This is a genomic window from Salinispora sp. H7-4, from assembly GCF_013416675.1.
GTDB lineage: Bacteria > Actinomycetota > Actinomycetes > Mycobacteriales > Micromonosporaceae > Micromonospora > Micromonospora vitiensis.
The window spans coordinates 14,103-70,803 of record NZ_JABZED010000002.1 but is presented as its reverse complement, the minus strand read 5'-3'; the positions used below and the strand labels follow the sequence as shown (position 1 = coordinate 70,803).

Annotated in this window: 56 protein-coding genes (1 of these 56 running past the window's edge); 31 read left to right on the top strand and 25 right to left on the bottom strand. The window is 70.4% G+C overall.

The genetic code is table 11. The features are described 5' to 3' along the window. The 8 genes from H0524_RS00355 to H0524_RS00320 all read left to right on the top strand — a co-directional run. Positions 1–661: the 3' portion of a hypothetical protein gene (locus tag H0524_RS00355; protein ID WP_180196869.1), read on the top strand. Its footprint begins 338 nt before the window's first position; the window shows 661 of its 999 coding nt (coding positions 339–999); its start codon lies beyond the left edge, outside the window; the stop codon is at positions 659–661. Then, positions 658–1,491 carry a hypothetical protein gene (locus H0524_RS00350; RefSeq protein WP_180196868.1) on the top strand — a complete coding sequence of 278 codons (834 nt, stop codon included), beginning with the start codon at positions 658–660 and terminating at the stop codon, positions 1,489–1,491. The genes H0524_RS00355 and H0524_RS00350 overlap by 4 nt, the downstream gene beginning before the upstream one ends. Further along, positions 1,488–2,498 (top strand): thymidylate synthase, encoded by a 1,011-nt coding sequence (locus H0524_RS00345; protein ID WP_180196867.1) that lies wholly within the window; start codon positions 1,488–1,490, stop codon positions 2,496–2,498. The genes H0524_RS00350 and H0524_RS00345 overlap by 4 nt, the downstream gene beginning before the upstream one ends. Next, the gene (locus tag H0524_RS00340; protein ID WP_218941191.1) at positions 2,491–2,964 is read left to right on the top strand and encodes a nucleoside 2-deoxyribosyltransferase; all 474 of its coding nucleotides are present in this window, start codon (positions 2,491–2,493) and stop codon (positions 2,962–2,964) included. The genes H0524_RS00345 and H0524_RS00340 overlap by 8 nt, the downstream gene beginning before the upstream one ends. Position 2,965: 1 nt before the next feature. Further along, a complete protein-coding gene (locus H0524_RS00335) occupies positions 2,966–3,754 on the top strand; it encodes a bifunctional hydroxymethylpyrimidine kinase/phosphomethylpyrimidine kinase (protein ID WP_180196865.1) in 789 nt (262 codons plus the stop codon). Between the two features lie 94 nt (positions 3,755–3,848). Next, a complete protein-coding gene (locus tag H0524_RS00330; RefSeq protein ID WP_180196864.1) occupies positions 3,849–5,048 on the top strand; it encodes an FAD-binding oxidoreductase in 1,200 nt (399 codons plus the stop codon). 47 nt (positions 5,049–5,095) lie between these two features. Then, positions 5,096–5,794, top strand: coding sequence for a TenA family protein (locus H0524_RS00325; RefSeq protein WP_180196863.1), 699 nt, complete (start codon positions 5,096–5,098; stop codon positions 5,792–5,794). Then, positions 5,782–7,065 (top strand): cytosine deaminase, encoded by a 1,284-nt coding sequence (locus tag H0524_RS00320; RefSeq protein ID WP_180196862.1) that lies wholly within the window; start codon positions 5,782–5,784, stop codon positions 7,063–7,065. Before H0524_RS00325 ends, H0524_RS00320 begins: the two co-directional genes overlap by 13 nt. Here H0524_RS00320 and H0524_RS00315 read toward each other — a convergent pair. Together H0524_RS00315 and H0524_RS00310 are read right to left on the bottom strand one after the other, a co-directional pair. Beyond that, entirely contained in the window at positions 7,062–7,688 is a 627-nt protein-coding gene (locus H0524_RS00315) for a histidine phosphatase family protein (protein WP_180196861.1), read from the bottom strand. The two genes, H0524_RS00320 and H0524_RS00315, sit on opposite strands and share 4 nt — an antisense overlap. Before the next feature lie 213 nt (positions 7,689–7,901). After that, the gene (locus tag H0524_RS00310) at positions 7,902–8,255 is read right to left on the bottom strand and encodes a DoxX family protein (protein WP_180196860.1); all 354 of its coding nucleotides are present in this window, start codon (positions 8,253–8,255) and stop codon (positions 7,902–7,904) included. Between the two features lie 167 nt (positions 8,256–8,422). On the opposite strand from H0524_RS00310, the gene H0524_RS00305 reads away from it, so the two are divergent. Further along, entirely contained in the window at positions 8,423–9,193 is a 771-nt protein-coding gene (locus tag H0524_RS00305) for an aminoglycoside phosphotransferase family protein (RefSeq protein WP_180196859.1), read from the top strand. Positions 9,194–9,275: 82 nt separating this feature from the next. On the opposite strand, the gene H0524_RS00300 is transcribed toward H0524_RS00305, so the two are convergent. Continuing rightward, positions 9,276–10,184 carry an alpha/beta fold hydrolase gene (locus H0524_RS00300; RefSeq protein WP_180196858.1) on the bottom strand — a complete coding sequence of 303 codons (909 nt, stop codon included), beginning with the start codon at positions 10,182–10,184 and terminating at the stop codon, positions 9,276–9,278. Between the two features lie 143 nt (positions 10,185–10,327). Further along, positions 10,328–10,921: a TetR/AcrR family transcriptional regulator gene (locus tag H0524_RS00295; RefSeq protein ID WP_180196857.1), complete on the bottom strand. Its 594-nt coding sequence runs from the start codon at positions 10,919–10,921 to the stop codon at positions 10,328–10,330. Between the two features lie 124 nt (positions 10,922–11,045). Between H0524_RS00295 and H0524_RS00290 the strand changes: the two genes are divergently transcribed. Continuing rightward, the gene (locus H0524_RS00290) at positions 11,046–11,906 is read left to right on the top strand and encodes an SDR family NAD(P)-dependent oxidoreductase (protein ID WP_180196856.1); all 861 of its coding nucleotides are present in this window, start codon (positions 11,046–11,048) and stop codon (positions 11,904–11,906) included. 27 nt (positions 11,907–11,933) lie between these two features. On the opposite strand, the gene H0524_RS00285 is transcribed toward H0524_RS00290, so the two are convergent. From H0524_RS00285 to H0524_RS00275, 3 genes are all read right to left on the bottom strand, one after another. Continuing rightward, positions 11,934–12,653, bottom strand: coding sequence for a protein phosphatase 2C domain-containing protein (locus H0524_RS00285; RefSeq protein WP_180196855.1), 720 nt, complete (start codon positions 12,651–12,653; stop codon positions 11,934–11,936). Then, positions 12,650–13,222: a UTRA domain-containing protein gene (locus H0524_RS00280; protein ID WP_180197101.1), complete on the bottom strand. Its 573-nt coding sequence runs from the start codon at positions 13,220–13,222 to the stop codon at positions 12,650–12,652. The genes H0524_RS00285 and H0524_RS00280 overlap by 4 nt, the downstream gene beginning before the upstream one ends. Positions 13,223–13,351: 129 nt before the next feature. Further along, the gene (locus tag H0524_RS00275) at positions 13,352–14,512 is read right to left on the bottom strand and encodes a pyridoxal phosphate-dependent aminotransferase (protein WP_180196854.1); all 1,161 of its coding nucleotides are present in this window, start codon (positions 14,510–14,512) and stop codon (positions 13,352–13,354) included. A gap of 66 nt (positions 14,513–14,578) precedes the next feature. On the opposite strand from H0524_RS00275, the gene H0524_RS00270 reads away from it, so the two are divergent. Both H0524_RS00270 and H0524_RS00265 read left to right on the top strand, forming a co-directional pair. Next, entirely contained in the window at positions 14,579–15,124 is a 546-nt protein-coding gene (locus H0524_RS00270) for an XRE family transcriptional regulator (protein WP_180196853.1), read from the top strand. Positions 15,125–15,268: 144 nt separating this feature from the next. Then, positions 15,269–15,907, top strand: a complete 639-nt coding sequence (locus tag H0524_RS00265) for an MIP/aquaporin family protein (RefSeq protein WP_180196852.1) — start codon at positions 15,269–15,271, stop codon at positions 15,905–15,907. A gap of 45 nt (positions 15,908–15,952) precedes the next feature. Here the strand turns inward: H0524_RS00265 and H0524_RS00260 are convergent, their stop codons facing one another. The 3 genes from H0524_RS00260 to H0524_RS00250 all read right to left on the bottom strand — a co-directional run bounded on the left by H0524_RS00260 (position 15,953) and on the right by H0524_RS00250 (position 20,611). Next, a complete protein-coding gene (locus H0524_RS00260) occupies positions 15,953–16,945 on the bottom strand; it encodes a tyrosine-type recombinase/integrase (RefSeq protein WP_180196851.1) in 993 nt (330 codons plus the stop codon). Between the two features lie 467 nt (positions 16,946–17,412). Next, complete coding sequence (locus tag H0524_RS00255) at positions 17,413–19,806, bottom strand: excinuclease ABC subunit UvrA (protein WP_180196850.1); 2,394 nt, start codon at positions 19,804–19,806, stop codon at positions 17,413–17,415. Between the two features lie 76 nt (positions 19,807–19,882). Then, positions 19,883–20,611, bottom strand: a complete 729-nt coding sequence (locus tag H0524_RS00250; protein WP_180196849.1) for an SDR family oxidoreductase — start codon at positions 20,609–20,611, stop codon at positions 19,883–19,885. Positions 20,612–20,744: 133 nt separating this feature from the next. Here H0524_RS00250 and H0524_RS00245 point away from each other — a divergent pair, with 133 nt between their 5' ends. Continuing rightward, complete coding sequence (locus tag H0524_RS00245) at positions 20,745–21,443, top strand: hypothetical protein (protein ID WP_180196848.1); 699 nt, start codon at positions 20,745–20,747, stop codon at positions 21,441–21,443. A 67-nt stretch (positions 21,444–21,510) separates the two neighbouring features. Here the strand turns inward: H0524_RS00245 and cydB are convergent, their stop codons facing one another. Beyond that, entirely contained in the window at positions 21,511–22,509 is a 999-nt protein-coding gene (gene cydB / locus H0524_RS00240; protein ID WP_180196847.1) for a cytochrome d ubiquinol oxidase subunit II, read from the bottom strand. Positions 22,510–22,524: 15 nt separating this feature from the next. Next, positions 22,525–23,937, bottom strand: coding sequence for a cytochrome ubiquinol oxidase subunit I (locus H0524_RS00235; RefSeq protein ID WP_180196846.1), 1,413 nt, complete (start codon positions 23,935–23,937; stop codon positions 22,525–22,527). Between the two features lie 164 nt (positions 23,938–24,101). On the opposite strand from H0524_RS00235, the gene H0524_RS00230 reads away from it, so the two are divergent. From H0524_RS00230 to H0524_RS00215, 4 genes are all read left to right on the top strand, one after another. Continuing rightward, positions 24,102–24,869 carry a 1-acyl-sn-glycerol-3-phosphate acyltransferase gene (locus tag H0524_RS00230; RefSeq protein WP_180196845.1) on the top strand — a complete coding sequence of 256 codons (768 nt, stop codon included), beginning with the start codon at positions 24,102–24,104 and terminating at the stop codon, positions 24,867–24,869. Positions 24,870–24,933: 64 nt separating this feature from the next. Beyond that, positions 24,934–25,704, top strand: a complete 771-nt coding sequence (locus tag H0524_RS00225; RefSeq protein WP_180196844.1) for a glycerophosphodiester phosphodiesterase — start codon at positions 24,934–24,936, stop codon at positions 25,702–25,704. A 19-nt stretch (positions 25,705–25,723) separates the two neighbouring features. After that, positions 25,724–27,118 carry an MFS transporter gene (locus tag H0524_RS00220; RefSeq protein ID WP_018724924.1) on the top strand — a complete coding sequence of 465 codons (1,395 nt, stop codon included), beginning with the start codon at positions 25,724–25,726 and terminating at the stop codon, positions 27,116–27,118. Between the two features lie 55 nt (positions 27,119–27,173). Next, positions 27,174–27,872 (top strand): thymidine kinase, encoded by a 699-nt coding sequence (locus tag H0524_RS00215; RefSeq protein WP_375371981.1) that lies wholly within the window; start codon positions 27,174–27,176, stop codon positions 27,870–27,872. Positions 27,873–27,916: 44 nt separating this feature from the next. Here H0524_RS00215 and H0524_RS00210 read toward each other — a convergent pair whose 3' ends face one another. After that, the gene (locus tag H0524_RS00210; protein WP_180196843.1) at positions 27,917–28,375 is read right to left on the bottom strand and encodes a hypothetical protein; all 459 of its coding nucleotides are present in this window, start codon (positions 28,373–28,375) and stop codon (positions 27,917–27,919) included. Between the two features lie 82 nt (positions 28,376–28,457). On the opposite strand from H0524_RS00210, the gene H0524_RS00205 reads away from it, so the two are divergent. The 4 genes from H0524_RS00205 to H0524_RS00190 all read left to right on the top strand — a co-directional run bounded on the left by H0524_RS00205 (position 28,458) and on the right by H0524_RS00190 (position 32,569). Beyond that, a complete protein-coding gene (locus H0524_RS00205) occupies positions 28,458–29,462 on the top strand; it encodes a Gfo/Idh/MocA family oxidoreductase (protein WP_180196842.1) in 1,005 nt (334 codons plus the stop codon). 87 nt (positions 29,463–29,549) lie between these two features. Continuing rightward, positions 29,550–30,713, top strand: coding sequence for a 3-dehydroquinate synthase (locus H0524_RS00200; protein WP_180196841.1), 1,164 nt, complete (start codon positions 29,550–29,552; stop codon positions 30,711–30,713). After that, the gene (locus H0524_RS00195) at positions 30,713–31,624 is read left to right on the top strand and encodes a sugar phosphate isomerase/epimerase (protein WP_180196840.1); all 912 of its coding nucleotides are present in this window, start codon (positions 30,713–30,715) and stop codon (positions 31,622–31,624) included. The genes H0524_RS00200 and H0524_RS00195 overlap by 1 nt, the downstream gene beginning before the upstream one ends. A gap of 12 nt (positions 31,625–31,636) precedes the next feature. Beyond that, positions 31,637–32,569 carry an LLM class F420-dependent oxidoreductase gene (locus H0524_RS00190; RefSeq protein ID WP_180196839.1) on the top strand — a complete coding sequence of 311 codons (933 nt, stop codon included), beginning with the start codon at positions 31,637–31,639 and terminating at the stop codon, positions 32,567–32,569. A gap of 20 nt (positions 32,570–32,589) precedes the next feature. Here the strand turns inward: H0524_RS00190 and H0524_RS00185 are convergent, their stop codons facing one another. The 4 genes from H0524_RS00185 to H0524_RS00170 all read right to left on the bottom strand — a co-directional run bounded on the left by H0524_RS00185 (position 32,590) and on the right by H0524_RS00170 (position 36,545). Continuing rightward, entirely contained in the window at positions 32,590–33,588 is a 999-nt protein-coding gene (locus H0524_RS00185; protein WP_180196838.1) for a tyrosine-type recombinase/integrase, read from the bottom strand. Between the two features lie 13 nt (positions 33,589–33,601). Continuing rightward, the gene (locus tag H0524_RS00180; RefSeq protein WP_180196837.1) at positions 33,602–34,573 is read right to left on the bottom strand and encodes a hypothetical protein; all 972 of its coding nucleotides are present in this window, start codon (positions 34,571–34,573) and stop codon (positions 33,602–33,604) included. 148 nt (positions 34,574–34,721) lie between these two features. Beyond that, positions 34,722–35,981, bottom strand: coding sequence for an MFS transporter (locus tag H0524_RS00175; RefSeq protein WP_375371980.1), 1,260 nt, complete (start codon positions 35,979–35,981; stop codon positions 34,722–34,724). 75 nt (positions 35,982–36,056) lie between these two features. Beyond that, positions 36,057–36,545 (bottom strand): MarR family winged helix-turn-helix transcriptional regulator, encoded by a 489-nt coding sequence (locus tag H0524_RS00170; RefSeq protein WP_180196836.1) that lies wholly within the window; start codon positions 36,543–36,545, stop codon positions 36,057–36,059. 64 nt (positions 36,546–36,609) lie between these two features. Between H0524_RS00170 and H0524_RS00165 the strand changes: the two genes are divergently transcribed. Beyond that, on the top strand, positions 36,610–37,662 hold the full coding sequence (locus tag H0524_RS00165) for a bifunctional NAD(P)H-dependent oxidoreductase/GNAT family N-acetyltransferase (RefSeq protein WP_180197099.1): 1,053 nt from the start codon (positions 36,610–36,612) through the stop codon (positions 37,660–37,662). Between the two features lie 88 nt (positions 37,663–37,750). Here the strand turns inward: H0524_RS00165 and H0524_RS00160 are convergent, their stop codons facing one another. After that, positions 37,751–38,074, bottom strand: a complete 324-nt coding sequence (locus tag H0524_RS00160; RefSeq protein WP_018724912.1) for a GYD domain-containing protein — start codon at positions 38,072–38,074, stop codon at positions 37,751–37,753. A gap of 170 nt (positions 38,075–38,244) precedes the next feature. Between H0524_RS00160 and H0524_RS00155 the strand changes: the two genes are divergently transcribed. Continuing rightward, positions 38,245–38,856, top strand: a complete 612-nt coding sequence (locus H0524_RS00155) for a TetR/AcrR family transcriptional regulator (RefSeq protein ID WP_180196835.1) — start codon at positions 38,245–38,247, stop codon at positions 38,854–38,856. Here H0524_RS00155 and H0524_RS00150 read toward each other — a convergent pair. Genes H0524_RS00150 through H0524_RS00135 form a run of 4 tightly spaced genes read right to left on the bottom strand, consistent with a single transcriptional unit; the run spans position 38,808 to position 42,530 of the window. Beyond that, the gene (locus tag H0524_RS00150) at positions 38,808–40,106 is read right to left on the bottom strand and encodes a glycosyltransferase 87 family protein (protein WP_180196834.1); all 1,299 of its coding nucleotides are present in this window, start codon (positions 40,104–40,106) and stop codon (positions 38,808–38,810) included. The two genes, H0524_RS00155 and H0524_RS00150, sit on opposite strands and share 49 nt — an antisense overlap. After that, on the bottom strand, positions 40,103–40,801 hold the full coding sequence (locus H0524_RS00145) for a bifunctional 2-polyprenyl-6-hydroxyphenol methylase/3-demethylubiquinol 3-O-methyltransferase UbiG (protein WP_180196833.1): 699 nt from the start codon (positions 40,799–40,801) through the stop codon (positions 40,103–40,105). The genes H0524_RS00150 and H0524_RS00145 overlap by 4 nt, the downstream gene beginning before the upstream one ends. Further along, positions 40,801–41,520, bottom strand: coding sequence for a polysaccharide deacetylase family protein (locus H0524_RS00140; RefSeq protein ID WP_180196832.1), 720 nt, complete (start codon positions 41,518–41,520; stop codon positions 40,801–40,803). Before H0524_RS00140 ends, H0524_RS00145 begins: the two co-directional genes overlap by 1 nt. Next, positions 41,517–42,530 carry a glycosyltransferase gene (locus tag H0524_RS00135; protein ID WP_180196831.1) on the bottom strand — a complete coding sequence of 338 codons (1,014 nt, stop codon included), beginning with the start codon at positions 42,528–42,530 and terminating at the stop codon, positions 41,517–41,519. Before H0524_RS00135 ends, H0524_RS00140 begins: the two co-directional genes overlap by 4 nt. A 343-nt stretch (positions 42,531–42,873) precedes the next feature. On the opposite strand from H0524_RS00135, the gene H0524_RS00130 reads away from it, so the two are divergent. Genes H0524_RS00130 through H0524_RS00100 form a run of 7 tightly spaced genes read left to right on the top strand, consistent with a single transcriptional unit; the run spans position 42,874 to position 51,667 of the window. Continuing rightward, positions 42,874–44,190, top strand: a complete 1,317-nt coding sequence (locus H0524_RS00130) for an aspartate aminotransferase family protein (RefSeq protein WP_180197098.1) — start codon at positions 42,874–42,876, stop codon at positions 44,188–44,190. Then, a complete protein-coding gene (locus tag H0524_RS00125; protein ID WP_180196830.1) occupies positions 44,184–45,227 on the top strand; it encodes an NAD-dependent epimerase/dehydratase family protein in 1,044 nt (347 codons plus the stop codon). The genes H0524_RS00130 and H0524_RS00125 overlap by 7 nt, the downstream gene beginning before the upstream one ends. 15 nt (positions 45,228–45,242) lie before the next feature. Further along, entirely contained in the window at positions 45,243–46,241 is a 999-nt protein-coding gene (locus H0524_RS00120) for a UbiA prenyltransferase family protein (protein WP_180196829.1), read from the top strand. A gap of 14 nt (positions 46,242–46,255) precedes the next feature. Next, positions 46,256–47,266 carry a glycosyltransferase family 2 protein gene (locus tag H0524_RS00115; RefSeq protein WP_180196828.1) on the top strand — a complete coding sequence of 337 codons (1,011 nt, stop codon included), beginning with the start codon at positions 46,256–46,258 and terminating at the stop codon, positions 47,264–47,266. Further along, complete coding sequence (locus H0524_RS00110; protein ID WP_180196827.1) at positions 47,263–48,285, top strand: glycosyltransferase family A protein; 1,023 nt, start codon at positions 47,263–47,265, stop codon at positions 48,283–48,285. Before H0524_RS00115 ends, H0524_RS00110 begins: the two co-directional genes overlap by 4 nt. Then, positions 48,282–49,505, top strand: coding sequence for an endonuclease/exonuclease/phosphatase family protein (locus tag H0524_RS00105; protein WP_180196826.1), 1,224 nt, complete (start codon positions 48,282–48,284; stop codon positions 49,503–49,505). Before H0524_RS00110 ends, H0524_RS00105 begins: the two co-directional genes overlap by 4 nt. Positions 49,506–49,522: 17 nt before the next feature. Further along, on the top strand, positions 49,523–51,667 hold the full coding sequence (locus H0524_RS00100; protein ID WP_180196825.1) for a glycosyltransferase: 2,145 nt from the start codon (positions 49,523–49,525) through the stop codon (positions 51,665–51,667). A 57-nt stretch (positions 51,668–51,724) separates the two neighbouring features. Here the strand turns inward: H0524_RS00100 and H0524_RS00095 are convergent, their stop codons facing one another. Next, a complete protein-coding gene (locus H0524_RS00095; protein ID WP_180196824.1) occupies positions 51,725–53,611 on the bottom strand; it encodes an AfsR/SARP family transcriptional regulator in 1,887 nt (628 codons plus the stop codon). Positions 53,612–54,472: 861 nt separating this feature from the next. Here H0524_RS00095 and H0524_RS00090 point away from each other — a divergent pair. Then, on the top strand, positions 54,473–55,039 hold the full coding sequence (locus tag H0524_RS00090) for a hypothetical protein (RefSeq protein WP_180196823.1): 567 nt from the start codon (positions 54,473–54,475) through the stop codon (positions 55,037–55,039). A gap of 26 nt (positions 55,040–55,065) precedes the next feature. Here H0524_RS00090 and H0524_RS00085 read toward each other — a convergent pair whose 3' ends face one another. Together H0524_RS00085 and H0524_RS00080 are read right to left on the bottom strand one after the other, a co-directional pair. Next, on the bottom strand, positions 55,066–55,845 hold the full coding sequence (locus tag H0524_RS00085; protein ID WP_180196822.1) for an endonuclease/exonuclease/phosphatase family protein: 780 nt from the start codon (positions 55,843–55,845) through the stop codon (positions 55,066–55,068). Positions 55,846–56,009: 164 nt separating this feature from the next. Next, the gene (locus tag H0524_RS00080; protein ID WP_018724895.1) at positions 56,010–56,513 is read right to left on the bottom strand and encodes a peptide deformylase; all 504 of its coding nucleotides are present in this window, start codon (positions 56,511–56,513) and stop codon (positions 56,010–56,012) included. Between the last annotated feature and the right edge of the window lie 188 nt (positions 56,514–56,701).

The window sequence follows — 56,701 nt, the reverse complement described above, 5'->3', positions numbered from 1 at the left end:
CCTGCCCGTGCACGGCGCCGCGGTGGGGGCCCGCGGCCGCGGTCTGGTCCTGGTCGGCAACAAGCGGGCCGGCAAGACCACCGCGGCGCTCAGCCTTGTCCGCAGCTTCGGCGGTGTCTTCGTCTCCAACGACGACGTGTTGCTCTGGCATCGCGACCGGCGTTGGACGGCGACGGGCGGGCCACGTTCGATCGGTATCCGACTGAGTTCGCTGCCCGACCACGTCCCGCCCCTGACCGCCGCCACGCTGGCCGAAGCCGCCCGCGCGCATCCCGGCTCGGCTTCGACGCCGGACAAGAGGTTCCTGCTCCCGAACGAGGCCGTAGATTTGGGCTGCGAGGTGCGCGCCAATCTGACCGTGGACGCGGTCGTGGAACTGCGGTGCGATCCGGCGGTCGTACCGAACCTACGGCGGCTCACCGGCGTCGATGCGGTCGCGCTGCTAGATCGCTACCGTGAGCCCGCTGCGGATCGGCGGCGTCCCGAGCTGCTCGCCGCGCTCGGCGACCCCCCGGTCACCGAGGCCGTCGCTGCGCTGGCGGGCGATGTCGCGTGCTACCAATTCGTCCACCCGCCACACGGGTGGGTTTCCCGCTTCACGGCAGAGATCAGTGCGCTGGCCCTTCCGCCGGCGCCCGGACCGAACGAGGTGAACAGGTGAAGTTGGGTGTGGTACTCCGCGCTGACCGAATCATCCGCGAGGAGAAGTTCCAGCAAAGGCGGGTGATCACCGACTACGGTCCGGTCGACCGTCTCTTCAGTGGTCGGCTACACGGGGTGGACACCCACTTCCTGTACGGCCGCTTTCCCGGGCGCCGTACGCCGAGTTGGGAAATCCCGTACCAGGCCAACCAGGCGGCATTCGACTCCCTGGGCGTTGACCACGTGATCGGCACGTACGTGGTCGGCGGCATCGACAAGACGGTCCGCGGCGGCGACCTGGTGATTCCGCACGACCTCGTGACGTTCAGCGGGCCGCAGCTGTCGCTGCCCCCGGCCGGCAGTAGGTTCTCCAACGCCCACGTCATCCCCTCCATTTGCCCACGCTTGCGGAACCTGCTGATCTGTGGCGCCCGCCGGGCGGGCATCCGGGTGCACGAGGACGGGGTCTACTTCGGCTTCTACGGCTTCGCCCGCATCGAGACCCTCGCCGAGCTGGAGCTGATGGACCGGCTCGGTGCCCGGATCGTCGGCCAGACGATGGATCCGGAGTTCACCTTGGCCCGGCTGCGGCGGCGGCACTACGCCGCCGTCACGGTGGCCATCGACTCGTATCACGACATGCGCGAGGAGTCCGAGCAGGACCCCGAGGAGTTCCGTGCTCGGTCTCGGAACGCCATCGGGCGCGGGCGCGAGCAGTTCGAGGAGATCCTGCGTGCCGGGCTCGCGGACCGCGACGAACGCGGCGACGAGCTCGACTGCCCCTGTGCCGGTGGGCCGACCGGATCCCACCGCGACATGTTCGCCTCCTACCCCGAGGACCTGCTGTGAACACGCCGCTGCACCGATACGCTGGCTTCGAGGAGGCATACCGCGACCACCTCGCCGCGCTTCTCCATGAGCCGGCATACCGCAATGCCCCCCGGGGCTTCGGCAGTCGTGAGCGCGTTGGTGTCTCGTTCACCGTCGCGGACCCGCGCCGCCGTCTGGTGCACCATCCCGTACGTCGCAGCAACCTCGTCTTCAACCTCGCCGAGGTGCTGTGGTACCTGAGCGGCCGGGACGACCTGTCCTACCTGGCCTACTACGCGCCCCGGGTCGCGCGCTACTCCGCCGACGGAGTCCGGCTGACCGGAACCGCGTACGGGCCGCGGATCCGCCGGTTCGGCATCGATCGGATCGATCAGTGGGACTCGGTCGCCTCGGTGCTCGCCGAGGATCCCGACTCCAAGCGGGCCGTGGTGCAGATCTACCAGCCCGAGGAACTCCTGCTCCCCGGCAACCTCGATGTGGCGTGCACCCTGGCGCTGCAGTTCCTACTGCGCGACGGGCGGCTGCACGCCGTGGGCTACATGCGGGCCAACGACGCGTTCCGAGGCATGGTCAGCGACGTCTTCTCGTTCACCGTCCTCCAGGAGGCCATGGCCTGCCGGCTTGGCGTCGACGTCGGCGAGTACACGCACATGGTTGGCTCCCTGCACCTGTACGACCCGGACGAGCCTGCGGCGCGCCGGCTGTTGGCCGCCGACCCGCAGCCGCCCGGCCCCGCCATGCCGCCGCTGCCGGTGGGGGACTGCCGGCCCGCGGTGGCGAAGGTGATGGCCTGGGAGGAGCGCCTACGGCACAACAGCGTACGGCTGACCGACGTCAACCTCGACGGGCTCGGCCTCGACCCGTACTGGCAGCACGTGCTCACCGTGTTCGAGCTGTACCGCCGGGTGCGCCACGGCGAACCGACCGATCCCGGCCTGCTCGGCCGGCTCCCCACCGGATACCGAGCGCTGCTCGCGCACCGCTTCCCGCAGCTTCTTGACTCCCCGGAGAACAGTCGTGTCTGAGATTCCCACCGTCTTCATCGGCGGCCCGTTCAAGGGACTGGTGCAGGCCACGACCGGCCTCGTCGACCCCGCTCACCAGCGCCGCTACGAGCGGCTGATCGAGCACTTCACACAGCGCGGGTGGCGCACTCTCAGCGCCCACCGGCAGGAGGGATGGGGCGGGGCCATGGTCGCCGCCGACGTCTGCACGGCCCGCGACTTCGCCTGGATGCAGGAGTGCGACCTGTTCGTCGCCTTCCCCGGCCATCCGGTGTCGCCCGGCACACACGTCGAGATTGGTTGGGCCTCGGCGCTCGGCCGGCCCACCGTGCTGCTACGCGAGCCGGGCGTCGAACCGGCGGCTCTGATCGCCGGGCTCTCCGCGGTCGCCCCCGTGACCTACCTCGACTACGAGGACGGACTGGCGTTCCCGACGGCCCTCGACGCCGCCGTCCGGCAGCTCACCGACCGAGTCGGGGTCGGGTGAGATGAGCGCACGACCGCGCTGCCTGTCGATCGGCTCGTCGGACTCCGGAGGCGGCGCCGGCATCCAGGGCGACCTGAAGGCGTTCACGGCGCTCGGCGCGTACGGTTCGACCGTCCTCGTCGGCGTCACTGCGCAGAACACCGAGGGGATCCGCATGCGGCACACTGTGCCGCTCGACGTCGTGGCCGCCCAGCTCAACGCGGTTCTCGACGACATCGGTACGGACGCGGTTAAGGTCGGCGCCACCTGGAGCGCGGCGTTGATGCGTTTGCTCGGCGAGCGCCTGTCCGGGCTCGGTACGCCGATCGTGGTCGATCCCGTGCTGGTCGCCGCCTCGGGATCGCCGCTCGACGCGGGTGCTGAGGGACTCGCTGCTGTCCGCGCCCACCTGTTTCCGGTCGCTACGGTCATCACCCCGAACCTTGCGGAGGCACGCCTGCTGGCCGGTGCGGGATCCGAGTGGTCACCGGCACGACTGACCGAGGAACTGCACCGGGCCGGTGCGAGCGCCGTACTCGTCACCGACTCCCTGACCGGCGGTGGAGACTGGCTGTTCGACGGCCGCGACCACCACCCGATCCCCGGCGGCCGGCACGGGACCGGGTGCGAACACGGCGCCGGGTGCGCACACTCCTCCCTGCTGACCGTGCTGATGGCCCGCGGGATGCCCCTGCGGGACGCTGCCGTCGAGGCCCACCACCTGGCTGAGGCTGCCGTCCGTCTGGGCCACACGGACGTCGGCCGGGGCATGCATCCCGTCAACGTTACCGCCGCGGTGGCCGTTCGGTGAGGGCATCGGGCCTTGACGGCCGTTCTCCGAAACCGTGTCTCACGTCAGTCCTCAGGAGACAAGCGCGGAAAGCGTTCCCGGAAGGTGGCCTCTGATGAAGGAAAGCTATGCCATCAGCGCGGACGTCGCCGTCGTGGGCGGCGGCGTAGTCGGCCTCTGCGTCTCCCACGACCTCGCCGCCGCCGGCGCCGCCACCACCCTGTGGGAAGCAGGCCATCCCGGCGGAGGTGCCTCCGCCGAGGCCCACGGACAACTCGTCCCACCCGCCGGTCCGCTACGGCCGCTCTTCGACGACAGCGTGGCCCGGTATGAGCAACTCGCCGCCGAGGATGCGGGCGAGGTGATGGACCGCGATCCCTGCGGTGCCTTGGTGCTCGACACCGCGTCGGCGCAGGCGGTCCGCGACGACGGGGAGCCGCTGAGCGCCGCGGAGGCCCGGGCGTGCGAACCCGCGCTCGGGCCCGCGGTGAGGGGCGCGGTCTGGCTCCCGCAAGCCCGCCGCATCGACCCGCGCCGCCTCATCGCGTTGCTCGCCGAGGCGGCGCGGGCCCAGGGCGTTGCCGTGCGCGGCGGATCACCCGTCGTGGAACTGATCCGGGTGGCCAGAGGATGGCAACTCCGCACCGTCCAGGGCGACCGTGTGACCTACCGGACCGTGATTCTCGCCGCAGGCCGGCACAGCGTCCGTCTCCGTCCCGACCTGCCGATCATGGGTGTCCGCGGCCGCGTGCTGCGGACCACGCCCCACCCACCCCTATTGCGCCACATCGTCGGTGAACCGGTACGTGCACGGCTCACCGTCCCCACGCTCGCACAGGTGGCGGCGCAGGACCCGGCGGAGGCCCACGTCGGCCTGCTGCTGCACCAACGGCCCGACGGGGTGCTCCTCATCGGCGCGTCGTGGCAGCACGCGTGGCAACCGGATCCGCCTGGTCTGGACGGCGTCGTCGCCCGCCGGGCGATCCAGCTCGTGCCTGCCCTCGCGGAGGCCCGGATCGGCGGCGCCTGGAGTGGGGTTCGGCCCGAGACACCGGATGGAATGCCGATCGTGGATCAAATCGATGAGAATCTGTTCGTCTGTGCTGGCCACGGTGGCAGCGGCTTTATAGCCGGGCCCGGCAGCGCTCGCCTGGTCGCGGAACTCGTCCTCGGCCGGCCACCCTTCACCGACCCCCGCCCGTTCCGCCATCACCGCCTGGGTTCCGCCACAAGTAGGAGCCTGCCTTCGCACGTGTGTTCCGGCGAAGACCTTCGATGGGTCGGTGGCGCATCAGCCACTCCCCACCGTCCCTGACGTCCGGGGCAGCAACCCCAGATGATGAACAACCTTTTGGAGCCCGGATGACCTTTCTCGAGGAATGCCGGCGTGACGCCGCCGAGGTGTGGCAGGCGTACGCGCATCATCCATGGATCGAGGCCATGGCCGCCGGCACGCTCACGACCAAGCAGTTCGTGTTCTTCCAGCTTGACGACGGCGCGCACGTCGCCGAGTTCAACCGTGCGCTCGCCCTCGGTGTGGCGAAGGCGCCCACCGGTCACGCCTGGGCCCGGGCGGCCGCCCACGTCCTCGACGACATGTCCACTACCGCCGAACTGGCCGAGAAGCAGTCGTTGCTGGACGAGCTCGGTGCCGGGCAACCGATGCGCCACGACCGCTGGAGTTGTTCGCCCGAGCGGGAGGGGTATGTCAACCACCTCGTCCGGGTCGCCTACGAGGGTACCTTCGCGCACATCGCCGCCAGCCTGTATCCGTGTTCGCTGTTCACCACCGTGGTCGGGGAGCGGTTCCGGGGCGTCACCATCACCGGGCCGCCCGCCTTCCGGCGCTGGGCGGACATGTACACCCGCCGCACCCGCAACGAGATGTGCGCACGCCACGCCGAGGTCATCGAACAAGCGGCCGAGACCGGCGGCGACGCGGAGCGGTGTACGCTCCGTCGGCTGTACCGGCGCAGCCTGGAGCACCAGGTCCGGGTGTTCGACGCCGCCTGGCGGGGCGAGCGCGGCTGGCCCGGAAGCACGGCACCGTGCTGGACCTGATCGTCCGTAACGCCCGGCGCTACCCCGAGGGCGACCTAGCCGACCTGGCCGTACACGATGGCGTTTTCGCCCGGATCGCGCCCCGCCTGACGACGACCGCTCGCCGGGAGCTGGACGCAGCGGGCCGCCTGGTCACTCCGCCCTTCGTCGACGCACACATGCACCTGGACACCGCGCTGACGGTCGGGCGTCCCCGCCACAACGGCAGCGGAACGCTTCACGAGGGAATCGCGATCTGGGATGAGCTGCGTCCCACCCTCGGCGAGGCGGAGATCCGGGCCAACGCTCTGGAGACCATACGGTGGCAGGTCGCGCACGGTGTGCTGTTCCAGCGCTGCCACGTCGATGTCAGCGATCCGGACCTGGTGGCGCTCCAAGCACTGCTGGCCGTCCGCGACGAGGTCCGCGACCTGTGCGAGATCCAGCTGGTGGCGTTCCCCCAGGACGGCGTGCACACCTCGGCGGAACGCCCGGCACTGCTGCGCCGGGCGTTGATGGCCGGCTGTGACGTGGTCGGCGGGGCACCGCACCTGGAGTGGAGCCGCGACCTCGGCGTACGTTCCCTGGACACCGTCTTCGACCTGGCCCGCGAGTTCGATCTGCCGGTCGACTGCCACTGCGACGAGACCGACGATCCACAGTCACGTTTCGTGGAGGTGATGGCCGCCAAGGCGCGGCAGCAGGGCTGGCAGGGACGGGTGGTGGGCAGTCACTGCACCGCCATGGCGGCATACCCGCCGGCATACCTGGCGCGGCTGCTGCCGATGCTGGCGGAAGCCGGTGTGTCGGTGACGGTGAGCCCGATGGTGAACGCACTGCTCCAGGGCCGCCACGATGGCCATGCCCGCCACCGGGGGATTGCCCCGATCAAGGAGCTGACCGCAGCGGGTGTGACGGTCGCGGCCGGGCAGGACTCCGTCCTGGACAGCTGGCTACCGTTGGGCACCGGGGACCTGCTCGCGGTGACTCAGCTCGCCGTGTACCTTGGTCAGCTCAGCGGCCACGACGAGTTGGCGCGAGCCCTGGACCTGGTGACCGTGAACGCGGCTCGGATGCTCGGCATCGAGGATCGGTACGGCCTGGCCGAAGGACACCCGGCGAGCTTCGTCATCCTCGATGCCCTGAGGGCCACGGACGCGCTCCGCCTGCTCGCGCCGAAGCTGCATGTCTTCCGGGCAGGCGTCGAGGTCGCACAAACCCGGGCCGCACGTATCACGGTCCGGACCACGGGGGGAGCCCTCACCGACGTGACGTTCATGCCGACCGGTTAGGGAGCCAGATGCTGCGGGAGGACGTCGTCGAAGTGCCATAGGTCGTTGACCGCCACGATCCGGGCGACGCCGTCACGGTCCGTCCGCAGCACGCTCAGGGAGGCGATGGCTGGCTTGAACGGTGCACAGCCGGACACGCCGGCCGCGAGGCAGAGCAGCTCATTGATCACATTGCCGTGGGTGACCAGCAGGTGCACGCCCGGATGGTCGTGCAGGCCGGCCAGCACCCGCCGCAGCCGCTCCCGGAAGTCGGTGCGCCGCTCCCCGCCCGGCCACCCTTCCCATGTTCCTCCCCGCCATGCGGCGCGAACGTCCGGGTCGTCCTCGGGGACACCTTCCAGCTGCCCGCGGTGACATTCCACGAGATCCGGATCGACGGTGCACGCGGGTCCCCGCGACCGGTGCGCCTCGATGAGCTCGGCCGTCTCGACCGTGCGGCGCAACGGCGAGACCCGCACCGACGTGAATTCCGCCTCCGCCAGGCGCTGCCCGACGGCGTCGGCCTGTGCCCGCCCATCCTCGGACAGCGCCGGATTGAAGCGGCCGCCCGCCATCGCATCTTCCCGGACCGATCCGTGCCGGACCAGTACGAGAGCTGTCCACTGTGAACCAGTATCAATCATCGAAAGGTTCTATCAGATTAGTGGTCCGAGCGGGAGTCAGCGGGCTCGTGCCGGGGCGGAGCGGAAGCCGAGGTCCGCGATGACCACCGCGGCGCTCAGCCTGGATGTCCCGGTGGCTATCCCCTGAGCGGGGTGAGGTGCCCCGCCAGTACCGTCCTGGTAGGGGCTGGGTGAGCTGTTCGGACCCGGGCGGCACCGGCGGCGTTTTGGAGATCAGGCGTTCAACACGTGCAGGACGGCCAGCGCGGCGGCGGCGAGCGCGAACACCACGGGGACCAGGACGGCCGGGACCGGGTCCTTCGCGCGGGCGTGGTAGCCCGCTGCCCCGATTAGCAGCAGGGTCACACCGACCGCGGCAGCGACGGCGATCGGCCACCAGAGCAGGCCCAGCAACAGGCCGGCCACCGCGAGGAGCTCGAGGCCGCCGATCATCCGGGTGCGGGCGGGGGAGACCCCCAGGTGGGCCATCCGCTCCCGCATCTGGGCCTGGCCGGCGACCTTCGGGACGGCCGCGGCCAGGATCACCGCGGCGAGAAGCAGGGTTAGAACGACGACGGGGATACCCACAACCTGTCCTTCGGGTAGTGGCGGACGATTTGCCGACCGTAACAGGGCAGGCAGAGGGGGTTGGCATGCCGCCGAGGGGTGCGACGACAGGCATCCACATCGGCATCGCCCGCATCGTGGTATAACCGGTCAGAACCCGGCCTGATCCCGCGGATTGCGAGCAGCGCATGAGTATTCGACAGGACTTCCGGGGCGGAGTGAACGTGGTACGCCGCCGTGGTGATGTCGTCCACCGGCCGGCGTCACCGGCCGCGCCGGCCATCCATCGGCTCCTGCGGCATCTGCGCGACCACGGCTTCCACGGCGCGCCGGAACCACGTGGCTTCGACAGCGACAACAACGAGGTACTCACCTTCATCGACGGCGAGGTTCCCGAGACACTTCCGCCGCACCTGCGTACGCGGACGCTCCTCAGCACCGCCGCCGAACTGCTCCGGGGCCTGCACGATGCGAGCGCCTCGTTCCGGCCGCGCCCCGACGACCCCTGGCTGCTCCCAGCCCGGCAGCCGGCCGAGGTCATGTGCCACGGCGACGCCGCCCCGTACAACTGCGTGGTCCGGGACGGCGCTGCCGTGGGCTTCATTGACTTCGACGCGGCTCACCCCGGACCCCGGATCTGGGACATCGCCTACGCCGCCTACCGGTTCGCGCCGCTACAGGCACCGAGCAACCCGGAGAGCTTTGGCAACCCGACGGAACAGGGGCGTCGAATCGCCGCCTTCTGCCGCGCGTACGGGCCGCAGGTCGGCGCCGAGATCATCGACGTCGTTCCGGACCGGCTGCAGGCACTCATCGACGTCATGCGCGAGCAGGCCAGCCGGGGCCACGAGGCGTTCCAGCAGCACATCGCGGACGGGCACACCGACCTCTACGCGGCGGACATCAGCTACGTACGCGCCCACCGCGACACCCTGCGGGCCGCGTTCGACGTGGACTGAAGCTGCCTACAGGATGGTCTGCCGGCACTCATTGGCGGTGTCGAGTGCCGGCGGCGGCCCACAGCGCGAGTTCGGCGTGGCGTCAGCTCGTGTGACGGATGACCAGGTCCGCGATGCGCTCGGTGAGTCCTGGTGCGAAGAACGGGTGGTGGCCCATCCCCGGCACGATCTCCAGCTGCGCCCCCGGAATCTGCGCCGCGAGGGCCACCCCGTGGGCCTGGGGGAACAGCGGATCATCGCTGCCGTGCAGGACCAGAGTCGCCGCGGTGATGCGGGACAGCGCGGCCCGCCGGTCATCGGCCCAGCGCTGTCCGGCGAGATCGTGGTTCGAGGCGGCAGCGACGTTGGTGGAACGGGCATAGCACTCTTCGACGAACCGCCGCGCGGCCAGCTCATCGAAGGGCAGGACACCGCCGTTGAGCACCCGCCACATGTGGAGGTCCGCCTCCATGCGCTGCTGGGCAGTGCCACGAGGAGCCTTCGCCGCTACCGTCAGGTGGCTGAGGAACGCTGCCGTCGGGGGCGGGAGCTCGTCCGCCGCTGCCGGCTGACCGGCCAGTGCCCGCGCCCACGCCGGGCCGGGATTGTTCCCCATGGGTGAGGCGGCCATCGCCGTCAACGTACGGACCCGGGCTGGCTGATGTACGGCGAGCCACTGCCCGATCGCCGCGCCCAGCGACGTTCCGACGACATGCGCGGCCGCGACGCCGTGGCCGTCCAGAACGGCCACCGTGTCGCCGGCCAGGTCGGCCAACGCGTACGGATGCCGGGTGAAAACGACGCAGTCGGAACGACCGGTGTCACGGTGATCAAACCGGATCACCTGTCGGCCGCTGTGCACGAGGGCTTCCACGAATTCGGCGGGCCAGCCGATGGCTGGGGTGGCGGTACCCATGACCAGCAGAACAGTGGGGTCAGCAGGGTGGCCGAACCGCTCGGTCCACAGCCGGACCTGCCCGGAATGAACGAACTTCTCCTCAGCAGTAAGCATGCCGGGCACCGTAGCGGTTACCAGGACAGCCAAAAACCCGCTACCCATTGTAGTTGAAATTGATGTCCATGAGATAATGGACTGGTGGCAGCGCCAGACTGCCCAACCGCCGGCTGTCCGCCCAATCCGGCCAATCCGGTCGTTCAAGAGCGGGGATGAAGGCCGTTGAGGGCGGTGGTGACGACACTGTCGGCGTACTCGATGGTGAGGGGGCCACTCCGTTGTAGCCAGCGGTTGAGTACCGGCCCCCAGATGATGTCCACCGCCACGTCGAGATCGAGGTCCGCGGCGAGTTGGCCGGCCTGCTGGGCGCTGCGCAGCCGAGTTCGTTTGGCGTGCCGCATCGGCTTGTCCAGGCGTTCGGCGTAGGCGGCGGCCAGTTCGGGATCGTGCGTGATCTCGGTGGCCAGCGCGCGCAGTGGCTGGTCGTAGCGCGGGTCGTTGAGCTCCGTGACAGTGGCGCGCAGGACCGCGGTCAGGTCTGCGTGCAGGTCGCCGGTGTCAGGAAGGAGTACCGGCTCACCCGCACTGCCCTCATTGTGCATAAGGAATGCGTCGAAGATGACGACGCCCTTGGAGGGCCACCAGCGATAGATGGTTTGCTTTCCTACTCCGGCGCGTACGGCGATGCCCTCGATGGTGAGTTTGGCGTAACCGACCTCCTGCAGCAGGTCGAACGCGGCCGTGAGAATGGCCCGCCGGGAGCTCTCCCGCCGACGGCTGGGGTTGGGTGCCATCCCATCATGATAGCTAACGATACGAATCGTATCGTCTTGTGGAAGGGGGTCACCGCGCGTAAGCTCGCAAGCCGAGACGTTACGTCTCGTCTTGCGCGTTACTCGTTGGAGGCAGGAGAAGCCCATGCACGACCCATCCGACACCGCTGCCCGCACCTGGTTCATCACCGGCGCCAGTCGCGGCCTCGGCCACGCCTTCACCACGGCCGCGCTCGAACGAGGGGACCGGGTCGCCGCCGCCGCCCGGACCATCGCCGCCGAAGACTTCGATGAGCGGCACCGTGAACGGCTACTTACGCTGCCGCTTGACCTGACCGACCGTACGGCGGTCTTCGCCGCCGTAGCCACCGCGGTCGAACACTTCGGGCGCCTCGACATCGTCGTCAACAACGCCGGCACCCTGTCCCTGGGCATGATCGAGGAATTCACCGAGGAACAGGCCCGGGCCCAGTTCGACGTGAACCTCTTCGGCGCGCTCTGGGTCTCCCAGGCCGTCCTGCCGCAGCTACGCACCCAACGGGCCGGCCACATCGTGCAGATCTCCAGCATCGCCGCCCTCGGCGGCTTCCCCAGCACCGGTCTGTACAGCGCGAGCAAATTCGCGCTCGAAGGCATGAGCGAAGCCCTTGCGCTGGAGGCCGCAGCCTTCAACATCAAGGTCAGCATCGTGCAGCCCGGTGGCTACTGGACCAACCTCTACCAGGACATGACCACCACCACGTCGGTGGACGCCTACGATCCGCTCCGGGCCCAGGTGCAGGCGCAGTGGGCGCACGGGTCGGTCGACAGCGAGCCCCGCCTCGCCGCCGAAGCCCTGCTCACCCTCGTCGACAGCGACGAACCACCGCTGCGGCTGCTGCTCGGCGGCACGGTCTACGATCTGGCCTTCGACCTCTCCCACCGCCGGATGGACACCTGGTCCAGTTGGGAACAGATCAGCCGGGCCGCCGAGCACCCCGTCCCCGCACCCGAAAGCGTTCGATAGCGACCTCCCACACCTGCCCCGGCGAGCCTAGCTGTCGTCCCGGACGTGCAGGACGATCGCCGACACGTCGGGGCCACCGTGCGTGAGCGCGGAAGCAGTCAACCGCTGCACCGCCTGCTGCGGAGTTGCTGCGGCCGCAAGGGTCGTGTGCAGGTGCTCAGGCGACACATAGGAGCTGAGACCGTCCGAACAGAGCAGGATCCGATCCCCGGAGGCCAGCGCCAACGCGGTGATGTCGGGTGAGCGGCCATCAGGGTGCCCATCCAGGAAACGCGTCAGCTTGTCGGAGAGATGAGGCACCTCGGCGGCGCCGGCGACCAGGTTCCGGTACAGGTGATCCTCGGTGACCTGGACGGTGCGATCCCGCTGCGGGCCCGTCGCCGCCAGGAGATAGGCCCGAGAGTCACCGACATTGGCCAGGGCGGCCGCCGAACCGGCACTGAGCAGGGCGACCAGGGTGGTCCCCAGGCCCGCAAGGCTCGGTGCGGCGGCAACCCGGTGCCGCACCGCACTGTTCGCCGCGTGCACCGCCTCTCCCAGCACCACCGGCAGCGCCACCGGGTCCACGTCCCGGTCGTAGCGCCGCACTGCCTCGATCACGGTGGCGCTGGCGACATCGCCGGCACCATGGTTGCCGAGACCATCGGCGACCGCGAACAGACACCGCCCCACGTGAATCGCGTCCTCGTTGCGTCGTCGGCCGAGCCCCACGTGACAGCTCCCCGCAACGTCGATGCGCAGACTCACCGTTGCGGGTCACCCTCCGGGCGCGCGTTGATCAACTCAGGCCACGGCTCCCGCGCCGACCCACCACGGTGCAGGAGATGGATGGTCTCCACCCGGTCACCGGCGACCACGCACTCGGTCACCTCGACCGGCTCACCGTCGCCGCCGGAAACACCCACCCGAATGATCTCCAGCACCGGAAGGCTCACCACGATCTCCAACAGGGCAGCCTCCCGCGTACTGGGCATCCGCGCGCGGTGGATCTCCATCCAGGTGATCGGCCAGTGACCTCCGGCCTCCAGCCGGTGCTGCCAACCGTCCGGCCCGGCGGCAGGGGAGTCCCACCCAGGCCCGCTCGTGGCCCGCGGATGGATCCAGGAGGCACTGATCTGGAAGGGCGGCTCCGCCTCGGGGCCGGTGACCCCGAACCGGCGCATCACCCGGGTACCGGGCTCAACCCTGAGCAGCTCGGCGATGCGCCGATCGTTGAGGGGCTCCACCGCCGCCACCGGCGCGATGTGCTCCCGCCACACCTCCGGACGGGTAGCCGGCGGGAAGCAGTAGCCGGTGCCAGCGACGTTCCGCTGCACCAGATCCCCCCGGGGCCGGCGTGGGCGGGCCGTTCCGTACCGCACGATGACCCCCGCTCCGGGACCCCAGACCTGGCCGTCCCCTACCTCTTCTACACCGGGCAGCCGGCCGAGGTGACCGAACGCGGACTATCCGATGGCCTGACGGAACCGGTCAGCCAGGCCGGAAAGCCGGTCGACCGGTTCGTTGGCGAACACGATCCGCAGATAGTGCGCCCCGCTGGGGCCCCAGCCATCCATCGCCGCGGCCGCCACCTTCGCCCGGTCGAACAAAAGCCCCGCCAGTGCGGCAGGTGTCAGCCCCAGGGGCCGGGTATCCACGAGCAACGACCAGCCCCCATGTGGCCGAACGACCGGATAGTCCGAAAGCTGCTGCAGGACCATCTCGCAGCGTCGCTGCCACCGTTGGGTGGCGGCGACGACATCAGCCTCGGCGTCGGGTGCGTCGAGCGCGGCCGCCACCGCCCCCTGCGCCAGCCCCACCTGGCAGACCACATTGGCCATGCCAACGAGCTTGATGTCGGCGAGAATCGCGGCCGGGGCCACGACCCACCCGACCCGCCAGCCGATCAGCCGCAGCTCCTTCGATGCCGAACCGACGGTGATGGTGCGCCGGGCGAGGCCGTCATGAGCGGCTGGATGGCTGGGGCGAAGGCCGTCAAAGCGGATCCGCTCCATCGCCGCGTCGTAGATCAGCCAGGCATCGTGTCGCCCACAGGCAGCAGACAACGCGGCCCAGTGCTCCGCGTCCAGGACCAACCCGGAGGGCATGGCCGGGCCCATCATCAGCACGGCGGCGGTGTTGGCTCCTACCGCGCCGGCGAGGCGCTCCGGATCCACCACCCAGCCGGTCGTCGTGGGCTTGGCGGGCACGAAGCGCGGCACCCCACCGGCAAGCCGGACCCGATTGACCAGGCCGGCGTAGATGGGGTCAACCAGCACCACCTCCTGACCTGGCTCCACGGTCGCCAGCAGCGTGTTCAGGATGCCGTTCAGTCCACCAGCGACGCTGACGCACTCGGTGTCAGGGTCGTATCGCCGGCCAGCGATGCGCGACACGTGGGCTGCGGCGGCTGCGCGAAGGGAACGCTGCCCCTGGAAGGGGAGGTAGCTATTGGCCGCGTCGTCCTCGATCGCAGCCCGGGTCGCGGTGACCGCCACTGCCGGTGGTCTCAGGTCGGTGTCCAGATTCTCCAGGCGAAGGAAGTCCGGGTCGGCTACCGCGTCCGCAGCGTCGCCGACCAGATCAACGCCGATGCCCGGAATGTCGCGTAGGCGGCTGACGGTCATGTGACCCTCCTCAACGTCCCGCTCTGTTCGCTTCCCTGGAACGAACGTAACACTAAACTGGTACGTATGGATGTGGCGCGTACGGTCGGCTCGAATGTGCACCGACTGCGAAACACTGCAGGCATGTCCCTGGCCGACCTGGCCGCGGCCGGCGACCTCAGCAAGACCACCCTGCACGGCATCGAGCAGGGGCACGGCAACCCAACCCTCAGCACCCTGTGGGCCCTGTCCGCGGCGCTGAGGGTGTCGCTCGGCGAACTACTGGAGACACCCACCCCCAACACCGACGTCGTACGCGCCGACGACCCACAACCACGCGTCAGCGGGGACGCGGTCAGCGCCCGCCTACTCCACCGCATCCCACTGCGCGGCACCGTGGAGGTCTACGACATCGACGTGACCCAGACAGTCCAGCACTCGCCCGCCCACCTGCCCGGCGTGCAGGAGTGCCTCATCCTCACCCACGGAAGCATCACCACCGGCCCGGCCGACGCCCCCGCCACCCTGGCCGAACACGACTCCATCCGGTTCGACGCCAACCGCCCGCACCAGTACCAGGGCCACGAACGGCACAACCGGGCGGTCCTGCTCATGTTGCACCCCGAAACCTGAACCCGCCGGTCGCGCGACCGTCCGCCAGCGCTCCGACCACGACACCAACACCCAGCGATATCTCTCCACCATGTCACTACTTCGTAAGATTTGCATTAATCAATACGAGTAGTGTCGGCGAGGGGATCGACAAGGGAGGCGACAATGCGTCGGTACGCGACCGAACTCATCGGAACATACTTCCTGCTCCTGACGATCGGCCTGGCAGTCACCACGATGAACGCCCTGGCGCCAGTGGCAATAGGCGGAATCCTCATGGTCATGATCTACGCCGGAGGGCACATATCCGGGGCCCACTTCAACCCCGCCGTAACACTGGCCGTTCTCATCCGCGGCCGCATCAAGGGAGCCGACGCCGGAGGATACATCCTGGCCCAACTCCTCGGCGGCCTGGCCGGGGCGGTGACCAGCCAACTCATCCTCGACAACGCCAAGCCGACAGCACTGTCACCGGCCGGGCGCGAGATCTGGATGGCACTGGCGGTAGAAGCCCTCTTCACCTTCGCCCTCGCCTACGTGGTGCTCAACGTCGCCACCAGCCGCAGTCACCCGGACAACTCCTTCTACGGCCTGGCAATCGGGGGCACCGTCCTGGTCGGAGTGATCACCGTCGGTGGAATCTCCGGCGCGGCCTTCAACCCGGCAGTCGCCTTCGGCGGCGCCGCCATCGGCCTCTTCGCCTGGTCAGCAATCTGGATCCACCTACTCGCCCAAGCGATCGGAGCGACGCTCGCGGCGATGGCCTTCCTCGCCCTCAGCGAGCAGGACCGCGAACCCGCCTGACCCTGACGGCGGCTGGCCCAGGCAGCGCCCGGGCCAGCCGCTGCCTCACGTCGACAACAACTCCGCCAGCACCCGATGGGTGCGGTTCGAGCGCACCGCGGCCCGCTGTTGACCCGCCGTCACCTCGATGTACGCCTGCGATGACGCCAGCGACACATGCCCCAGTAGCCGCATGATCTCCGCCGCGCTCGCACCATCCTCCGCCAGCCGCGTCGCGAACGTGTGCCGCAACGCGTGCAGCCGCGCCCCCGGCGGCACCCGGTCACCAACCCCGGCCCGCCGAAAGCAGGAGTCCACCAGATACTGCAGCCCACCCCGGCGCAGCGGCCCACCCCGGCGATCCATCAACAACGGCGAGTCGGGACGCACACCACGGGCACCAAATCGCTGGCGACAACTGTCCAGGTACTCCGCCAACACCTGGTCCAACTCCGGCTCCACCGGCACCACCCGCGGCCGCCCACCCTTACCGGCCACATCAAGCCGCCGCTCGCCGACCCGCCCGGCCAGGGACGCCACCCGAAGCGCCAGCATCTCGGCCAGCCGCAACCCGCCGCACAATGCCAGCGCCAACACCGCCAGATCCCGCTGCGGCCAGGGGTCTCGCTGGCGGCCGTCAACCCGGGCCACGGCGGTCAACAACTGCTCCGGGGTGTCCACTCCGCGTAGTGGCTTGGGCCGGGGTAGGGGCGCCTTCGGACGCCCGACCGCTGGCATCGGGTTGCCGGCCACGATCCCGTCCGCCACCAGGAACACGAAGAAGCTGTTCCAGGTGGACCAGGCGCGGTGCACCGACGCGGCGGAGCGGGCAGCGGCAAAGTGGGCGAACGCCGACCGCAGCGTGCGGGAGTGGAGCGCCGCCAACGGCAGGTCAACCAGGGGGAGGGGAGGGGCGAGCGCGTCGGCGGCGATGCTCGCCACGGTGCGCAGGTCCCGCCGGTACGCCGCCACGGTGTGCGGAGAGGGTTTGCGGGTGGCGCGATCGGTCAGGAACTCCTCGATCAGCCGCACTACCGCTTCACCCGACTTATCCTGCATAAGGAACATTATGCATGAAACTCACGTTCTGGACAGAGAGGCTGTTGAGTTCCCTGACGGAAGGGGGTGGGAGCGCGGGTGATGCCCACCGCCACCAGACTCACGGTGAGCGACAGGAGAATCGCCGCCACCGGCGGGCGCCCGATCGGTGTGCGGCGGCCACGACCGTGGCCGCCAGACCGTTCAGACGGGCGAGCCGAAGCCGCGACGGTGACCGCGCCGGCAACAAGCACGAGAAGCAAGAGCACACGAATCCGGCACTCCACCAATCGCGCTACGGGCCTAACTGGACCCCGCGAGGGCTCCGGCCGTCGGAGGGGAGCCGCCACGCCCGGGCCATACTTTACATAATGTGCATTATCGAATGTTGACCCGACCGCCGCTGCGGAGGTCGGCGACGCCGACCTCCGCACGTCAGCAGCGGCGCACCTGACGAAACGACTCCCGAACGCCGACGGGTGCCGTGTTCAGGGGCTGACGTAGGCGGCGAGATGCTCACCAGTACGGGTACTCCGACTGGCGACCAGGTCGGCCGGCGTACCGTTGAAGACGATCTGGCCGCCGTCGTGGCCGGCGCCGGGTCCGAGATCGATGATCCAGTCGGCGTGAGCCATCACCGCCTGGTGATGCTCGATGACGATGACCGACCGGCCGGCGTCCACCAGCCGGTCGAGTAGGCCGAGGAGTTGTTCGACGTCGGCGAGGTGCAGGCCGGAGGTCGGCTCGTCCAGGATGTAGATCTCCCCCTTCTCGCCCATCTGGGTGGCGAGTTTCAGCCGCTGTCGTTCGCCACCGGAGAGGGTGGTGAGAGGTTGGCCGAGGCTGAGATAGCCGAGCCCGACATCGGCGAGTCGATCAAGTATCCGGTGGGCGGCCGGGGTGCGCGCCTCGCCCGCGCCGAAGAACTCTCGGGCCTCGGCGACCGGCATCGCGAGCACTTCGGCGATGTTCCGGCCGCCGAGTGAGTACGCCAGTACGGAGGTCTGGAAGCGTTTGCCCTGGCACTCCTCGCAGGTGGACTCGACGGAGGCCATGACGCCCAGTTCGGTGTAGATGCTGCCGGCACCGTTGCAGCTGGGGCAGGCGCCCTCGGAGTTGGCGCTGAACAGGGCCGGTTTGACGCCGTTGGCCTTGGCGAACGCCTTCCGGATCGGGTCGAGTAGGCCGGTGTAGGTGGCTGGGTTGCTGCGTCGGGAGCCGCGGATGGCGCTCTGGTCGATCATGATGACGCCGTCGCGGCCGGCGACGGATCCGTGGATCAGGGAGCTCTTGCCGGAGCCGGCGACTCCGGTGAGGACGCAGAGCACGCCGAGTGGGAGGTCAACGTCGACGTTGCGGAGGTTGTGCGTGGTCGCGCCCCGGATTGGCAGGGTGCCGGTGGGTGTGCGTACCGATGGTTTGAGGGCGGCACGGTCGTCCAGGTGCCGGCCGGTGATGGTGGCGCTGTGGCGTAGGCCGTCCAGGGTGCCTTCGAAGCAGACGGTGCCGCCGGTGGCGCCGGCACCGGGGCCGAGGTCGACGATGTGGTCGGCGATGGCGATGGTTTCTGGTTTGTGTTCGACGACGAGGACGGTGTTGCCCTTGTCTCGTAGGCGCAGTAGCAGGTCGTTCATGCGGCGGATGTCGTGCGGGTGCAGGCCGATGGTGGGCTCGTCGAAGACGTAGGTGACGTCGGTGAGTGCGGAGCCGAGGTGGCGGATCATCTTGGTGCGTTGGGCCTCTCCCCCGGACAGGGTTCCGGTGGGCCGGTCGAGGGAGAGGTAGCCGAGGCCGATCTCGGTGAAGGATTCGAGGAGGTGGCGTACTCCGGTCAGGAGTGGGGCCACGGTCGGTTCGTCGAGCTCTCGCAGCCAGCTGGCCAGGTCGCTGATCTGCATGCGGCACAGGTCGGCGATGCTCCTGCCGTTAATCTTGGAGGAGCGGGCTTCGATGCCCAGTCGGGTGCCGTCGCACTCGGGGCAGGTGGTGAAGGTGACGGCGCGTTGCACGAAGGCGCGCAGGTGCGGTTGGAGCGAGTCGACGTCCTTGGCGAGCATGGATTTCTGGATGCTCGGGATCAGGCCGGTGTAGGTCAGGTTGATGCCGTCGATCTTGACTTTGGTGGGTTCCCGGTGGAGGAGGTCGTGTAGCTCCTGCTGGGTGTACTTGCCGATGGGCTTGTCGGGGTCGAAGAAGCCGCAGCCGCGCAGGATGCGGCCGTACCAGCCCTCCATGCTGTAGCCGGGGATGGTCAGCGCGTCTTCGTTGAGGGTGCGGGTGTCGTCGTAGAGGGCGGCCAGGTTGAAGTCGGTGACCGCGCCCATGCCCTCGCAGCGGGGGCACATGCCGCCGACGCGGGTGAAGCTGACCTTTTCGGTTTTCGTGCGGGCCGCGCCGCGTTCGAGGGTGACCGCGCCGCTGGCGGTCACCGAGGGCACGTTGAAGGAGTACGCGTTGGGTGAGCCGAGGTGTGGTTGGCCGAGCCGGCTGAACAGGATGCGGAGCATGGCGTTGGCGTCGGTGGCGGTGCCGACGGTGGAGCGTGGGTTGGCGCCCATTCGTTCTTGGTCGACGATGATGGCGGTGGTCAGGCCTTCGAGGAGATCGACCTCGGGTCGGGACAGCGATGGCATGAACCCCTGCACGAACGCGCTGTAGGTTTCGTTGATCATCCGCTGGGACTCGGCGGCGATGGTGGCGAAGACCAGGGAGCTTTTGCCGGAGCCGGAGACGCCGGTGAAGACCGTGAGCCGGCGTTTGGGTATGTCGACGCTGATGTCTTTGAGGTTGTTCTCGCGGGCGCCGTGTACGCGGATCAGGTCGTGGCTGTCGGCGACGTGTGGCCCGGGTGGCTGGTGCGCCGGGCTGGTGGCCGTGCTCATCGGGTCTCCTGGGTCGAGTTGGCGGGCTGGGTCTGGGTGTAACTCCGGTTGCTGGCGGTCGGGGTTGGTGGCGGGGTCAGAGGCCGCCGGCGACGCGGAGGATGGTGCCGGTGGTGTAGCTGGCGTCGGGTCCGAGGAGCCAGGCGATGGCGGCGGCGACCTCGTCAGGTTCGCCGGCACGTCCGAGTGGGATGCGGGCGGCGGCCTGGTCGGCTCGGTCGGGCTGGCCGGAGAGGGTGTGGATGTCGGTGCGGATGATGCCGGGGGCGACGGCGTTGACACGGATGCCGCGGGGGGCGAGTTCTTTGGCCAGGCCGAGGGTGAGGGCGTCGGTGCCGGCCTTGACGGCGGCGTAGTGAACGTATTCGCCGGGTGAGCCGAGGGTGGCGGCGGCGGAGGAGAGGTTGACGATGGCGCCGCCGGCGGGCATCCGGCGGGCGGCCTGTTGGGCGGCGAGGATGTAGCCGACGAGGTTGACGTCGACGACGTGGCGCAGATCGGTGGGGTCGAGGTCGACGAAGGGGCCGATGGGGCTGGTGACGCCGGCGTTGTTGACCAGGCCGGTGAGCTCGCCGAGGTCGGCGGCGGCGGCGAACAGGGTGGCGAGTTGGTCGGGGTCGCGGGTGTCGGCGGGGATGGCGATGGCGGTGGTTCCGGTGGCGCGTAGCTCGGCGAGGACGGTGTTGGCGGCGGTGTGGTCGCGTTGGTAGGAGAAGGCGATGTGGTGGCCGGCGCGGGCGAGGCGGCGGGCGATGGCGGCGCCGATTCCGCGGCTACCACCGGTGATGACGGTGACGGGGTTCAACGGGGCCTCTCCTGGTCTGGCGGGGGTGGTGTGGCGAGGCTACCTCGGGGGTGTGATGGGGCGGCGCACCTTGGTGGGGCGGCAGCTGGTATCAAGTACTGCTGTCGGACAGGTGTACGGAAGAGGGGGTGTGATGTCGGGGCAGGGTTTGTCCACCGAGGAGGTGGCGGGCATCCGGGAGGCGGTTGCCGCGGGCCGGAAGCCGAAGGTGGTGTTTACCGCGTCGGCGGGGCAGATTGCGGGGCAGGTCGGTCAGGTCGTGGCGTTGACCGACCCGGCGGTTTCCGACGAGTTCGTGGTGGTGCGGTTCGGGCGGGACGAGTTGCCCTTCTCCCCCGTTGATGTGGCGGTGGCGCCGCGGGGGGCGGGGCGGAAGGTGCCGTCGGCGGAGCGGCCGGCTGGGGAGCCGGTGGCGGCGGAGCCGGTCGTGGCGCCGGAGCCGGAGTTCGTGTTGGATACGCCGCCGCCGGCGGCGCGGGCGGCCGGGGAGGGTTCCTCGGCCCGTCCGGCGGAGTCGACGAAGCCGGCGCGGCGGGGGGCGAAGCCGGTGAAGGCGAAGGGGCCGGCGGGGCTGACGGTGACGTTGGCGTACGGCGAGGGTGAGTGGACGGTGGCGGCGCAGCAGGGGGCGAAGGTGCTCGCCAAGCCGTATGTGGTGAAGCCGGCGGAGGCGCTGCGGATGGTCGGGCTGGTAGATGTGTCGGGGGTGCAGGAGGCGGTGGAGCAGATTCTCGCCGCGGAGCGGGCCGAGGCGGAGCAGCAGGCGGAGAAGCTGCGTTCGGAGTTGGCGGAGGTGGAGGCGCGGCTGGCGGAGTTGCGGGAGGCGGGCTGAGCCCACCACGACGATGGTCGCCCGCCTCCCGAATCCCGGGAGGCGGGCGACCGTCTTTGTGGTGGGCTCAGTGTTGTGGGATGTGGGCCACGCCGATGCGCTTGCGGAAGACCCAGTAGGTCCAGCCCTGGTAGGCCAGCACGATCGGGGTGAAGATCACCGCCACCCAGGTCATGATTTTCAGGGTGTAGGGGGTGGAGGCGGCGTTGGTGGCGGTGAGGGTGCCGGCGGCATCCAGGGTGGATGGCAGCACGTTCGGGAACAGGGCGGTGAACAGGGTTGCCACGGCCAGGCCGATCGCGGCGGCGGTGCCGATGAAGGCCCAGCCTTCCCGGCGGGCGTAGGCGGCGGCGAGGCCGCCGAGCAGGGCCACGGCGGCGGCGACGGCGAGGGCGATGGCGGCCGTGTTGGCGCGGATGGTCAGGCTCCAGGTGAGGAACGCGACGGCGAGTACGGCGGTGGCGATGCCGACGCGGACGGCGAGGGCGGCGGCCCGGTGCCGGATGTCGCCGACGGTTTTGAGGGCGATGAACACGGCGCCGTGGGTGAGGAACAGGGCGCCGGTGGTGGCGCCGCCGAGGAGTGCGTAGGGGTTGAGGAGGTTGAAGAACCCGCCGGCGTATTCGTGGTCGGCGGTGAGGGGTACGCCGCGCAGGATGTTGGCGAATGCGACTCCCCAGAGGATGGCGGGGAGGAGGGATCCGAAGAAGATGGCGTGGTCCCAGCGGCGTTTCCAGGATGCTTCGGGGCGCTTGTGGCGGTATTCGAAGGCGACGCCGCGGGCGATCAGGGCGAGCAGGATGAGCAGTAGCGGGAGGTAGAAGCCGGAGAAGAGGGTGGCGTACCACTCGGGGAAGGCGGCGAACATGGCGCCGCCGGCGGTGATTAGCCAGACTTCGTTGCCGTCCCAGACCGGGCCGATGGTGTTGATCAGGACGCGGCGTTCGCGGTCGTCGCGGCCGAGGACCGGTAGGAGCATGCCGACGCCGAAGTCGAAGCCCTCGAGGATGAAGTAGCCGGTGAACAGCACGGCGACGAGGAGAAACCAGATGGTGGTGAGTTCCATGTGGGGCTCCGCAGATCAGTAGGCGAAGGCGAGCGGGCGCTCGGCGTCGTCGGTGTCGTCGGGGTCGGGGTCGGGGGTCAGGTCGGGTACGCCGGCCTTGGCGTAGCGGATGAGGAGTTTGCCTTCGATGACGGCGAGGGCGGCGTAGATGAGGGTGAAGGCGGTGAATGAGGTGAGGACTTCGGCCAGTGACACGCTGCGGGAGACGCCGTCGCGGGTGAGCATTTCGCCGAAGACGATCCAGGGCTGGCGGCCCATCTCGGTGAAGATCCAGCCGAAGGAGTTCGCGGCGAGGGGTAGGAGGGGCATGATCAGGCCGGCGCGGAGTAGCCAGCGGCTGGTGGGGGTGCGGCCCTTGCGTTGGCTCCAGAGCACCAGGAGGGCGATCGCGGCGGCGGCCAGCCCGAAGCCGATCATGAGGCGGAAGCTCCAGTAGGTGATCGGGATGATCGGGGTGTAGCTGCCGGCGCCGTACTGGGCGGTGTATTGGGCTTGGAGGTCGTTGATGCCGCTCACGGTGCCGTTGGGGTCACCGGTGCTGAGGTAGGACAGCAGGTAGGGGATCTTCAGGGCGAAGAGTTCGCGGCTGCCGTCGAGGCTGCCGACGGTGAGTACGGAGAAGGAGGCGGGGCTCTCGGTGTCGTAGAGGCCTTCGGCGGCGGCCATCTTCATGGGCTGCACCTGGGTCATGATCTTGCCTTGGATGTCGCCGGTGATCATGACGGCGGTGGCGGAGATCAGGGTGACCCAGGATCCGAACTTGGCGGCGAACCGGTAGGCCGGGGTGTCCGGGGAGTCCGGCCGGCGGATCAGGTGCCACAGGGCGACGGCGACGAGCAGGGAGCCGGCGACGAGGAAGGCGCCGGCGATGGTGTGCGGGAAGGTGATCAGGGCGACCTTGTTGGTCAGGACGGCGACGAAGTCGGTCAGTTCGGCGCGGCCGGTGTCGGGGTTGATCTGGTAGCCGACGGGGTTTTGCATGAACGAGTTCGCGGCGAGGATGAAGTAGGCCGACAGGTTGGTGCCGATGGCGGCGGCCCAGATGGTGGCCAGGTGTAGGCGTTTGGGTAGCCGGTCCCAGCCGAAGATCCACAGGCCGATGAAGGTGGATTCGAGGAAGAAGGCGACCAGGGCTTCGATGGCCAGGGGGGCGCCGAAGATGTCGCCGACGAAGCGGGAGTAGTCGCTCCAGTTCATGCCGAACTGGAATTCCTGCACGATGCCGGTGACCACGCCCATCGCGAAGTTGATCAGGAAGAGTTTGCCGTAGAACTTGGTGAGTTTGAGGTATTTCTCGTCGCCGGTGCGGTGCCACAGCGTTTGCAGGATCGCGACCAGGATGGACAGGCCGATGGTTAGTGGCACGAACAGGAAGTGGTAGACGGTGGTGACACCGAACTGCCAACGGGCGACGTCTAACGCGTCCACCTGTGACCCCCAGATCTACAGACTTACTACGAAGCGTAGTAGATACTACAGTCGGTCGTAGAAGAATTCTCAGGGGCGGGGGGCCTGAGGTCCCGGGACCAATGGCCCCGATCATGCGGGTCAACGGCCCCGCGGGTGCGCACTCGTGCGATCATGAAGCGCTGATGGAGACTGGGCACCCCGAATGGCGAGCGCCGCTGCTCTGGCGTACCGCACAACCACTCGCCCGCGTCGTGGTCGGCGCCCTGGCCCGGCTGGAGGTGGCCGACGAGATTCCGGGGCACCTGCGCCCCGGCCCCCTGCTGCTGGCCGCCAACCACATCAGCCCGTTCGACCCGATCGTGCTCGCCGCCGCCTGCGACTCGGTGCGGATCGCGCCGCGGATCATGGCCACCGGCGGGCTGTTCCGCGCCCCGCTGGTCGGTGCCGCGATGCGGCAGGCCGGGCACATCCGGGTCGACCGGGGTGCCCGCACCGTGGCCGAGGCGATGACGGCGGCCGCCGACGCCCTGGCCGGCGGCGCGGTCATTCTGGTCTATCCGGAAGGCCGAATCGGTCTGGATCCGGGGCTCTGGCCCGAGCGGGGCAAGACCGGCGTCGCCCGGCTCGCCCTGAGCTGCGGTGTGCCCGTGATCCCGGTCGCACAGTGGGGCGCCCACGAGGTGCTCCCCTACCGGGCCCCGAAAGGGCTCGTACGTGCGCTCGCCCGCACCGTCACCCACCGGCGGGTGGTCCGGGTACGCTTCGGCGCCCCGGTCGACCTCGCCGACCTGGCGCCCGGCGCACCCGGTGTGGCCCGCCGCGCCACCGACCGGATCATCGACGCGATCACCGACACCCTGGCCCCGCTTCGATCCGACGAACCCGACCGGCCCCGCCACGTCGACCCCGGGCGGCCGGTCGACACCAGCCGCTCCCACCGTCGGAGCTGACACCCACCAGTTTCGGGCTGTCGCCCACTACCTGACGACCGCGTTGGCCGGCATACTTCTCGGCGTGCTGACCGGCCCCTGCCCCTACCTCGACACACCAGCGCCGTTGGCATTCGCCCACCGTGGTGGCGCCGCCGAGGGCGACGAGAACACGGCCGCGGCGTTTGCTCGCGCCATCGACCTGGGCTACCGGTATGTCGAGACTGATGTGCACGCCACCGCCGACGGTGTCGCGGTGGTCTGCCACGATCCCACGCTGCACCGGGTGACGGGCTCCCCCGGGCGAATCGCCGAGCTGCGGTGGGCCGACCTGGCGGCGGTGCGCGTCGGCGGGGCGTCCGTCATGCCCCGCCTGGACGAGGTGCTGCACGCCTGGCCGCAGGTTCGGTTCAACGTCGACGTCAAGGCCGGCTCCGGCGTCGAACCGGCGGTGGCCGCCGTCGAGCGCGCCGGCGCCGGCGATCGGGTGCTGTTGGCCTCCTTCAGCGACGCGCGGCTGGCCCGGATGCGGGCGCTGACCCAGGGCCGGATCGCCACCGGTCTCGGCGTACGAGGGGTGGCGCGACTGCGGATGGCGTCGTTGGCCGGCCGGCGGGTGCGGCTGCCGGAGTCGGTGGTCGCCGCGCAGGTGCCGGTGCGGTACGGGCGGCTGCGGGTCACCGACCGTCGGTTTCTGGCCTACTGTCACCGCCTGGGGCTGCAGGTGCATGTCTGGACCATTGACGAACCCGCCGAGATGCACGAGTTACTGGACCTCGGGGTGGATGGCATCATGACCGATCACGTGGGCGTGCTGCGCGACGTCTACCGCAGCCGCGGCCACTGGGCCGTCTGATTCAAGGATAGATCCGGACATGTCCGCCACCGCCGCCCCCATCGTTGACGACACTCCCCCCACCCCGCGCAGCAGCCGTCGGGAACGGACCGGTTGGTACTTCTACGACTGGGCGAACTCGGCGTTCCAGACCACCGTCATCACCGTGTTCCTCGGTCCGTTCCTCACCACCGTCGCCGAGCAGGCGGCCGGTTGTGAACTCGGTGCGGACAGCTGCGTCGGGTACGTGTACCCGCTGGGGATCAAGGTCGCCGTCGGGTCGTACTACCCGTATCTGATCTCACTGTCGGTGCTGCTCACGGTCTTCGTGTTGCCGGTTGTCGGTGCGGTCGCCGACCGGACGCGGCACAAGAAGCGGCTACTCGCCGCCGCGGCCTACGTCGGTGCCGGCGCGACTGTCGCGATGGCCTTCGTCACCGGGGAGCGGTACCTGCTCGGCGGGGCGCTGTTCCTGGTCGCCAACATCGCCTTCGGCGCCGCGATCGTGGTCTACAACTCCTTCCTGCCGCAGCTGGGCGGGCCGGACGACCGGGATGGGATCTCGAGCCGGGGATGGGCGCTGGGGTACCTCGGCGGGGGTCTGTTGCTGGCGCTCAATCTGGCCGTGGTCACCGCGTTCACCGAGGAGGGCAACCCGCAGCGCACCCTGGACCTGGCCCGCTGGTCGATCGTCTCGGCCGGGGTGTGGTGGGCCGCGTTCACCCTGGTGCCGCTGCGCTGGCTTCGCGAGCATCCCACCGCCGCGGCGTTGACCAGCGGCGGCAACGTGCTCACCGACGGTTTCCGGCAGCTCGGGCGTACGCTGCGGCAGCTGCGGGCGTATCCGTTGACGCTGTTCTTCCTGCTGGCGTTCCTGGTCTACAACGACGGCATCGCTACGGTCATCACGCTCTCCTCCCAGTACGGCACCGAAGAGCTACGGCTGACGCAGAGCACTCTGATCATCACTATTTTGTTGGTGCAGTTCCTGGCCTTCGGTGGCGCGCTGCTGCTCGGCGCGCTCGCCCGGCGGATCGGTGCGTGGAAGACCGTCCTGTTGAGCCTGGTGCTGTGGATCGCGGTGGTGATTGCCGCGTTCCGGCTGCCCGCCGAGGCGCCGCTGCCGTTCATGGCGCTCGGCGCGGCCATCGGGCTGGTGCTCGGTGGTAGCCAGGCGTTGAGCCGGTCGTTGTTCAGCCAGCTCATTCCTGCCGGTAAGGAGGGTGAGTACTACGGCTTCTACGAGATCAGCGACCGGGGTACCAGCTGGCTCGGTCCGCTCGCCTTCGGGCTGGTGTTCCAGCTGACCAACTCCTACCGGGTGGGCCTGGTCTCGCTGCTGATCTTTTTCGTGGTCGGGTTTGTGCTGCTGCTGGCGGTACCGATGCGTCGGGCGATCGTGGCCGCGGGGAACCGGCCGCCACGGGTGCTGTGAACCGGTCGATTGCTGCCGCCGCTGCCGCGGGGTTGATGGGCTAGGCTGCCGGACCGTGACCGACCGCACCCCCGCCGATTCCACCCACCGCTCCCCCGCGTCCGGGCCGCCCGTGCGCGCCGGTACGCAGGGGCGGCCGTTGCACGCCGCGGCGCTGCGGTTCTACTGGGGTCCGATGGACTGCGGCAAGTCCACCATGGCGTTGCAGATGAACTACAACCACGCCCGGCAGGGTCGGCGGGGCCTGGTCACCACCCGCATCGACCGGTCGTTGGGCCCGCGGGTGACCACCCGCGTCGGGCTGGCGCACGAGGCGGTGGAGGTCACTGCCGAGCTGGACCTGCGCGCGCTGGTCCGCAGCCGGCGGGCTGAGGGGGTCGGGGTCGACTACCTGATCTGCGACGAGGCCAGTTTCTACCAGGTCGAGCAGGTGGAGCAGCTGGCCGAGTTGGTTGACGCCGACGATGTTGACGTCTACGCGTTCGGCCTGGCGACCGACTTCCGGTCCCGGATGTTCCCGGCCGCGCGGCGGCTGTTCGAGTTGGCGGACTCGGTGGCCCGGATCCAGGTGGAGGTGCTCTGCTGGTGCGGGCGGGAGGGGCTGCTCAACGCCCGCGTGGTCAACGGGCGGGTGGCGCGGGAGGGCGCGCAGGTGGTGGTCGGCGACACGGCCGAGACCGCCCAGGTGCGTTACCAGGTGCTCTGCCGGCGCCACCACCGTGCCGGCGAGTTGGGGCCGGCCACGTCCGGCTGACCGGATCACCCCCGGGCCGGTGGGTCGTCGGCGGGGCCGGTGGATCAGTACGGGTCGCCGCAGACCCGCCAGCCGCCGTCCTCGGTGATGACGGAGAGGTCTCGCTGTTCGGTGGTGCCGCTGTCGCGGGTCAACCGTACGGTGACGGTGCCCTGCGGTCGGCCGCGGCGGCTGGTGACCGCGACGTCGACGATCTCGTAGTCCGCTACGGTCGGCGGGGTTCGTACCCAGCTACTGAAGCCGATCTTGCTCCAGCGGCTGCGGGAGTCGGCGCAGAGCTTCTCGTAGGCGGCGGCGGTGTCCCCGGTGGTGAGCCCTCGCAGGAAGCCGTCGGCGGTGAGCCGTACCGGTTCGGCGGCGCGGGTTACCGCCTGTAGGTTCCAGGCGGCCAGCCCGGCGACCCCCACACAGCAGAGCAGGACCATGGCGCCCGCGACGAACAGGCCGGTCCGGAGCGGCCGTCGCGGCTGCGACGGCCGAATCCACGGCGGCTCGGCGTTCACACCCTGCGACGGTAGCGACCTGCCACGGGGCGATGGTGCGGAATACCGCGACGCACAGCGGAAGTATTTCCATAATTACGGTATGCGTATTGCCGTTGTCGGGGTGGGCCGGATGGGTGCCATCCACGCCGCCAATCTTCGCCGCCACGCCGATGTCACCTCGTTGGTGGTCGCCGACTCAGACCGGCAGCGTGCCCAGGAGTTGGCGCGCCGCCTCGAGGTCAGCGCGGCGGACTCGGTTGACGAGGTGTTCGCCTCCTCGACGGAGGCGGTCGTCATCGCCGCCAACACCGCCGCGCACGCCGAGTTGATCCGGCAGGCGGCACGGGCGGGTCTACCCGTGTTCTGCGAGAAGCCCGTCGCGGCGGACCTGTCCGAGTCGATACAGACCGTGCGCGAGGTGCAGGCCGAGGGCGTGACGTTGCAGATCGGCCTCATGCGCCGGTTCGACGCGGGCTTTCGGGCCGGCCGGGCACTGGTACGGTCCGGACGACTCGGTCGGCTGCACACTATTCGGTCTGTTGGCGCGGAGCCCGACCCTCCACCGGCCACCTACCTGTCGGCCTCGGGTGGGATCTTCTGGGACGCGCTGATCCACGACTTCGACCTGCTGCGGTGGTTGACCGGCCGGGAGGTCAGCGAGGTGTACGCGTGTGGCTCGGACGCCGGGCCGCAGATCTTCGCCGAGCTGGGGGAACTCGACACCGCGATGGCGCTGCTGACGATGGACGACGGGACGCTCGCCGCCGCCACCGCGGGCCGGTGCAACGGGGCCGGCTACGACGTGCGGATGGAGGTGTGCGGGGATGCGGACACCATCGCTATCGGGCTCGACCGGCACACCCCGCTGACCTCGGTGGAGCCGGAGGCCACGTTCCCGTCGGGGGATCCCGTACAGAATTTCCTGGACCGTTTCGCGCCGGCTTTCGAGGCGGAGATCGATGCCTTTCTCCAGGTTGCCCGTGGGGATCTGGAGAACCCGTGTGACGGGCGGGAGGCGGTGGAGGCGCTCCGGGTGGCGGAGGCGTGCTGGCGGTCGCAGCGAGAGCGGCGACCCGTTCGGATGACCGAGATCGTCGGTTTCTGAGCCGGTCGCGGTCGGCACGACCTGCCGGCCCCGGGGTGCCGCTGGGGCGGGGTGGCATGGTTTCGGGCCCGGCGGGAACCAGGGTTCATGCCCCGATCCTGGAAGTGGGAGGCGCAGGTTTCCCGGCCCGTCGAGTGGCGGACCGCACTGTACGACGGGTTGCTGGAGCTCACGCCGCGCGGCGACCCGGAGCTCTTCGGTGATCTGCACCACTCCCGGCGACGTTTCGTAGCCGTCGACGAGAGTGCGTGGGGGTGGTACCAGAAGGAGATCATCTCGCTGCTGGACCGTTACCAACTCGAGTGGAACAACCCGCCCTGCCTGCTGCCGGGGGGTGAGGATGCCAAAACCCGCGACAGCGCGAACCGGATCTCCGATGAGATGAACGCCTTCGGCGTCGCCCGTTTCGGCGAACCGCCGATCGCTATCGGCGGCGGCGTGCTGCACGACGTGTTCGGTCTGGTGGCGGGCGAATACCGGCGGGGCGTGTCATGGGACTTCATCGGCACGACGCTCGTGTCCGCCATCGATTCGATGTTCGCCCTGAAGTGCGGTGTGAGCGCGGGTTGGAAGAACCGGGCCGGTCTGTACCATCCCGCGCGGTCCTCGATGACCGATGCCCGTTTCTTCCAGACGTTGCCGCCGCACCAGATCAGGGACGGCTTCGCGGAGATCATCAAGATCGCTGTCGCTGGGGACTGTGCCCTGTTCCGGCTCCTCGAGGAGCATGGACCGCGGGTCGCCGAGGAGCGCTTCCGCAGCTACGACGGCCCTTCCGAGGAGATCCTCCGCCGGTCGATCTCGTGGATGCTGCGGGAGTTGAAACGCAACCCGTTCGAGCGCGAGACGGCCCGGGCCAGCTACCTCGGGCACAACATCTCGCCGGGGCTGGAGCCCACCGTGACGCACGGCCACGCGGTGGCCTTGGACATCGCCTGGACCAGCATGATCGCCTGGCGGCGGGGGCTGATCGGGCGTTTTGTCCGCGACCGGATCCTGCGCCTGATCCGCTCATTCGGCCTGGACGTGTGGCATCCCGCGATGGCCGACACGGACCTGCTGGTGGCCGCCCTGTCCGACGCCGTCCGGCACCGTGGTGGCCAGCAGCTCATCCCGACGCCGGACCGCGTGGGCCGGGTGAGATACCTGGGGGATGTCACGACCGACGAACTGCAGCGCGCCGTCGAGGACCAGCGCCAGTGGGAATCAGGCGACCTGCGGTCGGATGCCGCGAAGGGCGGTGGTCGGTGATGAGTCCATCGGACGGTCTGGACCATCGGATCCAGGTCGGCTCGTCCCCGGACTCCTGGGGGGTGTGGTACGCGAACGATCCACGGCAGGTTCCCTGGCCACGTTTCCTGGACGAAGTGGCCCGGGCCGGATTCGAGTGGATCGAACTCGGCCCGTACGGGTATCTGCCGACCGACCCGACCCGGCTCGCCGGCGAAACCGCCCTCCGTGGCCTGCGGGTCGCCGCGGCGACCCTCTCGACGTCCCTGCACCGGGGCCACAGCGGCTGGCAGGAGAGCTGGCCCCGGGTGGCGATGACCGCGGCGCTCGTACGGGCGGTGGGCGGGTCCTGCATCGTGATCATGCCGGGCTACTGGCGAGACCCGTGGACTGGCGAGTCGACCGAGGAGCCGCACCTCACGGCGGCACAGTGGCGGGACCTCACCGTGTTGACCAACCGGCTCGCCCGACAGGTCCGTGACTCCTTCGGCCTACGCGTCATGCTCCACCCGCACGTCTACACCCACATCGACGACGAGCCGGCGGTTACCCGTTTCCTCGACGCGACGGACCCGGACCTGGTCTCCCTCTGCCTGGACGTGGGGCACTACGCCTACTGCGGCGGGGACAGCGTGAAGCTGCTCGACACCTGTGGCGAGCGCGTCGGCCACCTGCACCTCAAGCAGGTCGACCCCGCGGTGCTCGCCGACGTTGTCGCCAAGGACGAGCCGTTCGCCACCGCGGTGGCCCGGGGGGTGTGGTGCGAGCCGCCGAACGGGCTCCCCGCGCTGGAACCGGTGCTGGCCGCCGCGCGGCGGCTCGACACCGACATGTTCGCCATCGTCGAGCATGACCTGTACCCCTGCCCCGCCGACAAGCCGTTCCCGATCGCGGAACGGACCCGCCGGCTCCTGCGCTCCTACGGAGTGTGATGAGATCGGCACATGCAGTGCCACGTGTTCACCAATCCGCAGCAGGGGGCGAGCTACGACGAGATCGCCGCCACCGCCAGGGCGGTGGAGCAGCTCGGGCTCGACGGCTTCTTCCGCTCGGATCACTTCCTGGCGATGGAAGGTGCCGCGGGACTGCCCGGCCCCACGGACACCTGGGTGACCCTGGGCGCGCTGGCCCGGGAGACCCGACGCATCCGACTCGGGTCGTTGATGACCTCGGCGACGTTCCGGCAGCCGGGGGTGTTGGCGGTCACGGTCGCCCAGGTTGACCAGATGAGCAACGGGCGGGTCGACTTCGGGTTCGGCACCGGATGGCACGAGCCGGAACACCGCGCCTATGGTGTCCCCTACCCCGCCCTCGGCGAACGGTTCGACCGCTTCGAGGAGCAACTGGACATCATCACCGGCCTGTGGGGCACCCCGCCGGGCGAGCTGTTCACCCACCCCGGGCGGTACTACCGGTTGACCGACGCGCCGGGGTTGCCGAAGCCCGCCCAGCAGTGCCCTCCGATCGTCATCGGCGGCACCGGACCGACGAGGACACCGCGCCTGGCGGCCCGCTACGCCGACGAGTTCAACTTTGCCTTCCCGACCCTGACGGAGATCGCGGAGCAGGGCGCGCGGGTGGACGCGGCCTGCGAGAAGGCCGGTCGGGTGCCGTCGAGTCTTCGCCGCTCGGCTGTTGTCCTGCTCGTCTGCGGCCGGGACTCCGCCGAGGTGGCCCGGCGCGCGGAACCGGTCGGTGGGCTGTTCACCGTGCAGATGATGGAGCGCGGGCTGGTCGGTTCCCCGACGCAGGTGGTCGACCGGATCGGGGAGTTGGCCGAGGCGGGCATCAGCCGGCTCTATCTGCAGACCCCACACCAGTTCGACGTCGATCACCTGGCGTACTTCAGCCACCACATCCGGCCGCAGCTGGACTGACCGGTGCCGCCGGCCCCGGGTCAGCCGCGGCGCCGGGACCGGGCCGCCCAGATCGCGTACGCCGGGTCCCGGTCGAGGTTGTGCCGGTCGCGGTCATAGCGGCGGGTGGTACGCGGGTCGGCGTGCCCCATCGCGTCCTGCACGTCCTCCAACGGCACGCCCTCGGCGCGGGCGGTGGTGGCGAAGGAGTGCCGCAGCGAGTGCGGTGACAGCCGCGCCCACCCCGGGATGCCGGCCGCTCGGGCGAGCCGGCGGACCAGCCGGAACACGGAGTGCCGGTCCAGCCGGGCTCCGGTCGAGGTCACCAGCAGCGCACCGGTCAAGAGGTGCACCGGCACACCCGCGGCGCTGGCGCGCCGCGCCAGGTAGTCGTGCACCGCCGCCGAGGCGCTTGGGGTGAGAGCCCGCCGCCGGGCCCGGCCGCCCTTACCGGTGAAGCGGACACTGTGGTGGCCGCGCTCGACACCCAGGTCGCCGACGTCCAACGACACCAGCTCGCCGACCCGCAGCCCAAGGTCGACCAGGAGCGCCACGGCGACCCGGTTGCGGGCGGCGGTCGGGCCGGTGGCGCTGTCGGCGACGGTGAGTAGCGCGTTGACCTCCTCGGGGGTAAGCCCGATGGTCGCCGAGTGGTCGCGGTCAAGGTGGGGACGATCCGCTCCGGTCACCGGGTTGGTCTCGACGACCCGCAGCTTGACCAGAAAGTCGTACCAGCTGGACAGGGCGGAGAGTTTACGGGCAACCGTGGCGGGCGTGAGTGGCTTGCCGCTGCGGGCGTTCGGCGTCGATTCCAACCACCGGGCGTACGCGTTGACGTGCAGGAATGTTGCCCGCAGCGGGTCGGCGTCGGCGTCGGCGCACCAGCCGAGCCAGCCGGCGACGTCCCGCCGGTAGGCGGCTCGGGTGTGTGCGCTGAGCCGGCGGTTGGCCAACCACGCCTCGGTGAAGTCAGCCGCGCCGACCGACAGCACCGGCGTTGGTGTCGCGCGGCGCCGCACCGGCACCTCGGAGGAGAGCATGTCCGAAAGGTTCTCAGGATGGGATGGGTAACGGTCGGAGGCGCGCCCGCAGGAGCACTGCGGTCACCGCCGCGAGGGTGAGCGCGGCGACCACGGCGAACGCGGTCATGCTCGCCAGGTCCGGGTGCAGGACCGACTGGCCCCGGCTGGCCTGCCAGCTGAGCACCGCGAACACCCCGGTACCGCCGATGGCGGCGGCGCCGACGAGGTCGGCGCGGGTCCGCTCGTCGCGCAACCAGGGCCGGCGGGCCGCGGCGGCGCCCAGGGCCACGGTGAGCAGCAGCAGCCCCTGGATGGCGTGCATTCCCACGAAGTGCGGAACCCGCAGGTCCCCACCGGTCGTACTCCACCGGGTGACCGGCATGCCGTTGCCGTCGGGGTCGCCGATGCCGTGCGCGCCGATCAGGGACACCTGCTGGCCGTTGGCGTCGGCCACCACCCGCGGGGTCTGCCCCGAGCTACTCAGCCACAGGGCCACGACCATGCTGGCGAGCGCCAGGCCCAGCCCGGCGCGCAGCGCCCGGGTCAGCGCGCGGTCACCGACGCGCTGGACCAGCAGCAGGATCGCCACGAAGAAGGTGGTCAGCAGCAGCGGCATGATGCCGACGGAGAACAACGCCTGTACGGTGCGGGCCACCGGGTCGGTGTTGTCGTTAAAGTGGCTGAAGGTGCCGTTGGCGGCGGCGTAGGCGACGGCACCGACATCCAGCACCCCGGCGAACGCGAAGATCGTACCGAGCCACCAGCCGATGCGTCGGCCCCGGCGGAGCTTTCCGAGCAGCCACGCCAACACGAGCGCGTGCACGCCCATGGCGAACCCGAACTTCAACGGTTTCAGCCAGACCGGCTCGCCGACGAGATGCCGGTCGTCCAGCAGCAGACCTCCGACGGACACCAGAGCGACGGTGAACATGAAGACCGCGTTCGCGAGCAGCGGCCGGTGCCACTCGGTCTGCCCGCGGTGCGGTGCGGTGATCGTACTCATGCGTCGCTCCGTCCGCCGGTGCGCATCCCGGCCCGATGCCGGATGCGCTTTTGAGCGTCCTCGAACGCGCTGCCCAGCACCATCCTGCAGGCCACCGGCGGGGCCGGGGGTTAACCCTCCCTCCGCGGACGCGGTTCGGGCGGCAGCGTCACCGGGGGCGGGTACGGGCCAACACGCGGACCAGGATGAGCATCGCGGTGGCCTGCGCGGCGGCGACCGCGGCGAAGAGCCCGCCCCGGGAAGAGTCGTACAGGGCACCGGCGGCGACACCGCCGACGAGCGCACCGGCGGCCTGGACGGCGGCGAAAACGCCGTACGCGGTGCCCCGGCGCGCCCGGGGCACAAGATCGGCCACGAAGGCCTTCACCGTGGAGTCCTGCACCCCCAGCGCGGCGCCCCACACCAGGACCCCGCCAGCGGCCACCGCCAGGCCGGACGTGAACGCCAACGGGGGCACCACGGCTACCAGAATGGGCAGGACCAGCAGGACCCGGGCTCCGATACGGTCGTAGGCGGCACCGGTGGCGAGCGCGGCCACGGCCGCCGCTGCCATCGCCGCCGCGTACAGCAGCGGCACCCCCGCCGCCGGTACCAGACCGGTCTGTGCCAGGTGGAACCCGATCAACCCGAAGGTCATCAGCCCCGCGGTGCACAGGGCGCACGCCACCGCGAACCATCCGAAGGACGCCGGCAGCGAGGCACGCCGGGCGGGGTCATCGCGCTCGTGCCGGGCGCCGACGGCAGCGTCACGCGGGTGCGCGATGCCGGCGCGGCGGCGCAGGAGCAGCAGCAGGACCATCGCCAGCGCTCCCGGCACCGCCAACCCGGCCAGCCCCGGCCACAGGAGCCCACCGGCGGCGGCGGTGAGTGCGGCCAGCAGCAGCGGGCCGGCGAACGCCCCGACCTGGTCCAGGGCCTTGTGGACGCCCATCCCGCGGCCCATCCCCACCGCGCCGGCCGCATCCGCCAGCAGCACCGACTTCGCCGGTGACCGCACGGCCTTACCCAGCCGTTCCACCACGATCAACACCGCGGCCGCCACCAGCCCCGCGGCACCCAACCGCGGGGTCACCGCCAGCAGCGGCACGCACACCGCCGTCAACGCGTACCCGACGGTGGTCAACGTCCAGTAGCGGCGGGTCCGGTCGGCCAGCGGCCCCGACACCAGCCGCAGCGCCAACGCGGCCGCCTCACCGGCACCAGTGATCACGCCGACGATCAGCGCGGAGGCACCCAACGAGGCCAGGAGCGGCCCGTACACCGACCGCGCGCCCTCGTACACCATGTCGGCGGCCAGGCTCACCACCCCGAAGCCGATCACCGTCCGCCACGGCGACCATCCCCACGCCTGCCGATCGTCGGAGTCTGCCGGAGCGCGCGACGCCGGCGTGGAATCAGTCGTTGGCACAGCCTCACCTCATCGGAGTTCGGGCTATGCGGTCAAACCGAGATCGCATGGGACGTCTGGACTACCGACCGATTGTCACGTCGCCCGGCGATCTTCGCTGGCTGGGGGCTCTTCCAGCCTGCGGGCGATCTGTTCGATGGCGATGAGGTCTGCGGGGGTGAGCCGGTCGATGAAGTGGTGTCGTACCGACTCGACGTGGGCCGGTGCGGCGTCTTCGAGCGCCGTCAGACCCTGTGCGGTGAGCACCAGGTAGCAGCCCCGGCCATCGTTCGGGTCGGGTGTGCGTTGCAGGAGACCACGCGCTGCCATCCGGGTGGCGTGCCGGGATAGCCGGCTGCGTGACCAGCCCATCTTGTCGGCCTGCTCCCCCAGGGTGCTGGTGTGGCCGGGTCTTTCCGACAGGGTGCTCAGCACTTCGTAGTCAGGTTCGGAGAGCCCGATCGCGGCCAGGTCGCGCGCCGTGCCGGCTTGGACGGCGACCGTGATGCGCAGGAACGCCCGCCAGGCGCGTTCCTGGTCCGGGTTCAACCAGCGTACGGCTCCGGTCGACGGATTTGTTGACATGTAATCAATCTAGCATCTACACTTCGTTTCCATGTTAACTAAACCGGTTCGCGTTCTTCTGCTGATCTGCAGCACCCGCCCAGGTGCTCTCGGTCCCCAGGTGGGCCAGTGGCTGGCCGAAGCGATCTCCCCACGCGCCGCGGAGCTCGGCGTCGAGCTGACGCCGGTGGCCCTCGGCGATGTGAACCTGCCGTTTCTGGACGAGGAGGAACACCCGTCGTCGGGCATCTACCAGCATGCGCACACACGGCGCTGGAGCTCGATCGTTGACCCGGCGGACGGGTTCATCGTGATCACCCCGGAGTACAACTACGGGATGCCGGCGACCCTGAAAAACGCGCTGGACTATCTCCGCCGCGAGTGGGCGTGGAAGCCGATCGGTTTCGTCAGCTACGGCAACACGTCGGCGGGCACCCGATCGGTTCAGCACGCCAAGCAGGTGGTGACCACGCTGCGTCTGGTTCCGTTGGGTGCCACGGTCGCGATCCGTCTCACTGACGCGACGGTGGATGGACGACTACTGCCCGACGCGGCCCGCGACCGGGCGGGCCTCGGCCTACTGGACGAACTGGTCCGGGTCGCAAACGCCCTGCGGCCACTGCGTGAACACGCACGGGCCGACAGCCGGCCCGGACCGCTACCAGGGTCCTACGTCAGACGGCTGAGCGGCGACGACGCACCTGAGGTGACGGTACTGCAGCGGTGCTGCTGGGTGGACGAGGCCCTGGTCAACGAGACCATGGACATACCCGCCTTACACGAGTCGCCGGAACAGGTACGCGAATGGCTCGCGGCGTGGCACACCACGGGTCTGTGGCGTGATGGCCGCCTCCTGGGGATGGTGCGCGCCCGCCGCCTCGATACCGACTGGCACATAGGTCGGCTCGCCGTCGTGCCCGACCTACGCGGCCAGGGGCTGGGCCGGTGGCTGCTGCGCACCGCCGAGGCCGACGCCGCCTCCGATTGCGATCGCATCCTGCTGGAGACCGGAGCCAAGAGCCTGCGGAACATCGAGTTTTATCGCAGCGAGGGATACCGCTCGGATTCGCTCGCCAGCCCAGACGGACCCATCTGTCTCCGCAAGGACGTGACCCACCCGTGCGCACGCCGCACCTGAGGTCAGGGCGGGTTCCCGCGCTGGTCAACCAGGTAGCTGCCACCACCACCTTCGTCAGCGGAGCCGAGGCAGGGTGTGCTGCCCGGCCTCACTCCGCCCGGCCGGGCGCCTGGTAGGTGACCGGGAGCCGCGTTGCCTCGTCGATCTCCTCCGGAGTCAACAGCGGCACCATGATGGTCTCCCCACCGCCGGCCGCGCGGACCGCGATGCTGAGCGCGGCCGCGACCACGTTGTCCCGCAGATCACACAAGACATACACGTCGTGCTCACCGAACGAGAAGTACAGCGACTCCACCTGTCCGCCGGAGTTCTCGATGAGTGCCCGTACCACCTCGGCCCGCCGCGTCCCTCCTTCCTTGCCCAGTCCGCTGACGCCCTGGGTGGTGTAGGTCGCTATCGCCAGGAACTTCACTACGCTGGCACCACCTTTCACCGTCGCTGGTGCTCCCGCTGCCTTCGCCCTGTACCCGCAATCCGTCCCGCCACGCCTCGCCGTCGCGCGGCGGCACCGCACGGCCGGACGGCGCGGGCGTCGGGAGGTCAACCGGTGTGCACAGCACCCGGGTTGTTACCGTGGTGAACATGTATGTACCCGAGGATCGCACCGCGAAGGCGATCATTCGGGATGCCGCCCTGGAGCTGTTCGGTGAGCAGTGGCCGGCGGCGGCCTCGCTCAAACAGGTGGCGGAGCGGGCACAGGTCTCCCAGTCGCTGATCATCAAACACTACGGGTCCCGCGACGGCCTGGTCGCCGCGGTGGACACCCACGTGCTGGGCCTGCTGGGCAACGCGTTGGAGGCGCTCACCGACACCGACGGAGCCGGTACGCCCCACCGCTTCCTCGCCTCGGCCGAGGCGCTCCGGGCACCGGCCACCACCCGCTACCTCGCGCACCTGCTCATCGGCGACACCGCCCGCTCGGTTGAGGCGTACCGCCGGGTGCAGGAGTTCACCGACTCGCTGGTGCGCCGGATGGCCGAGGCGGGTGCCGTCGCCGGGGACACGGACCGGGCGCAGCTGTCGGTCGTGCTCCTGGCCCACGAATTGTCGATCATTTTGTTGCGGGACCGCATCGCCGACGTGCTTGGCGCGGACCCGGTGGGCCGCGACGGCCTCGGCCGCTGGTGGGACACGATCGACCAGCTCTACTCGGGTACGGCGATCCGGAGGCCGTCCGGCTCACCCGGGCCGTAACGCCGCCCGGGCTCACGGCGTGCGGCGTTCCGCCGGAGCAGCCAACCAGCGAGCAGGACCAGCCCGGCGAGCGCGATCAACACGTACAGGTTGCTGTACACCAGGCCGAGGCCGGTGAAGTGCAGGTCCCAACCGCCCGGCGCGGCCAGCACCCAGCTGGTACTGGCCACCAGCGCGAGCCAGACCGCGGCGAGCGCGGCGGCCCCGAGACGGTGACCGTGCCGGCGGCAGCGGTCGGCGAGCAGCACCAGCGCGGGCACCCACCAGACCCAGTGGTGGTGCCAGGAGACCGGGGAGACCAGCAGCCCGGTGCCGGCGCACGCCAGCACCGCGACCAGCTGATCCGCGGCGCGCGCGCACCAGACGGCGAGGGCCGTACCGGCCGCGGCGACCACCGCCGCGGTCACCGCCCACACCCAGGCCAGGTCGGGGGTGTCGGCAATTCGGGCGAGAGCGCCAGCCAGCGACTGGTTCAGGATCGTGCGGGGATCACCGGTGACCCGGGCCGTGTCGAGTAGGCCACCGCCGAAGAACCAGGCCGAGTCCGTTCGTCGCCAGGCGAACCCGACGCCGATGGTGGCCACGAACACGGCCGTGGCCGTGGCCGCCGCCCGAATCCGGCCGGTGAACAGCAGGAAACCCACGAAGATCAGCGGGGTGAGTTTGAGTCCGGCTGCCACCCCGATGCCGATCCCGCACCACCGGCTGGTGCGGCCGGGTACCAGGTCGTAGAGCACCATCCACATGAGGAAGAGGCCGACCTGCCCGGCCTGCAGATGACCGGTGACGGGGAAGAGCGGCAGCACGGCGAGCACCGCCAGCAGCGTCGCAACTGGCCGGCGACCGGGTGCGACACCGGTGGCGTCAAGGGTCAGCCGGACGACCGCCACCAGCGCGGCCACCGACGCGGCCGTCCAGAGCCCCACGGCCACATCGGCGGGGACGGCGGCCAGTGGTCGCAGCAGCAGGGCGGCGAACGGCGGATAGGTGAACCCCAGCTCGATGCCGTCCGCGCCCCGATAGAAGACCTGGTAGAGGTTGCCGTCCCCGGCGGCCGCGGCGGCGGCGCCGGTGCGGTAGGCGGCCAGGTCACCCCAGAACCGCCCGGTGCCGCGGTGCACCAGCGCCGCCGCCGCGGCCAGCAGGGCGACGATCCCCACCAGCGTCGCTCTCGACACCACCACTGCCACCGGCGGGGTGGCCGACGGCGTCCGGGACAGCTCGGAACCGGCGGTCGGCGCGTTGCTCACCGCCGCTCCCCCGCCGCCGGCGACCCGGTGGCCTCGCCTGCCGTGCGCGACCCGGTGGCCTCGCCCGCCTGCCGGCCCGCCGGCGCCGGGCCGAGCACGAACGTGCCCCCGGCCGGTGCACCGTCGCGAAGCTGGGTCTTCTCCTCGTACACGGTCAGCCCGCAGCCCCGGATCCGGCCGGCCAGGGCGGCGTGCGCGCCGCCGCTGTCGTACAGCCAGACGATGAGGACACCACCGGGGGCGAGCGCGCGGGCCATCCGGTGGAGCAGCGCGATGGCCTGCTCGGCCGGAAAGTAGTAGAGCACCTCCCGCAGCAGGATCACGTCGTACGCCTCGGTGGCCTGGTAGGAGAGCACGTCGGCGACCTGGAACGAACTGCGCGGGCGGCGCAGCGACCGGGCGCGACGCAGGGCGGTCCGGCTGATGTCGACGCCGTGGTAGTGCCGGTAGCCCGCCGGCGGCAGCACCAGATTCACTGTGGAGCCGCAGCCGAGGTCGAGGATCCGGGGTCGCGGCACCCACCGGTGGATGAGTTGCACGGTGGCGTGGTCGCCGGCCCGGTCCAGGTAGTTCCACCGGCCCAGCGCGTACTGCGCCTCCCAGAGCAGCGCGTTGAGCCGCGGGTACGGGCGGATCAGGACCGCCAGCGGCCAGTGCAGTGCGCGGGCGACGGCCCGCACCACGGCGCCGCCCATCAGCCTCGCCCCGCGTGGCTCGGGCGCCCCGGGCCAGGGGCGGGCGGCACCGGGACGAAGCGTAGCCCGCGTCGCTGTAGCCGGGGGATCACCGCCGCCAGCGCGATCACGGTCTGCCGGCGGTCGCCGCCGCCGTCGTGGCACAGCAGGACATGGCCGGAGCGGCTACGCGTCAACGTCCGGGTGATGTGCGCCACCCCCGGCTGCTTCCAGTCGCTGGAGTTGACCGTCCAGTCCACGGGGGTGAGCCCGGCCCGCGCCACCGTGTCGAGGACCCGGGGCGACCACCCGCCGCTGGGTGCCCGGAACAGGCGCGGCGCCTGGCCGACGGCCTCGGTGATCTGCTGCTGCGCCCGCTGCACCTCATCGCGTAGCCGCGCGGTGGACAGCGCGGCGAAGGGCATCGGGTGATGCATTGAGTGATTGCCGATCTCGTGTCCGGCCGCGGCGATCCGTCGGGCCAGCCGGGGGTGCTGCGCCACCCGCGCGCCGATGAGGAAGAAGGTCGCTGGCACGCCGTACGCGTCCAGCAGGTCCAGTAGGGCCGGGGTCCAGCGGGGGTCGGGTCCGTCGTCCACGGTCAGGGCCACCCCGCCGGGCGCGACCCGGAACATCGGCCACCGCGGGCGGGCCCTCGCGCTGGTCGGCCAGAGCCGGTGGTAGGTCCGCACGCCGAGGAAGGCCGCTTCCCAGGCCCGACCCGGCAGCGCCGGGGTCACGTGTCGCCCCGCGCCGCGGCGGGACGGGACGGGCCGAAGTCCCGATCGGTCAGGAACCGCACCCCACCCACCGCCGCCCCGGCGATGATCGCCAGCTGCACCAGCAGGTGCGTGGCGAGGAAGAAGGCGAGAAACGCCGGACCGCGTCGGCGTAGCACGAACCGCGCCAGCCCCGGGTCGGCCACGGCGAAGCCGAGCAGCGCGGCGGCGGGCAGGGCGAACAGGGCGGGCGCGAGGAGGCCCGCCGGGAGGGTGCCGACGGCCAGCGCCGCGGCCAGCACGCCGGAGCTCCGGTTGGCCCGCAGCCCCGCCGGGCCGCGTTCCCGGACGGCCACCGGCACGAGCAGCTGGGAGCGGCCGAACTGTTTGCGCAGCATTGGCCACAGTCGACTGTCGTCGTCGTGCCGACACGTCACCTCGGCGCTGAGCCAGATGCCGTGCCGGTCGGCCATCCGGTCGCTGAGTTCGACGTCCTCGGAGGCGCGCAGGTTCTCGTCGAAGCCGCCGACGTCGTCGAAGACCGTCCGGCGTACGGCGCAGAGCGCGAAGATGGCGGTACGGACCCGACCGGTGTTGCGGATGCGCCAGTAGTGGGCGTGCAGCAAGCGGTACGCCTCCACCGGCCCGTCGTCGAACAGTGGCTCGGTCAGGTAGATGCCGTGTACGCAGTCCACGTCGGGAGTCTCGGCGAGCACCCGCAGCGCGTTGGCGAGTGCGTCGGGCGCTGGCGCGCAGTCGGCGTCCACGAAGAACACCACCTCGCCCCGGCTTGCCCGGATGCCCTGGTTGCGGGCCGCCGCTGGACCGCGGTTGACCGGGTTGGGCAACAGCACAACGGCCGGGAACTCCCGGGCGATCCGCTGCGTCCGATCGGTGCTGGCGTCATCGACGACGATCACCTCGTGCGGCGGGTGGGACTGGGCGAAGACCGCGGACAGGCAGGCGCGCAGGGTCCGCTCGCTGTTGTAGGCGGGAATGACGACCGAGACGTTCGCAGGCACGAACACCACCTATGTCAATGGCCAGGCGCCCGCCGGGACTTGTACGCGAACGCGGTGACGTTTTCGTGCACGGTAACGACGGGGCGAGTTTCGTACAAGCGCCCCCCATGCGGTGTGCAGCCGGCCCGCGGTGTGGTTCCAGTCGGCGTCCAGTCGCAGTTCAGTGCCGCTCGAAATAATGTCCGGGGTCGCCGGGAGTCGTCGTTGTTGATGTGCCCCCAGGCCCACGCCAGAACTGAAGAAGGGGGGGCGCATGACGGGGTTACTCAGCGTCGAGGACTGTGAGCATCTTTCGGTGAAAGACGTACACGGTCTGTACCGACGTTTTGTCAACCGAAGTCAGGTCGGCCTGATGACGTCGTTCGGCTTCGGCCGGGAACTGGTGGACCACGCCGAGGGCGCGTACCTGTATCTGCGCGACGGTCGCCGGGTGCTCGACCTCACCGGCGGGGTGGGCGTGCTCAACCACGGCCACAACCACCCGCGCCTGCTGGCGACCCGTCGCCAGTTCGCGCAGCGGCGCCGGATGGAGGTACACAAGACCTACTTCTCCCCGTACGTGGCGGGGTTGGCGCACAACCTGGCCCAGGTGCTGCCGGGCGACCTGAACATGTCCTTCCTGCCGAACTCCGGGGCGGAGGCCGTCGAGGGCGCGGTGAAGTTGGCCTACAAGTACCACGGCGGCCGGCGTAACACGATCCTGCACGCCGATATCAGCTTCCACGGCAAACTGCTCGGCTCCGGCAGTCTCACCGGCGCCGCGCAGAACCATTTCGCGTTTCCGGGGATTCCCGGGGTCGTCCCGTACAGCTATGACGACCTGGAGTCGGTGCGCGCCGCCGTGGCGGCCCACCCCGAAGACGTGTACGCCATTCTCGTCGAGCCGTTCAGCGCCTCCACCATGCGTTCATGTTCCGCCGACTTCCTGCACGGGCTACGCACGTTGTGCACCGAGCAGGACATCGTGCTGGTGTTCGACGAGATCTACACCGGCTGGGGCAAGACCGGCAGCATGTTCTACTTCATGCGCCATGCGGGGCTGCTACCGGACGTGGTGACCACGTCAAAGTCATTCGGCGGCGGCAAGTCGTCGATCTCTGCCTATGTGGCCCGGGAGCCGGTGTTCCGGCAGGCCTACGACAACCCGGTCGACGCGCTCATGCACTCGACGTCCACCACCTACTACGGCTTCGGCGAGGAGTGCGCCACCGCCATCGAGGCGATCGCCATCGCCGTCGAGGACGACTACCCGGCCCGGGCGCGACGCATCGAGCAACTCCTCGGACCGGGCCTGCGGCGGATCGCCAAGCAGCACCCCGAGGCGGTGGCCGAGGTCACCGGTGCGGGGGCGCTGTGGGGGGTCTTCCTCGACGGCGGACCGAAGGTGCTGGACCTGGCCGCGAAGGTCGCACCCGCCGGTCTGGCCCGGGATCCGCGACTCCGCACCAAGGTGATCACCGCATCGGTGATCAACGCACTTTACCGGGAGCACGACATCTACACGTACTACACCCTCAACGGCGCCAGCCCGCTGGTGGTCGGACCGCCGCTGGTCGCCACCGACGACGACATCGAACACTTTCTCAACGCCCTCGACGCGGTCCTTGACCAGGGGCTCAACCGCCTCCTGAGCCGGTTTGTCGCGCAGAAGCTCGGCTCGCTGTGGTGATCGCGGTGACCGGCGCCGCCGGGATGCTCGGCGCGACCGTGGTGCAGCGGCTGACCGGCGCCGGGTTTGCGGTGACCGGGGTGGACCTACGGGCGGCCCCCGACGGTCCCGACACCTCGGGCTACCGGCACCTGGTCGGGGACATCCGCGACCCGGCGGTGCTGCGGGCCGCCTTCGACGACGCCGACGCGGTCGTGCACTGCGCCGCCGCGCTCCCCAGCTACCCGCCGGAGCAGATCCGGGCCATCGTGGTCGACGGCAGCCGGGCCGTGCTGGACGCCGCCCGGGCCGCCCGGGTGCCCCGGTTGGTCTACATCTCCTCCACCGCCGTGTACGGGCTGCCCACCCAGGTGCCGACACCGGAGCAGCACCCGTACGCGCCGGTGGACGCGTACAGCACCGCCAAGGCCGACGCCGAGCGACTCGCGGTGGGCTACCGCGAGCACGGCCTGATCCTGCCGGTACTGCGACCGAAGACCTTCCTGGGCCCCGGACGGATGGGACTGTTCGCGATGCTGTTCCAGTGGGCGCACGAGGGGCGTAACTTCCCGGTGCTCGGCGACGGCTCGGTGCGCATCCAGATGCTGCACGTCGCGGACCTGGTGGACGCCGTCGAAACGGTGCTGCGGGTGCCCGCCGAGGCCGCCAACGACACGTACAACATCGCGGCGGCGACGTTCGGCACGCTCCGCGAGGACTTCCAGGCGGTACTCGACGCCGCCGGACACGGCAAACGGGTGATCGGGCTGCCGGCCCGTCCGGCCCGGGCCGCGCTCGCGCTCCTCGAACGCAGCGGCCTCTCACCGGTCTACGGGCGGCTGCTGCACAAACTCACGGCCGACTCCTACGTCGACATCGACCGGGCCCGGCACCGCCTCGGCTTCCACCCGCGACACAGCAACCGGGACGCGGTGCTGGAGACCTTCCGGTGGTGGCGTGGCCAGCAAGCCACCACCGCCGCCACGACGGCCAGCGGACCGACCAGCCGTGACCCGTGGCGGCAGGGCGTACTCGCCGCCGCCCGGGTCTTCTTCTAACGCAGGAGGTCAGCTATGACCGCGGTCGAGGTGACGGCAGAGTCGGTTCCGGCCGAGGCACCCAACGCTGCCGGCAGGCGCAACCCGGCGCAGCCGGCGACCGCGACCGGACGGCTCGACCTGCGCCTGGTCCGCCACGCCAGCGACCTGGCCCTGCTGGCCCGGCCCCGCCAATGGGCCAAGACGGTGCTGGCCGTGCCGCTGGCCCTGCTCGACACCCCGGCCTGGACCGTCGGCGGGCTGGCCCGCACCGGCTGGGCGGTGCTGCTGTTCACCCTCGCCTCGTCGCTGGTGTACGTCGTCAACGACATCGCCGACCGTGACCTGGACCGGAGGCACCCGGTGAAACAGGCCCGGCCGGTGGCCAGCGGCCGGATCTCGGTGGCCACCGCCGCCGGATTCGCCGGCGTCCTCGCCGGACTGCTGGGCCTGGCGTTCGCCGTCGGCCCCGCGCTGCCCGGGTGGCCGCTGGCCGCCTACCTGGTGCTGAACGTGGCCTACAGCCGCTGGCTCAAACACATCCCGCTGGTGGACATCAGTGTGGTGGCCACCGGCTTCGGGCTGCGGGTGGTGTTCGGCTACGCCGCGACCGGCGCGACCGTGTCGGTCTGGCTGCTCACGACCGTCTTCACCGCCTGCCTGGTGCTGATCCTCGGCAAGCGCCGCGGGGAACTCGCCGCCCAGGGCACCGGGTACCGGCCCGCGCTGCGCGGCTACACCCTGAACCTGGCCGACCACCTGATCAGCGTCAACGCCACCCTCACCGTCGCGGCGTTCCTGATGTACCTGCACACCGACGCCCCGATCGGCGCGCACCGCGAGGCCATCGTGCTCGCCGCCGTACCCCTGACCCTCCTGGCCATCTCCCGCTACCTGCAGGCCGTCCTGGTACACCACGGCGGCGCGGATCCGGTCCGCACCCTGCTGCGGGACCGGCTGATCGTCGGCTCCGCCGCCCTGCTGGCGGCGGCCGTCGGCGCCGGTCTGCTCGCCGCCTCCCTGCCAACCTCCTGAAAGCGGTCTGCCTCATGCCCGAACCCCTGGTCTCGGTCGTCGTACCGAACTACAACTACGCCCGCGCGATCGGGCTGTGCCTGGCCGCGCTACAGGCCCAGACCTACCCGAACCTGGAGATCATCGTCGTGGACGACTGCAGCACCGACGACTCGGTCGCCGTGGCGCGCTCGTACGGCGTGCGGGTCGTGCGCACCCCGGCAAACGGTGGCCCGTCGGTGGCCCGCAACCTGGGCGCCTCACACGCCCGAGGTGAGATCCTCTTCTTCGTCGACTCCGATGTCGCGGCCAAACCCGGTGCGGTGGCGAACGCGGTGGCGCTGCTGACCGAACGCCCGCAGATCGGTGCGGTCTGCGGCAACTACGACCCGCAACCGTTGATCCGCGACAGCCTGCTGGAGGAGTACCGCTGCCTGCAGCAGTCCTACTGGCTGATCGCCGACGAGGGACGCATCTACACCCTGTACACCGCGCTGCTGGCCATGCGCGCCGACGTGTTCGCCGAGATCGGGCCCTTCGACCCCCGGCTGCGCGAGACCGAGAACGCCGACTACGGCCTGCGGCTGGCCCGCGCGTACGAGATCTGGCTGACCCCGGCCGTCCGCGGCGTCCACGACCACGACCACGACCTGCGCGTCCTGGTCCGCAAGGTGTTCACCCGCACCATGCTGCACATTCCGATGTTCGCGCGGGCCTCCCGCTTCCCCGGTGGGCTGCGCAGCGGCCCGCGCGCCTGGAGCAGCGTCGCCGCTCTGGTCGTGCTCCTGACCGCGGTGGCGCCGGTGCTGCTCGGGGTGGTCTGGGCGGTGCTTCCCGCGGTCGGGTTCGCCGGCTACCTGCGCCTCGACTGGCCGATGTACCGGTTCGTCGCCGCCCGCCGCGGCCCGGGGTTCGTCGCCTACTTCGTCGCCATGCACTTCCTGCTCAACCTGGTGATCGCCGTCGCGGCCGGCGTCGGTGTGTTCGGCCTGCTGACCTCGAAGACGTTCCGGCGGCTGTACGACAAGCCCGCGGCGGCGCTGTGAACCCCACCCCGCTGGTCTCGGTCATCGTGCCGAGCTACAACTACGCCGCCTCGCTCGAGGTATGCCTGCGGGCCGTGCTCGACCAGACGTACCCGAACATCGAGGTGCTCGTCGTGGACGATCACAGCACCGACGACTCGGCCGCCGTGGCCGGTTCCCTCGGCGTACGCGTGATCGCCCTGCCGGACAACGGTGGCTGCGGTCGGGCCCGCAACGTCGGGGTCGCCAACAGCGCCGGCGAGATCCTGTTCTTCGTTGACGCGGACGTGGCGATGGCCCCCGACGCGGTCGCCGAGGCCGTGGCCGTGCTCACCGCCGAGCCGCAGGTCGGCGCGGTGTGCGGGATCGAGGACCCGGAGCCGCTGCTGCACGACACAGCGGTCGCGCGTTACCGGGGGTTGCAGTACCACCACTGGTCGGCCAGTGGGGAGGGGGAGGTCACTTTCCTCTTCCCGGCCATGTGCGCGATCCGACGGTCCGTATACGACCAGGTCGGCCCCTTCAACCCGGCGCTGAAGCAGACCGAGGAGGTGGACTACGGCTACCGGCTGTCCCGCCGACACCGCCTCCTGCTCACCTCCCGGGTACGCGGCCGGCACGACCACGACCATGAGCTGCTGCCGCTGCTGCGCAAACTGTTCCACCGGGCCCGGCTGCGGATCCCGCTGTACGCCCGGGCCCGGCAGTTCGCCACCGGGTTCGAGACGGCCGCACGGGCGTGGGGGTCGCTGCTGGCGGCGGCCAGCCTGCCCGCGCTGCTGCTCGCCGCCCTGGCCGGGCCGGTGTGGCTGCTCGCCCCCGCCGCCCTGTTCGGCGCCTCGATCACCGTCGACCGCGGGATGTACGCGCTGGTGCTGCGGCGACGTGGGCCACGCTTCCTGCTGTTCTTCGTGGCCGTGCACTTCCTGGTCAACGTCACCATCACCACCGGGGTCGGCGTCGGGGTCCTGCAGTGGCTGACGTCCCGCCCGTTCCGCCGGTTGTACGACAGCACCTTCCCGGCCGAGGCCCCGGCGTGACGGCACCGCCCCACGCCTCCGCCATGACGGTTCCCGCCGTGCCGGTCACGGCAGAAGCCGCGACTAATCCCGCCGTGTCGGTCACGGCCTCCGCCGCGGCGGTGGCCGACGATGAGCCGATGCGGGTGGGGCAGGTCGGGCCGACGGTCGCCGGGGCGCCCACCGATCGGTGGTGGCGGCGCTGGCCGCGCCGGGCCCTGCTCGCGGCCGCGGCGCTGTGGCTGGGCTTCACCACCGCGCACCTGCTGCTCAGCGGCCGACTCTGGTGGTGGCGGTTGGCCGACCTGCTACCGCCGATCGCCTTCCTCACGATCCCGGTGCTGCTCGCGGTGGTCGCGGCCGGGAACCGGCGGGCCCGCCGGCCGGTGGCGTTGCTGTCGCTCGCGGCCCTGCTGCTCGGCGCCGGTCTGACCGGGTTGAACCTGCCGGGCCCGCTACGCCCGGCGCCGCCGGTGCCGGCGGACGCGCTGCGGGTGGTGTCCTGGAACACCGAGTACTGGCATCTGCCGGACCGAGCCACCGAGTTCTACGATCTGCTGCACGCCCAACGCGCGGACGTGTACCTGTTGCAGGAGTACCTCGACGAGGTGGACGGGGAGGTGGTCCGCGCCGACGAACTCGACCAGGTCCGCCGGCAGTTTCCCGGCTACCACCTCGCGGTGGTGGGTGAACTGCTCACCCTCTCCCGGTACCCGATTGTGGCCGCCACGCCGCTGTCCGCCACCGGCCTACCGTCCGCGCCGACCGACTTCACCGACTTCTGGAACCACCAGGTGCTGCGCACCGACCTGCTGATCGACGGCCGGGTGGTGTCCGCCTACAACGCGCACCTGCCGGTGCCGCTCTGGGCCGGCGGTCCGAGCCTGTTCAGCGGCGCCTTCCACGAGGCGATCCGCACCCAGCACGAACGCCGGATACCACAGTTTCGGGCGTTGGCCGCCGACGTGGCGGACAACTCCCACCCGATCCTGGTCGCCGGGGACCTGAACACCTCACCGGCGATGGGCGACACCCACCGGTTCCCCCCGCAGCTGCGCGACGCCGGCTACGCCAGCCGCTCCGCGTACCCCGTCTCCTGGTCCGCCGCGGGCCCGAGCCTGCTGCTGTGGCGGCTGGACTGGGCGCTGGTCTCCGACGACGTCGAGGTACATCGCTACGAGTTCCGGGACCCCGCCGGCCACTCCGACCACCGGCTCCAGTTCCTGTCGATCTCGGTCTGAACCCGGGGAGGAGTGTCATGACCTCGACGACCGGCGCGGCCCGGACGGTGGCACCCGGCGCCGGCAGCATCCCCGACGGAATCGAGCCGCCCGCGCCGACGGTGTCGGTGATCGTGCCCAACTACAACAAGGCCGCCAGCCTCGCCGACTGCCTGCGGTCCATCCAGGAACAGACCCACCCGCCCGTCGAGATCATCGTGGTGGATGACGCGAGCACCGACCGGTCCCGGGAGATCGCGGCCGGATTCGACTGCCAGCTGATCGCACTGCCCACCAACCGGGGCGTCTCGGCCGCCCGCAACGCCGGTGCCGCCACGGCCAGCGGCGACGTGTTGTTCTTTCTCGACTCCGACATCGCCCTCGCCCCGGAGGCGATCACCACCGCGGTGCGAACCCTGCGCGCGCATCCCGACTGCGGCGTCGTGCAGGGCATCTACGATGCCCAGCCGCTGCACGACGGCGGCCCGGTAGAGGTCTACAAGACCCTGTTCGAGCACTACTGGCGCCGGCAGGGCGCCGGGGTGACCGATGCCACGCTGTTCGCGCTGACGGCCATTCCCCGACCGGTGTTCGAGGAGGTCGGCGGCTTCGACGAAACACTGCGCGACGCCGAGGACATCGAGTTCGGCACCCGGCTGCCGGCCCACTACGAGATCCGGATGAGCGCGGACGTCCTCGGCCGGCACGACGACGTGGACCGGTTCTGGCCGTACCTGTCCGAGCACGTGCGCCGCGCCATGGGCTACGGCCGGCTGCTCGCCGCCATGCTGGCCGGGCACCGGCGTGCGGCCACCGGCACCGCGGGCACCCGACCGGACGGGGGCCGGGCCGGGAAAACGGTGGACCGGGCTGCCGTCGCCGCCATGCTCTGTTGCGCCGGGGTGCCGCTGACCCTGCCGCTCGCGGCGGTCGCCGTCGAACTGATCGCCGTCCCCCTGCTGCTGGCGGCCGGTTTCGCCGTGGTCGACCGGGGCCTGCTCGGCTTCGTCCGGCGCCGCAAGGGGCACCTGTTCCTGGCGTACTTCGTCGGTATGCACATGCTCATGCACGCCACCCAGCTCGTCGGGATGGCCGTCGGCGCCGCTGTCGCCACCGTGGACTCCCTCCGCCGACGCGGTGGCACGGCAGGCCGGCAGCCCCCGGACGGTCCGGAACCGTCCGGGAGCGCCGGGGCGAAGTGGCGGCGGCTACTGCACCGGGCCGTCACCGTGCTGTTCGTGGCGCTGTTGGCTGCCGGTCTGGTCACCGTGCTGCGCGGGCAGGACTGGCGCCCCGTCCGGGAACTGGCGGCGAGCCTGGACCTGGCCACGGTCTATCTCACCCTCGGCGCGGCCTTCGCCATCAACTGCGTCGGTCTGGTTTTTGGGGTGCTCTCCTGGCGGGCGCTCTTTGCTGACCTCGGGGCCCGAGTGGACCCGTGGACCGCCTCCCGGATCTTCTTCGTCGGGTTCCTGGTGAAATTCGTACCCGGCCGGTTCGTCGCCCTGCCGGTGCTCCTTCGCCTGGGCAAGGCCGTTGACGTGGGGCCGGTCCGGCTCGCCTCGGTGTTCATGGTGAGCTGGGGCATCGTGGCGTTGACCGGGGTGACCGTCGGACTCGGCGCCGCGCCGGCGGTCGCCGGCACGCAGACGTGGTGGCTGCTCGGGCTGGCGGCGGTGCCGGTGCTCGCGCTGCTGATCCGGCCGGACCTGCTCAACCTGGGCATCCGTACCGCCGCTCGGGTGCTCCGTCGGTCCGCCCCGACGTTCGCCGCGTCCCGGTCGGGGCTGCGGCGGGCCATCGTCACCCAGTCCCTGTCCTGGATCATCTCCGGGCACCACCTGTGGCTGCTCGCCGTGGTCGCGGGTGCGCCACCAGGGCGCGCCTACCTGCTCTGCGTGGCCGGGTTCGCCCTGGCCACCGTGGCCGGGCTGGTGGTGATGGTGGCCCCGGACGGGATCGGAGTCCGGGAGGGGGTGCTCGCCCTGGCCCTGTCGACCGTCCTGCCGCTGCCCCTGGCCGGCACGGTGGTGTTGGCCAGCCGAATCGTCTCCGTGCTCAGCGACGTCGTCGTCGGAGCGGGCGGGCTGCTGCTCGCCCAATACCTACACCGACGTCGACGCCGACCACCGACGGCAACACCGGCCGTGGGGAGAGCCGACCGCCGGACCGTTGCCCGCTGACCCTGGTTACGGGACGCTGCTCGCCCGGTGGCTGTGGGGAACCGGCTAGGCCGGCGGTCAGCCGGACACACCGATCGCGGCCGGCCGGTCGGTGTACGCCTGCTCGGTCTCCACCAGGTGGCCGGCGTAGGCCCGCAGTAGCGCGTGCATGCCGTAGCGGCAACCCGGGCCGCGTTGTACGAGGTGGGCGCGGGCCAGCAGGTCCAGCAGTCGCCACGCCTCCGCGACGGTGGTGCCGAGGATTCTGGCCGCGGCTTGCGGCTCCACGTCCGGGTCGCAGTGCCGGCCGAGTAGCCGGAACGCGCGGGCGGCATCCGCCGGCAGCCGCCGGTAGGACCAGGAGAGCACCGCGCGCACCCCGGTGCGCCGGTCACCACCGGCGTCGAGCAGGTCCAGTCGGTGGCGTTGGTCGGCCAGTTCCTGGACCAGTTGGGCCAGGGGTGTGCCCGGCCGGCTGTCGGTCATCTCGGCCGCCAGTCGCAGCGCCAACGGTAGCCGGGCGCACTGGGTGGCCAGCGCCGCCGTCGCGCCCGGCTCGTCGGTGAGCCGCGGGTCGGTCAACCGACGGATCAGCACCACGGCGTCGTCCTGCGGCAGCACGTCCAACTCGATGCGCCGGGCACCGTGCCGCGCCACCAGGGCGGCGAGTGAGTCTCGGCTGGTCACCAGGACGAAGCAGGACGGCGAGCCCGGTAGCAGCGGACGGATCTGCTCGGCGGATACGGCGTTGTCGAGCAGCACGAGCATCCGCCGACCATCCATGCGGCTGCGGTACGCCGCGGCCCGCTCCTCCGTACCGGGTGGCAGGTCGGTACCGGTGACACCGAGCCCGCGGAGGAACCCGGCGAGGGCCTGCCGCGCCGTCACCGGCGGGTCCGCGTCGTGCCCCCGCAGATCCACATAGAGCTGGCCGTCGGGGAACCAGCCGCGTACCCGGTGGGCCCAGCGTACGGCCAGGGCGGTTTTGCCCACCCCGGCCGTACCGGACACGGTGACGAGGGCGGCCCCAGCCGCACTGGCGGAGGTCGGCCCCGGCCGTGCGGCGAGGAGTCGGTCCAGGTGATGTAGTTCGGCGCCGCGCCCGGTGAAGTCGGGAATGTCGGCGGGCAACTGGGCTGGCACCACGAAAACCTCGCCGGTGGCTTTCGTGGGTGTTGCCGGGACGGTTGCGGGACCCGGTTCGGCTGGTGGCGCCTCGTCGTGCAGCAGCGCGGTGTGCGCGGTGGCCAGCTGCGGTCCTGGCCCCACCCCGAGTTCTTCGGTCAACAACCGCCGCACCTGGTGATACCGGCTGAAGGCACGGGAACGCCGTCCAGCCGCGTGGTAGGCCCGGATCAGGCGGGCCTGGGCTGACTCATCCAAGGGCTGGGCCGCGGCTGCCTCCTCCAACACGGGCAGTGCCTCCCCCGCCCGGCCAGCGGCGATCATCATGTCGCCGTAGCGGTCGAGCGCGGCCTGCCGTTCCGCGGCCAGCGCGACCACCTTGGGGTGGGCGGTCAGCGCCGGGATGTCGGCCAGCGGCGAACCGTTCCACAGCGCGAGGGATTGCCCGAGCAGGTCGGCCGCACCGTTGATCTCGCCCCGGTGGGCAAGGCCGGTCGCCGTGGTGACCTGGTGCCGGAACCGCGCCACGTCGACCGCGGTGGCCGGCACGTGCAGGGCGTAGCCGTCACCGACCTGGCGCAAAATCTGGCTCGGCGCCCGTCGTCGCCGGTCCGGCTCGAGGATGGAGCGCAGGTGTTTGACGTGCGTCTGGATCACATTTCGGGCGGTCGGCGGCGGTAGCCGGTCGGGCCACACCGCCGCCATGATCTCGGCGTGCGACACCGGCTGTCCGCAGACGATCGTCAGCAGTCCCAGCATGGCCCGTTGGGCTGCGGGGCCGAGATTCAGGGGTTCGTGGTCGCGCCAGGCAGAAACCGGGCCGAGGATCTGAATTCGCACAGTCGCCACCGTCTCCAGTTGTGCCGACGTCGCCGCCCGCAACGGTTAACTGTATTTAGCGTTCGCCTAGTTCAAGCTAATCAATGTCGGCGGACACTGCAACGGGCAAGAACGTTGCACCAGCAAATGACATGGCATCCATTGGTACATCTTCATTGCAGCGCTTCCGGGCGACTAGCGGTGTTTTTCCGATACGACCCGGTGGGTGCGCTAACCCCGATGTGCCGTGCCACTTAACCTCGGCGAAACGTTGGATCGAAAAAGATACGTTCATCGCTCGACAAATGGGAAAACGGCCCTTTACTGCCAGGGAAAGCCCCCCCAGTCCCGGATGGGAGCGCTACACCTCGGCAAACGTCGATCTTCGACGCCGCAAGGAAATGCCGGCCAGTTGGACGGGGTGAATGAACCCAGTCGGCCGACGAAGCGCGTCGAATGGTTGAGCCGCCCAACCTCAGCCAGCGTTCATTCACGTCGGTCCGAGGATCCCCCATCCATCGATTGTCGTGGAGGAAGGTAGTCGGTTTTGGTGGTCGGACTGCCTGCCGCTGACGCCTCTCGCTGGATTTCGCACGGCGAATTCCAGCCCCTCGGATGCACGCTGGATCGACGGAGTCGGAAGCCACCCCGGAGCATAATGGTCGGTCGAAATCAGCCCTGCGGTCCACGTCAACAGCTGCCAGGGTCGCGGGCGTGGTTCGTATTCATGCGCCAACCATCAGGGTGGGGCGCCACTGTGAAACCCCGATCAATCGACAGGGCCCGAAAACTGTGCATGCCGTGGGCACACTCGACAGGTGTCTGTATGTTCACTAAGGTGAACGGACATGCACCAGCTTGGGTGAAAGGATGGAGATGACCATGACAGCTCCCATGTCCCTGCCACGACGCGCCACCTCGCGGCTCAACGACCTGCTCATCGCCCCCGGCGCCACCCGAATGGAGCGGTGGCTCAGCTACCTCACCGCGGTCGTCGGTGCCGGTGTCGCCTCAGCCGTCGGCGGCGCCGCGGGCTACCCGCCCCAGGTCGTGGTGGTGCTGGCGGTCCTCGGATTCGACATCTTCGGCGGGGCCGTGGTCAACGCGACCGCATCGGTGTCGCGCCGGTTCCACACTGGCGCGACCGCCGCCCGCCGGCAGGTGATCTTTGTGGCGGCCCACGTCCACCTGCCGGTCCTGGCGCTGATCCTGCCCGCGTACCCGTGGTCGACCGCGATCACGCTCTACGCCGGCACTCTCGCCGCCGCCGTGTTGGTCGCCGCCGCCGCTCCGATGTCCAAACGCCCGTTGGCGTTCGCCGCCGCAGCCGGGCTACTGGTCGCGGCGGTCACGCTCCTGCCCACCCCACCAGCACTCGCCTGGCTGGCGCCGCTGCTGATCCTCAAACTCCTCCTCGGGCACCTGCTGCCCGGCCCCCGGGCGACGTGAGCCCGACACCACGCCAGCGCCGCCGGTCAACCGAGATCAACCACGAGGGGCCGGTGGTCGGAGATCACCGACAGTGGGGTTCGCACGGCCGTCACCGGTGGGAGCCGGTGGTGGGCCTGCCGGTCGGCCAGGACGTGGTCGAGTTGGATGCGGGGCTGCTCCGCCGGATACGTGGGTCGGCAGCCGAGGGGACGCCATCCAGTCAGGAGTCGGGCCGCCCCGGCGGGCAGGTTGAGGTCGCCGAGCAGGATCCGTGGTGCGGGCAGGGCGCGCAACGCGCGGACGGTCTGGCGTAGCTGGCGGGCGTTCCAACCGGGAACGAACGACAGGTGGGTGGTGGCCGCCGTCAACGGACCGAGCGGGGTGCGCAGGACCGCCGCGAGTACGACGCGAGGCTCGTCCCGGAGCAGCACGAGGCCACTGCGGGATCCCGGTACGTAGATCGGCGCCCGGACCGGGGCCGGTTTCAGCCGGATGACCTGCCAGGAGATGACCGGGTGGCGGCTGACCAGGCCGACGCCGTAGCAGGGTTCATCCTGGCCGTCATCGTCGTGGGTCAAAGGGCGGACCCGGCCGCCGGGTTCACCAACGACGGCGGCGGCGAAGCGGTGCTCGTCGGCGGCAAGGGCATCCGCCGCGAGAGCGGTCTGGTCCAGGTTGCCGCTGCGGCCCTGACCCCGGTCGACCTCCTGGAGGGCGAGCACATCGGCGTCAAGAGCGGCGACCGCAGCGGTAAGCCGTGGCGACTCGACCAGCCCGTCGGTGAGCGACCGCCCGTGCAGCAGGTTGAAGGTGGCCAGGCGCACCGGGTCAGCCTAGAGCCGTGGCATGGTGGGCCGGTGGTGAAAATGTTCGTGTGCTCAGTGCTGGTGTTCGTGGCGGTCGGGTCACTCGGCCTGTGGATGCGGCAGCGTCGGGGGCGATGAGGTGAGCGCGGCCACCGGTAGGTGTCCCCGGCGAGGGGCAGCGGTCACCGGCTACGCGGCGCGTAGCGGCCGGCGCGGATCTCCCGCAGGGCGCGGCGGCGGGTCTCCCCGCGCAGCGTGTCCACGTAGAGTCGACCGGCGAGGTGATCGGTCTCGTGTTGCAGAGCGCGGGCGAGGAAGCCGGTGCCGGTGATGGTCAACGGTTGCCCGTACTGGTCCACACCGTGTGCGGTGGCGCGCATGGCGCGCGGGGTCGGGAAGTACCGGCCGGGAATCGACAGGCAGCCCTCATCGTCGTCCTGGCGGTCCTCGCCGAGTTCCAGCGTGGGGTTGATCAGGTGGCCGCGGTGGCCGTCGGCGTCGTAGACGAACACCTGGGCGGAGACGCCGATCTGCGGGGCGGCCACCCCGGCGCGGCCAGGAGCACCGAGCAGCGTGTCCATCAGGTCGGCGACCAGCGCGTGCAGCTCGGCGTCGAAGCTGGTGACCGGTGCGGCAGGAGTGCGAAGCACCGGGTCGCCGATGATCCGGATCGGGCGCATCGTCATGGCCCAGAGACTATCGCCCGGCGCCGGGCGGGATGCCGGCCCACCGAGCAGGGAGGTGCCCCGGCGGCGACCGCCGGGGCACCTCGAGCAGGTCGGTCAGCCGAAGCAGGTGGGTACGGGGTTGGGGCTGCCGGTGCAGTTGGTGGGTCGGTTGTTGATGATGGTGACCTTGCCGAAGACGTTGATCA

Bases quoted from the DNA above. Each gene is read 5' to 3' on its own strand.
- H0524_RS00120 (WP_180196829.1), top strand. From the start codon at position 45,243: ATGACCGCGGTCGAGGTGACGGCAGAGTCGGTTCCGGCCGAGGCACCC.
- cydB (WP_180196847.1), bottom strand. From the start codon at position 22,509: ATGGAACTCACCACCATCTGGTTTCTCCTCGTCGCCGTGCTGTTCACC.
- H0524_RS00100 (WP_180196825.1), top strand. From the start codon at position 49,523: ATGACCTCGACGACCGGCGCGGCCCGGACGGTGGCACCCGGCGCCGGC.
- H0524_RS00090 (WP_180196823.1), top strand. From the start codon at position 54,473: ATGACAGCTCCCATGTCCCTGCCACGACGCGCCACCTCGCGGCTCAAC.
- H0524_RS00305 (WP_180196859.1), top strand. From the start codon at position 8,423: ATGAGTATTCGACAGGACTTCCGGGGCGGAGTGAACGTGGTACGCCGC.
- H0524_RS00115 (WP_180196828.1), top strand. From the start codon at position 46,256: ATGCCCGAACCCCTGGTCTCGGTCGTCGTACCGAACTACAACTACGCC.
- H0524_RS00195 (WP_180196840.1), top strand. From the start codon at position 30,713: ATGAGTCCATCGGACGGTCTGGACCATCGGATCCAGGTCGGCTCGTCC.
- H0524_RS00200 (WP_180196841.1), top strand. From the start codon at position 29,550: ATGCCCCGATCCTGGAAGTGGGAGGCGCAGGTTTCCCGGCCCGTCGAG.
- H0524_RS00170 (WP_180196836.1), bottom strand. From the start codon at position 36,545: ATGTCAACAAATCCGTCGACCGGAGCCGTACGCTGGTTGAACCCGGAC.
- H0524_RS00330 (WP_180196864.1), top strand. From the start codon at position 3,849: ATGAAGGAAAGCTATGCCATCAGCGCGGACGTCGCCGTCGTGGGCGGC.
- H0524_RS00300 (WP_180196858.1), bottom strand. From the start codon at position 10,184: ATGCTTACTGCTGAGGAGAAGTTCGTTCATTCCGGGCAGGTCCGGCTG.
- H0524_RS00265 (WP_180196852.1), top strand. From the start codon at position 15,269: ATGCGTCGGTACGCGACCGAACTCATCGGAACATACTTCCTGCTCCTG.
- H0524_RS00260 (WP_180196851.1), bottom strand. From the start codon at position 16,945: ATGCAGGATAAGTCGGGTGAAGCGGTAGTGCGGCTGATCGAGGAGTTC.
- H0524_RS00155 (WP_180196835.1), top strand. From the start codon at position 38,245: ATGTATGTACCCGAGGATCGCACCGCGAAGGCGATCATTCGGGATGCC.
- H0524_RS00255 (WP_180196850.1), bottom strand. From the start codon at position 19,806: ATGAGCACGGCCACCAGCCCGGCGCACCAGCCACCCGGGCCACACGTC.
- H0524_RS00180 (WP_180196837.1), bottom strand. From the start codon at position 34,573: ATGAGTACGATCACCGCACCGCACCGCGGGCAGACCGAGTGGCACCGG.
- H0524_RS00315 (WP_180196861.1), bottom strand. From the start codon at position 7,688: ATGATTGATACTGGTTCACAGTGGACAGCTCTCGTACTGGTCCGGCAC.
- H0524_RS00080 (WP_018724895.1), bottom strand. From the start codon at position 56,513: ATGACGATGCGCCCGATCCGGATCATCGGCGACCCGGTGCTTCGCACT.
- H0524_RS00185 (WP_180196838.1), bottom strand. From the start codon at position 33,588: ATGCTCTCCTCCGAGGTGCCGGTGCGGCGCCGCGCGACACCAACGCCG.
- H0524_RS00190 (WP_180196839.1), top strand. From the start codon at position 31,637: ATGCAGTGCCACGTGTTCACCAATCCGCAGCAGGGGGCGAGCTACGAC.
- H0524_RS00295 (WP_180196857.1), bottom strand. From the start codon at position 10,921: ATGGCACCCAACCCCAGCCGTCGGCGGGAGAGCTCCCGGCGGGCCATT.
- H0524_RS00245 (WP_180196848.1), top strand. From the start codon at position 20,745: ATGTCGGGGCAGGGTTTGTCCACCGAGGAGGTGGCGGGCATCCGGGAG.
- H0524_RS00230 (WP_180196845.1), top strand. From the start codon at position 24,102: ATGGAGACTGGGCACCCCGAATGGCGAGCGCCGCTGCTCTGGCGTACC.
- H0524_RS00325 (WP_180196863.1), top strand. From the start codon at position 5,096: ATGACCTTTCTCGAGGAATGCCGGCGTGACGCCGCCGAGGTGTGGCAG.
- H0524_RS00275 (WP_180196854.1), bottom strand. From the start codon at position 14,512: ATGACCGTCAGCCGCCTACGCGACATTCCGGGCATCGGCGTTGATCTG.
- H0524_RS00145 (WP_180196833.1), bottom strand. From the start codon at position 40,801: ATGGGCGGCGCCGTGGTGCGGGCCGTCGCCCGCGCACTGCACTGGCCG.
- H0524_RS00220 (WP_018724924.1), top strand. From the start codon at position 25,724: ATGTCCGCCACCGCCGCCCCCATCGTTGACGACACTCCCCCCACCCCG.
- H0524_RS00335 (WP_180196865.1), top strand. From the start codon at position 2,966: ATGAGCGCACGACCGCGCTGCCTGTCGATCGGCTCGTCGGACTCCGGA.
- H0524_RS00205 (WP_180196842.1), top strand. From the start codon at position 28,458: ATGCGTATTGCCGTTGTCGGGGTGGGCCGGATGGGTGCCATCCACGCC.
- H0524_RS00290 (WP_180196856.1), top strand. From the start codon at position 11,046: ATGCACGACCCATCCGACACCGCTGCCCGCACCTGGTTCATCACCGGC.
- H0524_RS00270 (WP_180196853.1), top strand. From the start codon at position 14,579: ATGGATGTGGCGCGTACGGTCGGCTCGAATGTGCACCGACTGCGAAAC.
- H0524_RS00130 (WP_180197098.1), top strand. From the start codon at position 42,874: ATGACGTCGTTCGGCTTCGGCCGGGAACTGGTGGACCACGCCGAGGGC.